53 protein-coding genes (1 of these 53 running past the window's edge) are annotated in these 57,671 nt (G+C 38.5%); all 53 read right to left on the reverse strand.

The window, feature by feature from the left end; translation table 11 throughout:
- On the reverse strand, positions 1–189 hold a 189-nt coding region (locus ACERJO_RS04440; RefSeq protein WP_247104066.1), incomplete at its 3' end, for a hypothetical protein.
- Between the two features lie 288 nt (positions 190–477).
- Positions 478–1,827 (reverse strand): type I glutamate--ammonia ligase, encoded by a 1,350-nt coding sequence (glnA, locus tag ACERJO_RS04445; RefSeq protein ID WP_247104065.1) that lies wholly within the window; start codon positions 1,825–1,827, stop codon positions 478–480.
- A gap of 171 nt (positions 1,828–1,998) precedes the next feature.
- A complete protein-coding gene (locus ACERJO_RS04450; protein WP_247104064.1) occupies positions 1,999–3,246 on the reverse strand; it encodes a methionine gamma-lyase family protein in 1,248 nt (415 codons plus the stop codon).
- Position 3,247: 1 nt separating this feature from the next.
- Entirely contained in the window at positions 3,248–4,522 is a 1,275-nt protein-coding gene (gene hflX, locus ACERJO_RS04455; protein ID WP_247104063.1) for a GTPase HflX, read from the reverse strand.
- Between the two features lie 88 nt (positions 4,523–4,610).
- A complete protein-coding gene (spoVK, locus tag ACERJO_RS04460) occupies positions 4,611–5,558 on the reverse strand; it encodes a stage V sporulation protein K (RefSeq protein ID WP_247104062.1) in 948 nt (315 codons plus the stop codon).
- Between the two features lie 599 nt (positions 5,559–6,157).
- Positions 6,158–6,394, reverse strand: coding sequence for an RNA chaperone Hfq (gene hfq / locus ACERJO_RS04465; RefSeq protein WP_035343864.1), 237 nt, complete (start codon positions 6,392–6,394; stop codon positions 6,158–6,160).
- A 30-nt stretch (positions 6,395–6,424) separates the two neighbouring features.
- The gene (gene miaA / locus ACERJO_RS04470) at positions 6,425–7,369 is read right to left on the reverse strand and encodes a tRNA (adenosine(37)-N6)-dimethylallyltransferase MiaA (protein WP_373646693.1); all 945 of its coding nucleotides are present in this window, start codon (positions 7,367–7,369) and stop codon (positions 6,425–6,427) included.
- A 27-nt stretch (positions 7,370–7,396) separates the two neighbouring features.
- On the reverse strand, positions 7,397–8,167 hold the full coding sequence (locus ACERJO_RS04475; RefSeq protein WP_373646694.1) for a class I SAM-dependent methyltransferase: 771 nt from the start codon (positions 8,165–8,167) through the stop codon (positions 7,397–7,399).
- Between the two features lie 19 nt (positions 8,168–8,186).
- A complete protein-coding gene (gene mutL / locus ACERJO_RS04480) occupies positions 8,187–10,034 on the reverse strand; it encodes a DNA mismatch repair endonuclease MutL (protein WP_373646695.1) in 1,848 nt (615 codons plus the stop codon).
- Between the two features lie 16 nt (positions 10,035–10,050).
- Positions 10,051–12,645, reverse strand: a complete 2,595-nt coding sequence (gene mutS, locus ACERJO_RS04485; RefSeq protein WP_373646697.1) for a DNA mismatch repair protein MutS — start codon at positions 12,643–12,645, stop codon at positions 10,051–10,053.
- 117 nt (positions 12,646–12,762) lie between these two features.
- Positions 12,763–13,332 (reverse strand): outer spore coat protein CotE, encoded by a 570-nt coding sequence (locus ACERJO_RS04490; protein WP_247104057.1) that lies wholly within the window; start codon positions 13,330–13,332, stop codon positions 12,763–12,765.
- A gap of 343 nt (positions 13,333–13,675) precedes the next feature.
- Positions 13,676–14,098 (reverse strand): YlbF/YmcA family competence regulator, encoded by a 423-nt coding sequence (locus ACERJO_RS04495; RefSeq protein WP_247104056.1) that lies wholly within the window; start codon positions 14,096–14,098, stop codon positions 13,676–13,678.
- Entirely contained in the window at positions 14,095–15,723 is a 1,629-nt protein-coding gene (gene miaB / locus ACERJO_RS04500) for a tRNA (N6-isopentenyl adenosine(37)-C2)-methylthiotransferase MiaB (RefSeq protein ID WP_373646698.1), read from the reverse strand. The genes ACERJO_RS04495 and miaB overlap by 4 nt, the downstream gene beginning before the upstream one ends.
- A gap of 311 nt (positions 15,724–16,034) precedes the next feature.
- The gene (locus tag ACERJO_RS04505) at positions 16,035–16,901 is read right to left on the reverse strand and encodes a 2-oxoacid:ferredoxin oxidoreductase subunit beta (RefSeq protein ID WP_247104052.1); all 867 of its coding nucleotides are present in this window, start codon (positions 16,899–16,901) and stop codon (positions 16,035–16,037) included.
- Positions 16,902–18,644, reverse strand: a complete 1,743-nt coding sequence (locus tag ACERJO_RS04510; RefSeq protein ID WP_373646699.1) for a 2-oxoacid:acceptor oxidoreductase subunit alpha — start codon at positions 18,642–18,644, stop codon at positions 16,902–16,904. It lies immediately after the preceding gene.
- Between the two features lie 334 nt (positions 18,645–18,978).
- On the reverse strand, positions 18,979–19,239 hold the full coding sequence (locus ACERJO_RS04515) for a stage V sporulation protein S (protein WP_035343845.1): 261 nt from the start codon (positions 19,237–19,239) through the stop codon (positions 18,979–18,981).
- A 201-nt stretch (positions 19,240–19,440) separates the two neighbouring features.
- A complete protein-coding gene (locus tag ACERJO_RS04520) occupies positions 19,441–20,241 on the reverse strand; it encodes a TIGR00282 family metallophosphoesterase (RefSeq protein WP_247104050.1) in 801 nt (266 codons plus the stop codon).
- A gap of 74 nt (positions 20,242–20,315) precedes the next feature.
- Positions 20,316–21,890, reverse strand: coding sequence for a ribonuclease Y (gene rny, locus ACERJO_RS04525; protein WP_373646700.1), 1,575 nt, complete (start codon positions 21,888–21,890; stop codon positions 20,316–20,318).
- A 148-nt stretch (positions 21,891–22,038) separates the two neighbouring features.
- Positions 22,039–22,704 (reverse strand): OLD family protein, encoded by a 666-nt coding sequence (locus tag ACERJO_RS04530; protein ID WP_373646701.1) that lies wholly within the window; start codon positions 22,702–22,704, stop codon positions 22,039–22,041.
- Positions 22,694–22,945, reverse strand: a complete 252-nt coding sequence (locus ACERJO_RS04535) for a V-type ATPase subunit a family protein (protein WP_247104048.1) — start codon at positions 22,943–22,945, stop codon at positions 22,694–22,696. The genes ACERJO_RS04530 and ACERJO_RS04535 overlap by 11 nt, the downstream gene beginning before the upstream one ends.
- Before the next feature lie 13 nt (positions 22,946–22,958).
- A complete protein-coding gene (locus ACERJO_RS04540; RefSeq protein WP_373646703.1) occupies positions 22,959–24,392 on the reverse strand; it encodes an AAA family ATPase in 1,434 nt (477 codons plus the stop codon).
- Positions 24,385–25,374, reverse strand: a complete 990-nt coding sequence (locus ACERJO_RS04545; protein ID WP_247104046.1) for a metallophosphoesterase family protein — start codon at positions 25,372–25,374, stop codon at positions 24,385–24,387. The genes ACERJO_RS04540 and ACERJO_RS04545 overlap by 8 nt, the downstream gene beginning before the upstream one ends.
- A 101-nt stretch (positions 25,375–25,475) precedes the next feature.
- Positions 25,476–26,525: a recombinase RecA gene (gene recA / locus ACERJO_RS04550; RefSeq protein ID WP_247104045.1), complete on the reverse strand. Its 1,050-nt coding sequence runs from the start codon at positions 26,523–26,525 to the stop codon at positions 25,476–25,478.
- A 246-nt stretch (positions 26,526–26,771) separates the two neighbouring features.
- Positions 26,772–28,379 carry a DEAD/DEAH box helicase gene (locus tag ACERJO_RS04555; protein WP_247104044.1) on the reverse strand — a complete coding sequence of 536 codons (1,608 nt, stop codon included), beginning with the start codon at positions 28,377–28,379 and terminating at the stop codon, positions 26,772–26,774.
- A complete protein-coding gene (locus tag ACERJO_RS04560; RefSeq protein WP_247104043.1) occupies positions 28,376–29,629 on the reverse strand; it encodes a competence/damage-inducible protein A in 1,254 nt (417 codons plus the stop codon). The genes ACERJO_RS04555 and ACERJO_RS04560 overlap by 4 nt, the downstream gene beginning before the upstream one ends.
- A gap of 12 nt (positions 29,630–29,641) precedes the next feature.
- A complete protein-coding gene (gene pgsA, locus ACERJO_RS04565) occupies positions 29,642–30,220 on the reverse strand; it encodes a CDP-diacylglycerol--glycerol-3-phosphate 3-phosphatidyltransferase (protein WP_247104042.1) in 579 nt (192 codons plus the stop codon).
- A gap of 135 nt (positions 30,221–30,355) precedes the next feature.
- On the reverse strand, positions 30,356–31,216 hold the full coding sequence (locus ACERJO_RS04570) for a helix-turn-helix domain-containing protein (protein WP_252120658.1): 861 nt from the start codon (positions 31,214–31,216) through the stop codon (positions 30,356–30,358).
- 18 nt (positions 31,217–31,234) lie between these two features.
- On the reverse strand, positions 31,235–32,008 hold the full coding sequence (locus ACERJO_RS04575) for a DUF3388 domain-containing protein (protein ID WP_247104040.1): 774 nt from the start codon (positions 32,006–32,008) through the stop codon (positions 31,235–31,237).
- A gap of 218 nt (positions 32,009–32,226) precedes the next feature.
- On the reverse strand, positions 32,227–32,484 hold the full coding sequence (locus ACERJO_RS04580; protein WP_035343825.1) for a DUF3243 domain-containing protein: 258 nt from the start codon (positions 32,482–32,484) through the stop codon (positions 32,227–32,229).
- An 81-nt stretch (positions 32,485–32,565) separates the two neighbouring features.
- The gene (ymfI, locus tag ACERJO_RS04585; RefSeq protein WP_247104039.1) at positions 32,566–33,294 is read right to left on the reverse strand and encodes an elongation factor P 5-aminopentanone reductase; all 729 of its coding nucleotides are present in this window, start codon (positions 33,292–33,294) and stop codon (positions 32,566–32,568) included.
- On the reverse strand, positions 33,295–34,590 hold the full coding sequence (gene yfmH, locus ACERJO_RS04590; protein ID WP_247104037.1) for an EF-P 5-aminopentanol modification-associated protein YfmH: 1,296 nt from the start codon (positions 34,588–34,590) through the stop codon (positions 33,295–33,297). It abuts the gene before it with no gap.
- Positions 34,587–35,867: an EF-P 5-aminopentanol modification-associated protein YfmF gene (gene yfmF, locus ACERJO_RS04595; protein ID WP_247104035.1), complete on the reverse strand. Its 1,281-nt coding sequence runs from the start codon at positions 35,865–35,867 to the stop codon at positions 34,587–34,589. The genes yfmH and yfmF overlap by 4 nt, the downstream gene beginning before the upstream one ends.
- Positions 35,868–35,898: 31 nt before the next feature.
- On the reverse strand, positions 35,899–36,624 hold the full coding sequence (locus ACERJO_RS04600; protein WP_373646705.1) for a GntR family transcriptional regulator: 726 nt from the start codon (positions 36,622–36,624) through the stop codon (positions 35,899–35,901).
- Between the two features lie 19 nt (positions 36,625–36,643).
- Entirely contained in the window at positions 36,644–38,962 is a 2,319-nt protein-coding gene (locus ACERJO_RS04605) for an FtsK/SpoIIIE family DNA translocase (RefSeq protein WP_373646706.1), read from the reverse strand.
- A 112-nt stretch (positions 38,963–39,074) separates the two neighbouring features.
- Positions 39,075–39,296, reverse strand: a complete 222-nt coding sequence (locus ACERJO_RS04610; protein WP_373646707.1) for a YlzJ-like family protein — start codon at positions 39,294–39,296, stop codon at positions 39,075–39,077.
- Positions 39,293–40,051, reverse strand: coding sequence for a ClpP family protease (locus ACERJO_RS04615; protein ID WP_373646708.1), 759 nt, complete (start codon positions 40,049–40,051; stop codon positions 39,293–39,295). Before ACERJO_RS04615 ends, ACERJO_RS04610 begins: the two co-directional genes overlap by 4 nt.
- Before the next feature lie 295 nt (positions 40,052–40,346).
- Positions 40,347–42,014, reverse strand: a complete 1,668-nt coding sequence (locus tag ACERJO_RS04620; protein ID WP_247104032.1) for a ribonuclease J — start codon at positions 42,012–42,014, stop codon at positions 40,347–40,349.
- Between the two features lie 377 nt (positions 42,015–42,391).
- Positions 42,392–43,261: a 4-hydroxy-tetrahydrodipicolinate synthase gene (dapA, locus tag ACERJO_RS04625; RefSeq protein WP_247104029.1), complete on the reverse strand. Its 870-nt coding sequence runs from the start codon at positions 43,259–43,261 to the stop codon at positions 42,392–42,394.
- Complete coding sequence (dapG, locus tag ACERJO_RS04630) at positions 43,261–44,478, reverse strand: aspartate kinase (protein ID WP_373646709.1); 1,218 nt, start codon at positions 44,476–44,478, stop codon at positions 43,261–43,263. Before dapG ends, dapA begins: the two co-directional genes overlap by 1 nt.
- A gap of 15 nt (positions 44,479–44,493) precedes the next feature.
- Positions 44,494–45,537: an aspartate-semialdehyde dehydrogenase gene (asd, locus tag ACERJO_RS04635; protein ID WP_373646710.1), complete on the reverse strand. Its 1,044-nt coding sequence runs from the start codon at positions 45,535–45,537 to the stop codon at positions 44,494–44,496.
- A gap of 140 nt (positions 45,538–45,677) precedes the next feature.
- Positions 45,678–46,271 carry a dipicolinate synthase subunit B gene (locus ACERJO_RS04640; RefSeq protein WP_373646711.1) on the reverse strand — a complete coding sequence of 198 codons (594 nt, stop codon included), beginning with the start codon at positions 46,269–46,271 and terminating at the stop codon, positions 45,678–45,680.
- 20 nt (positions 46,272–46,291) lie between these two features.
- A complete protein-coding gene (gene dpaA / locus ACERJO_RS04645; protein ID WP_247104021.1) occupies positions 46,292–47,167 on the reverse strand; it encodes a dipicolinic acid synthetase subunit A in 876 nt (291 codons plus the stop codon).
- 266 nt (positions 47,168–47,433) lie between these two features.
- A complete protein-coding gene (locus ACERJO_RS04650) occupies positions 47,434–47,688 on the reverse strand; it encodes a YlmC/YmxH family sporulation protein (RefSeq protein WP_247104019.1) in 255 nt (84 codons plus the stop codon).
- A 119-nt stretch (positions 47,689–47,807) separates the two neighbouring features.
- Positions 47,808–49,046, reverse strand: coding sequence for a M16 family metallopeptidase (locus ACERJO_RS04655; RefSeq protein ID WP_373646712.1), 1,239 nt, complete (start codon positions 49,044–49,046; stop codon positions 47,808–47,810).
- A complete protein-coding gene (locus ACERJO_RS04660; RefSeq protein WP_247104017.1) occupies positions 49,030–50,034 on the reverse strand; it encodes a polysaccharide deacetylase family protein in 1,005 nt (334 codons plus the stop codon). Before ACERJO_RS04660 ends, ACERJO_RS04655 begins: the two co-directional genes overlap by 17 nt.
- 93 nt (positions 50,035–50,127) lie before the next feature.
- Positions 50,128–52,227, reverse strand: a complete 2,100-nt coding sequence (gene pnp / locus ACERJO_RS04665) for a polyribonucleotide nucleotidyltransferase (protein WP_247104016.1) — start codon at positions 52,225–52,227, stop codon at positions 50,128–50,130.
- A 185-nt stretch (positions 52,228–52,412) separates the two neighbouring features.
- Positions 52,413–52,682, reverse strand: coding sequence for a 30S ribosomal protein S15 (gene rpsO / locus ACERJO_RS04670; RefSeq protein ID WP_035340672.1), 270 nt, complete (start codon positions 52,680–52,682; stop codon positions 52,413–52,415).
- 181 nt (positions 52,683–52,863) lie between these two features.
- Complete coding sequence (gene ribF / locus ACERJO_RS04675) at positions 52,864–53,802, reverse strand: riboflavin biosynthesis protein RibF (RefSeq protein WP_247104015.1); 939 nt, start codon at positions 53,800–53,802, stop codon at positions 52,864–52,866.
- Between the two features lie 17 nt (positions 53,803–53,819).
- Complete coding sequence (truB, locus tag ACERJO_RS04680; protein WP_373646713.1) at positions 53,820–54,740, reverse strand: tRNA pseudouridine(55) synthase TruB; 921 nt, start codon at positions 54,738–54,740, stop codon at positions 53,820–53,822.
- 63 nt (positions 54,741–54,803) lie between these two features.
- The gene (rbfA, locus tag ACERJO_RS04685) at positions 54,804–55,154 is read right to left on the reverse strand and encodes a 30S ribosome-binding factor RbfA (protein ID WP_247104013.1); all 351 of its coding nucleotides are present in this window, start codon (positions 55,152–55,154) and stop codon (positions 54,804–54,806) included.
- A gap of 21 nt (positions 55,155–55,175) precedes the next feature.
- Positions 55,176–55,457, reverse strand: coding sequence for a DUF503 domain-containing protein (locus tag ACERJO_RS04690; protein WP_247104012.1), 282 nt, complete (start codon positions 55,455–55,457; stop codon positions 55,176–55,178).
- On the reverse strand, positions 55,457–57,559 hold the full coding sequence (infB, locus tag ACERJO_RS04695) for a translation initiation factor IF-2 (RefSeq protein WP_247104011.1): 2,103 nt from the start codon (positions 57,557–57,559) through the stop codon (positions 55,457–55,459). The genes ACERJO_RS04690 and infB overlap by 1 nt, the downstream gene beginning before the upstream one ends.
- A gap of 16 nt (positions 57,560–57,575) precedes the next feature.
- Positions 57,576–57,671, reverse strand: partial view of a YlxQ family RNA-binding protein gene (locus tag ACERJO_RS04700; protein WP_247104010.1) — the end only. 204 nt of this gene lie beyond the right edge of the window; 96 of the gene's 300 nt are visible here — the last part of the coding sequence; the start codon falls outside the window, past its right edge; its stop codon occupies positions 57,576–57,578.

Raw genomic sequence — 57,671 nt, forward strand, 5'->3', positions numbered from 1 at the left:
TGTATCTTTATTTACTTCTTTTTGACGTTCTTTTAAATACCACCTTAATAAAAAGGTCATGACAAGAGCGGACACAATAATCATTCCATATCCACCTGTACCATCAGCAAAAATCACGAGTGTTACACTTCTTAAAAAGAAAAGCAATGTGAGAACATATGCAATTAAAATAACAGTCTTTTTACTCATCCTAAACTCCCTTCAAATTCAATCCATTGTCATTATATCATATTATCATTATAGCCTTTATAGCACGAAAAAGGGTTCTTACCTTCTCTCATTCTCCTTCGCTAGCATATAATGAAAGTAAAAGTTAATAAGACTTTTATTTATAAAGGAGATGATAACCTTGCTACAGCGACCAAAGGGTTTTTTCGTGGTGATCGCTCTCTTTTTCGTTTATTTCATGAATAGACATCAATTTAAGAAAAAGAAATAAAAAACCCTCAACACCAAAAGTGTCAAGGGTTCCTAGTATTAATAACCTTCTAAATATTGATCTCGTTCCCACGGATGGACTTGCGTACGGAACATATCCCACTCAATCTCTTTTGCCTCAACAAAGTTCTCAACAATATGCTCACCAAGAGCTCGTACGAGCGTATCATTTTGAATAAGCTTGTCTACTGCTTCTTTTAACGTTGCTGGAAGATCAGCAATGCCTTCTTCCACACGTTCTTCTTTACTCATGACATAAATGTTACGATCAGTAGCTGGAGGTGGAGTCTTCTTCTTCTTAATTCCATCAAGTCCTGCTGCTAACATCGCCGCCATTGCTAAATATGGATTAGCTGCCGGATCGGGACTTCTCACTTCGATACGAGTACTAATACCACGTGAGGATGGAATACGAATAAGTGGACTACGATTACGCATTGACCATGCAACATATACAGGCGCTTCATAACCAGGTACTAAACGCTTGTATGAATTAACAATTGGGTTTGTAATAGCTGTAAAAGCTTCAGCGTGATCAAGAATTCCAGCTAAGAATTGCATAGCTGTTTCACTTAATTGTGATTCAGTTGATTCATCAAAGAAAGCGTTACCTTCCTTTGTAAAGAGTGACATATTACAATGCATTCCTGAGCCATTTACACCAAATAGTGGCTTAGGCATAAACGTTGCGTGCAAACCATGCTTTCGAGCAATCGTTTTGACAACAAGCTTAAATGTTTGAATGTTATCACAAGCTGTCACTGCATCCGCATATTTAAAATCAATTTCATGTTGCCCTGGAGCAACTTCATGGTGAGATGCTTCAATATCAAAGCCCATGTCTTCTAGCTCTAAAACGATATCACGTCGGCAATTTTCTCCTAAATCTGTTGGAGCTAAATCGAAATATCCACCTTTGTCGTTTAGATCAAGAGTCGGCTCACCGTTTTCATCGTTTTTAAACAAGAAAAATTCTGGCTCAGGTCCGATATTAAAGTTCGTATAGCCCATTTTTTCTGCTTCTTTTAAAACATTTTTCAATACGCCGCGTGGATCCCCTTCAAATGGTTTGGGTTCTTCACCTGGCTTACCTGGTTGATAGACATCACAAATCAAGCGAGCAACGCGCCCTTTTTCCGGTGTCCATGGGAAAATAACCCACGTTTCTAAGTCTGGATATAAATACATATCAGATTCTTCAATACGGACAAACCCTTCAATTGACGAGCCATCGAACATCATTTTGTTATCGAGTGCCTTCGTTAATTGATCTACAGGAATTTCAACATTCTTGATCGTACCAAGCAAGTCGCTAAACTGAAGACGAATAAAGCGAACATTATCTTCCTTAGCTATACGCAAAATATCTTCTCTTGTGTACTTTGCCATTAGTATGTAGTCCCCTTTCAACATTCTTCATAATTGTATTAAGAAAATAAGCTAAGCTTATTTGTCTTTCATTCGTATGATCTCAATCTGTTATATAATTGATATCAATTTGCTATAGTTATCCAATTTTCATCTTACTAGATTGTTGCTACCAAGTCAACGAATGCCCTTTTATAAAATCGAATCTAATGCTTGTAAAACAGCAATTTTTACATGTTCATACGTTAATCCACCTTGTACATACGCCATATACGGCTCACGTATCGGTCCATCAGCTGTCAATTCAATACTTGCTCCTTGTATAAAGGTTCCGGCAGCCATAATCACCGGATTCTCATAACCAGGCATTGAACTTGGCTGTGGAGTAACATGTGCATTAATCGGCGAAGCTGCTTGGATCGCTTGGCAAAAAGTAATCATTTTTTCCGCTGTTGGAAATCTGACCGATTGAATAAGGTCCGTTCGTTTATCATTCCATTTCGGGTTTGTGTTCATCCCTAATTTTTCTAACAATGCCGCTGTAAAAATCGCACCCTTTAATGATTGTGATACAACGTGTGGTGATAAAAAGAACCCTTGATACATTTCGAGTAAGCTGTACAAGCTAGCCCCACCTTCTGCTCCAATCCCAGGAGCAGCTAATCGGTAGGAAGCGAGTTCTACTAGATCCTTTCTCCCTACAATGTACCCTCCCGTTTTAACAATTCCACCACCTGGATTCTTAATTAAAGAGCCAGCGATAATATCAGCACCCACCTCAGTTGGCTCCTTTATTTCTACGAATTCCCCATAGCAGTTGTCAATAAACACAATAACGTCAGATTTTATTTTTCGAATAAAATAAATCATCTGTTCAATCTCTTCAATTGTAAATGAACGACGATCACTATACCCTTTTGAACGTTGAATACCAATCATTTTCGTTTTTCCTGAAATCGATTGTTTAATTTGTTCTTCATTAATCCAGCCATTCTCACACAACGGAACAGCTTGATAATTAATTTGAAATTCCTTTAGAGAACCGTTTCCGTTTCCACGAATACCGACAATTTCCTCTAACGTATCGTAAGGTTGACCCGTTATATAAAGCAAATCATCTCCAGGCCTGAGAATTCCAAAAAGAGTCGTAGCAATCGCATGTGTCCCTGAAATAATTTGTGGGCGTACAAGAGCTGCTTCAGCTTTGAAAACATCTGCATATACTTGTTCAAGTGTGTCTCGTCCAATATCATCGTAACCGTATCCTGTCGAAGGTGTGAAATGAAAATCGGAAACTTTATTTTGTTTAAATGCCCTCATCACTTTTGCTTGGTTGATGATTGCAATTTGTTCAATTTCCTTATGTCTCGATTCAATCTGTTTATCAATTTCGAGCGTTAACGTTTCAATTCGTTCCTGATGTTGAAAATCATTGTACATTCTACTCTTCCTCATCCTTCATCCGATTCATTAACTCTTGACCAATGGCTGTATTTTGATGAACAAAACCACGAACATCATAATACTCGCCTTCCTCATTCCATTCCGCTTGCTTTAGGACCGTTGTTTGTTTACATTTAGCCAGAAATTTCCCTTCTGTCGCAAACAACTGAACATGATATGCGACCATTTGCTCAAGAAGCTTCTCTTCAATTGCTTCTTTTAATGCGTCAATGTCATCAGACTCCAGTGCAGAAATTTCAATGGAATCATCATGATAGGAAGGGACAAAAGGTACTATTTTTTGATCACTTTTGTTGTAAATAAGTAATTGTGGAATGTGCTGTGCGCCAAGTTCTGCAACTAATTGTTTCACTGTCCCTTCATGCTGTACGTGATCAGCATTTGAACAATCTACAACATGAAGGAATAAATCTGCCTCTATTAGCTCCTCCAAAGTGGAGCGAAAGGCTGCTACAAGAGTTGTAGGTAAATCTTGAATGAAGCCAACCGTATCCGAAAGTAAGATCGTTAATCCATTTGTTAATGAGCACTTTCTCGTTGTTGGATCTAGTGTCGCAAATAGCTGATTCTCTTCCAACGTCTCTGCATTTGCTAAACGATTAAGAAGGGTTGATTTCCCAGCATTTGTATAACCAACTAACACAACCTGTAACGTTTCATTTCGTTTACGTTGAGCTCGATAACGCTTTCGATGATTGACTATCGTTTCAAGCTGATGTTTGATCTCATCCATTCTTCTGCGAATATGGCGGCGGTCTGATTCTAGCTTTGTTTCACCAGGACCTTTCGCACCAATTCCCCCACCTTGACGCGATAAAGCGATACCTTGACCGGCCAATCTCGGTAACAAATAAGAAAGCTGAGCAAGCTCGACTTGAAGCTTCCCTTCACGCGATTTTGCACGAGCTGCAAATATATCTAAAATAAGCTGAGTTCGATCAATGACTGTTACTTTCGTTCTCGTATAAACATTTCTTATTTGACTCGGTGTTAACTCATCATTAAAAACAATTAAATCCACATCTGTATCCTCTAAAAACGCAACTAGTTCTTCAATCTTTCCTCTTCCTATGTAAGTTGATGGGTCAACCTTTTGACGTTTTTGAGTTACTGTCGCAACAACTGTACCTTGAGCCGTCTTAACTAAGCTCTTTAATTCACTCATGGAATAGTCAAAACGTTCGTCATCACTATCCAACTGACAGCCAATGAGAACGACCTGCTCATTTCCTCGCTTTATCACTTCTTCCAATCAAGCCACACCTTTCCTTAATATCCTTCCTCATCATATCATGAGCAAAGCAAAATTTAAAAGCCTGCTCATAAAGCAGGCTACTCAATTAGTTTACTTTAACATGTGAAGAGTGAAACTGAAAATCCATTCGTTTGATCGTAACTAATGAATCCTTATCAAATGTACCATCACGTAATAGCCGTACAGCTTGAAAACGAATCGCTTCCTCAATCATATTTCGAACATACCGTCCATTACTAAATGTCCCTTCCTCTTCACTTCTAATCTTCTGCAAATGATCTTTTACGTGCTTTTGTGCATCATCCGTTAACGTATACTGTCGGTCATGTATCATTCTTCGTACCATTTCCATTAATTGATTTGTTGAATAGTTAGGGAAATCAATGGCAATCGGAAAACGTGAAGGTAATCCTGGATTTAGGGACAGAAAATAGTCCATTTCGTCTGAATATCCAGCTAAAATTAATACAAATTCATGTTGACGATCTTCCATAGCTTTCACTAGCGTATCAATCGCTTCCTTGCCAAAGTCCTTTTCACCACCACGCGCAAGAGAGTAGGCCTCATCAATGAAAAGCACACCTCCATGTGCCTTTTTTAACACCTCACGAGTTTTCTGGGCGGTATGACCAATATATTCACCAACTAGATCTGCGCGTTCAACCTCTAAGAAGTGACCTTTAGCTAACACGCCCATTTCATGAAAGAATGATGCAATTAAACGAGCAACTGTCGTCTTTCCAGTACCTGGATTTCCTTTAAAAATCATGTGAAGTGCTTGCTTTGTCACCTTTAGTCCTTCCTTTTCTCGACAACGATTAATAAATAGCCACGCATAAATCTCCTTAACGAGCCGTTTCACTTCCTCTAATCCAACATATTCTCCTAGCTCCTGTTCAAATCGTGCTAATACATCATGCTCTATTTTAGATTCTTCATTCTCAAATAAGGACTCTTCCTCAAATTCATTTTGTTTTTGCGTTAGCACAACATTAATGCGACCTTTTTTTCTCACATACGCTGGGTTATCCATGATGTTCACCCCTTCGCTGACAAAAACCAGTCCAATATGATCTTCTATATTATATGAGACAAAAGCCTATTTTGTTCCATCTTAATTGCGTAGCGCTGAGCCGTTACAATAGGTTGAGCGTTTCTAAAAGTGGAACGTATAACGAGTGAAGCCGACTTCTCACGCAACACCGTCTACTTCCTCATCGAGTAAACTTCTAAGAATCTTATAAATTCTTAGAGGTTTAAGATTTGATTAGCAAAGGCCTCACTAGAATCAAGCTTTTCAAAACAGACAACGGTTTCGCACATTGCTTAAAGGACACCAAAAAGTTAAAAGTCAAACTTTTTCAGCACCCTTCTCTTTCACTTTTTTCATTAGCATACTTATAGAAAAGAATAACTATATGATAACTATTCAAAGCAAGTTCATATAAGAAGTTGAAAAAACTTATTTCAGACCTTTATGTCCAACTTTACAATGCTGTTGAACCTCTCTCATCTTCTGTCAGGATTTCATTAGACTACGGTTTCGCACAATGCTTAAAGGGCACCGAAAAAGTAAAACCCAAACTTTTTCAGTGCCCTTTAACTTAGCTGCTTCTTTGACCGCTTTCCATTCTATGCTTCAGGCTCAGATTTAAGCTGAACATTGCGTTGAGGTGCAAATGTGGAAATCGCATGCTTAAATACGAGTTGCTGTTTCCCTTCTGATTCAACTATGACCGTAAAGTTATCAAATCCCTTAACAAGTCCACGAATTTGAAAGCCATTCGTTAAAAAGATTGTGACCGGAATATTTTCTTTACGTAATTGATTTAAAAATTGATCTTGAATATTTACAGGTTGTTGTTTCATCAGGACTCCTCCTCTAATTGACTATCTCTTTTATTTCGCCATTGAAGTCCATTGTCCTTCAATGAATCGGCATATTTCAAAAAAAACATCAGAATGTAATCCATTTGTCATATCGAACCACTTTGCGTTGGTCTTATTTCTAAACCAAGTGAGCTGTCTTTTTGCATAATGTCGAGAGTTTTTCTTCAATAGCTCAATCGCTAAATCTAATGAAATTTCTCCGTCTAAATATTGATAGAGCTCTTTGTAACCAATTGCTTGAATGGACTGACAATGACGAATTCCTTGCCTATGCAGATTCGTCACCTCCTCTAACAACCCTTGCTCCATCATTAGATCGACTCGCTTATTAATTCGCTCATACAGCAGCTCCCGTTCCATAGACAAAGCAATATACACTAAATCGTAGGGACTGTCCTTCTCTTCTTCCTGCTGTTGCTCAGAAAATGGAGCACCTAGCACCTTCGTTAATTCTAATGCTCGAATCACCCGCCGTACATTATTCGGATGAATAAGTTCAGCACTTTTGGCATCAAGCTCCTGCAATTGTTTATGTAAATATGTTGTTCCTCTTTCAATCGCTACTTGTTCAAGTTGTCGCCGATAGTTTTTATCACCAGGTCGATTGACTAAGTCATATTTCTGAATAACGGCATTAACATATAATCCGGTTCCACCGACTAATATCGGTAGCTTCTGCTTGTCATTTAACGCTGTAATTAACGGGATCACTTTTGCCTGAAAATCAGCAACGGAAAAAGAGTCTTCAATATCTTTAATATCGATTAAATGATGTGGAATTTCTTGTTGCTCTTCCAAAGATACCTTAGCTGTTCCAATATCCATTCCTTTATAGACTTGCATTGAATCTCCGCTAATAACTTCACCATCATAGCGTTTGGCAAGCTCAATACTAAGTGCTGTCTTCCCTACAGCTGTAGGGCCTACAATGACTAATAATTTTTCTTTCATCATTATCTCCTGATTTTTGGAAATTCAAACCTATTTTTCAATAAAACCGTAATGAAATGTCGCATGCTGTCTTTTAATAACATGAAACGCAAACCGTTCAAAACGTTTACTTTGGAAATGATCCTTTAAAATAACCCGTTTCTTGGCAACTCTTTTCGCTTCACGAATTGTCTCAAATGTAAGGTCATCATAAAAGGCAAAGCTCTTCAATCCCTTCATCCCAATCGACTCAATGTTGCTCTCAAACATCGGATCAAAATAGATCACATCATAGCTTTCATCCTCGCACCCCTGTAAAAAAGTGAAGTGAGATTGATGAATGACTTCGATTGCCTTCATCGCATTAAGTAAATAAGGTTGTCCGTCTTTCCAGTTATACAATCCATATCGAACAAGATAGGCTAAAATACGGTTTGCTTCAATACCAGTAACATAACCACTCTCACCAACAGCGATTTTTGCTACTAGGGCATCTGCAGCTAATCCCAATGTACAATCAAGAACATTCATTCCTTTTTGTAAGCGACCAACCTCAACGAGTGGATCATATCCTGTTTTCAAAAATTGCTTCACCCGAAACATGGCTGAATTAGGGTGATAAAAGAAAGGGTGTCCACCATCTTTAGGATATAAGGTTAACCGATCTTTTCCGACAACCAGTACATCTTCTTTGTACTCATTTACGAGAGTTGAGACTGACTGATCATCACGCAAAAAATAAGTTGCACCTAAATCTCGACTCATTCTTTCAGTCTCGTTAGCAAGTGTTTTTATTTGTTTCCTAGCTGTTGTAATTATCACATTACTCTCACCTTTTCCCTTACATGATTCTTTTAAACATCTTTTCAATTGAATACGTAGAAAAGTGAACAATAATAGGCCGACCGTGAGGACAAGTAAACGGATCACCGCTTTTACGCAATGATTCTAATAACGCATACATTTCATCATGGCGCAAATGGCGATTCGCCTTAATAGCTGCCTTACACGACATTAAGATTGCCGCTTCTTCACGGAGCTTCGCTAAATTGATTGATTTATAAGATAATAAATAATCAATCATCTCTTTAATCGTTTCTTCTTCATACCCTTTTGGAAACCAACTTGGATGAGATTTTACAACATAAGACTGATGTCCAAAAGGCTCTAAAAAGATACCTACTGCTTTTAAATCATCTATATGCTCAGAAATGACATGTGCTTCTTGCACCGTATACTCAAAGGTAATTGGTACCATTAACTCTTGTACTTGCCGCGTAACTTGACCCACTTTATCACGGAAATATTCATACTTAATCCGCTCCTGGGCAGCATGTTGGTCAATTAAGTACATTCCTGTATCATTTTGGGCGACAATATACGTCCCATGCATTTGTCCTATTGGATAAAGTGTCGGAACGCGCGATGCTGGATTCTCTTTATTATCTAAATCCCTCTCTTGCACTCTCTCTTCTAGCTCACTGTCTTGTTCCTTAGTATCATGATGGAGCTGATGGTTTGTCCCTTCTTGAAAAGAATAACTGACAGACTTACTATAATCGAACGTACTAGTGGAATTATGATCATCTTCAATCGTTCTATCCATTTCATTCTGCTGTTGCTCCAAGTTTAAACTTAACTGCTCCTCCTTTACAGTAGGTTCAAAAGAACTTCTCTGACGAGTATCCACCTCTGGAATAAGTGTTTCTTTCTTAAATGCTTTTTGAATCACTTCCGTTAATAACTGCGAAAGCTCTTCTTCCTTACTTAAACGCACTTCTAGCTTAGCAGGATGAACATTCACATCAATGAGCTGAGGATCCATATTAATTGAAAAGACTCCGATCGGATATCGGCCGATTGGAAGTAACGTATGATACCCTGCTTGTATTGCACGAGCTAAGGCAAAATTTCGGATATAGCGCCCATTAATAAAAATCGAAATATACTGCCTCGATGCACGATTCACTTCCGGTTTAGCGATCCAACCTTCAATTTCATAATCTAGCGATCGGCCATTAATTTCAACCATTTGCTTGGCAACTTGACGGCCATAGATGGAAGCTGCAACTTGGCGAACATCACCATTACCCGCGGTCCGTAAAACGTCTTTCCCATCATGTCGATAATGAAAGGCAATAGTCGGATGAGCTAGTGCAAGACGGTTAATGACATCACTAATGTTACCAGCTTCTGTATGAACGGTTTTCACATATTTTAATCGAGCAGGTGTATTATAAAAAAGGTTTGTGACAACTACTTCCGTACCTTTACGAGCTCGTGCTGCATTTTTCGAGACGATTGTACCACCTTCTAATTTCAATTCAATTCCCTTTTCTGCCCCCGTACTCGTTAGCATTGTTACGTAAGAAACAGATGCAATACTCGGTAGTGCTTCTCCACGAAACCCTAATGTAGAAATATGGAATAAATCACGATCATGTTTGATTTTGCTCGTCGCATGTCGGAAGAAGGCTGTTTCAACATCATCATCGTCCATACCTTCACCGTTGTCAACAATGCGAATGTGAGAAAGGCCTCCTTCTTCTGCTTCGATTAATATGGATGTGCTATTTGCATCAATTGCATTTTCAATTAATTCTTTTACAATCGAAGCAGGGCGTTCGACAACCTCACCTGCTGCGATCTTATTAGACAACGCTTCATTTAACCTAATTATTTTAGCCATCGAACCCCACCTCTTTCTATTTGATTAACTTCTGTAAATCATTAATGAAATGAAGCGCTTCTAAAGGGGTCATATGTAAGACATCCTTTTCACGTAGCTTCTTCGTAACTTTGTCAGACGTATCGTTCCGTTTGAATGATTTCCCTCGTTCTGCTTCAATATGCTTGTCAGAAAACAAAGACAGCTGCTCGGGCTGACTTTGATTCTCCTTCACGACACTATCTCTGTTTAGCAGAGGAGTCGATTCTAACTGTTTTAATAATTCGTCTGCTCTTCCCGTCACTTCTGCTGGTAACTCAGCAAGCTCAGCAACATAAATCCCATAGCTTCTGTCAGCTTGTCCATCAACGACCTTATGAAGAAAAACAACCTTTCCTTCTTCTTCCACAGCAGAAACATGAACATTTTTTAAGTTTTCAAGAGAGCCTTCTAAAGCCGTTAGCTCATGATAATGAGTTGAGAACATCGTTTTGGCTCGGATTGTATCATGTATGAATTCAATAATAGCTTGCGCTAATGCCATACCATCATAAGTTGACGTTCCACGACCAATTTCATCTAATAAAATCAGACTATTCTCTGTTGCTTTTGTCAGTGCATACTTTGTCTCTAGCATCTCAACCATAAACGTACTTTGACCACTTGCTAAATCATCTGCCGCACCGATGCGTGTAAAGATTTGGTCAAAAATAGGCAGTTCAGCCGATTCCGCTGGAACATAACAACCTATTTGTGCCATAACAACAATTAAGGCAAGCTGACGCATATACGTACTTTTCCCCGCCATATTCGGTCCGGTTATGAGCAGCATCTCACGCCCCTGCTCCATAAGGAGATTATTTTGTACATACTCCCCTTTTTTTATGACGGTCTCAACGACTGGATGACGTCCAGATTGAATCGCAATTTCGTTCTTGTTTGAAAACTGTGGTTTCACATATTGCGCTTCCTCACTAATTTCAGCGAATCCACTAAGGACATCAATTTCACTAATAGAATGGGCTAATGCTTGAACAATTGTTACGTACTCCTTTGCAGCTTCTCGAATGCCGACAAATAAATCATATTCTAGTTGGGTAAGTTTATCTTCTGCTTCTAAAATTAACGCTTCTTTCGCCTTTAATTCAGGTGTAATAAAGCGCTCAGCGTTCGTCAACGTTTGCTTACGTTCATAGCGACCTTCCTCTAGTAAATGAACATTGGCCCTTGTCACTTCAATATAGTAACCGAAAACACGGTTATAGCCTACTTTTAACGTCTTAATCCCTGTTTCCTTACGTTCTTTCTGTTCTAATTCTGCAATCCATTGCTTCCCATTACGACTAGCATCTCGGTATGTATCTAGTTCATCGTGGTAGCCTTGACGAATCATTCCACCATCTGTCACAGAAATGGGTGGATCATCAACTAGACTTTCCTCTAATAGATCTAACAGTTGTTCTACCTCTTCATCATTGTAAAACCAAGCATTAACTTTTTCTTTTAAAAGTGGAATGCAATGCTCTTTAATGGCAGGAATACATTGTAACGAGCGTTTCAGCTGTACAAGTTCTCGGGCATTTACACTTCCATACGCAATACGACCAGCTAAGCGTTCAAGGTCATACACGTGTCGTAGCTCATCTCTAAGCTCATTTCGTACAAAATAATGATCTTTGAATGCTGTCACGATTTCTAGACGACCCTCAATCTCCTTCAAGTCAACGAGAGGACGATCAATCCAGCTTTTCACAAGTCTACCACCCATCGCAGTGACTGTTTTATCAACAACAGCTAATAAAGACCCTGCCTTTCTCTTTTCACGTAGCGATTCTGTCAGTTCTAAATTTCTCTTTGTATGGGAATCCATTTTTAAATAAGAGTTACTAGGATAATAAATAACAGGCTGTAAATGCTCCAACGATCTTTTTTGCGTACGAATTAAATATTGCAATAGACGACCGAATGCTTGAATGAGTTTATGAGATTGTAAGTTTTCACATAAATGATCATATCCATTCAAGATATCATATTCATCCTCGACAGAAATCGTAAACTGTTTTCTTTCTTCTAGTTTCAGTTTCAAATCTTCTGTTAATGTTGAGGCAATGACGACTTCTTTCGTACCGCTGTTTATCAATTCATGAATGACTTCATCAAAATCATCTTCAAATAATGTAACCGCACATTCACCGGTCGTTAAGTCTGCACGCGCTACTCCATATGAACCATCTTCAAACGCTGTTACCGCAACTAAATAGTTGTGTTCTTTCTCTTTAATCATTTGTCCATCCATGACAGTACCTGGAGTTAATAGCTTCACGACTTCACGCTTTACGACTCCTTTTGCCTGTCTTGGATCTTCAACTTGTTCACAGATCGCGATCTTATAGCCTTTTTCAATTAACTTTGACACATACGCGTCTGCAGAATGGTATGGTACACCGCACATCGGTATCCGCTCATCCCCTTGGCCTCGGCCTGTTAACGTAATCTCAAGCTCTTGTGCAGCAAGCTTAGCATCTTCATAGAACATTTCATAAAAATCGCCGAGACGAAAAAATAAAAAGGCATCTGTATACTGAGCCTTGATCTCTAAATATTGCTTCATCATTGGTGTTACTTGTGCCATCCGTTTCCCTCCACCGTCCATTAATCGCTTTTATTATTATAGCATAGACAATGTCTGAATCACATGATAGACGACAGAAAAACCGAGCAAGCCTCTAATTGGACCTGCTCGTTTTCCTTACTTCTCAAATTCACCGTGAAGAAAATTCGGATCAAGTCTTTCATATTCTTCATCACTGACTTGGTCTGAGTAATCTTCTATAGGATAATCTTCAACGATTCCATTTGGGTTAACAGCTACTGCCACTTTTGTTTCCCCAATACATTCAACGACAAACTCTCGTTCCACTTGCACATTCACATTCGATCCCTCTTCAGCAATCGTTGCTTCAAGTGTATTTGGTTGCTGAACCGCACGAGCTATAACATCCATTTGATTCGATAGAACGTTGTCATCTCGCATCGTTAAACCCACTTCATCAGTGTAAGTAACGGTTTGAGTGGCAACATCAGTCTTTGTATTTTGATTATACGAATACCAGACATTAATATCATAGCTTCCTTGCACGACGACAGTGTCACCCTGCTTCTCAGCTGTATATTTATGATTAATGATCCAGCAGCCAAGAATGCTTGACGGTTTGTGTGAAGGGCTAATCGTATGAGTTGCATCTAAAAACTTACGACCTTTACCACATACCGCTTTTGTAATAATTTCACGATAATTCACATTTTCATTTTGAGACATGAAACTAAACCCTCCTCTTTCTCATATCGTATCGAGTTGTCGGTCGCTCGTACGGCTTTTGCCTTATTCGCTCCGCCAATTCCTTCACTGACATCCTATGCAGGGCGAATGACCAATGTGCAATAGAAAGTAACAAGATGAAAGCAAAGTATTATCTCTAACACGATATGTGAACATAAATGAATTTAGTACAGAAAATATAAAAAAGAGGCTATAGAATAAAAGAAGGGCACTGATGAAGTTTGGTTTTTAACTTGTTCGACACCCTCAGAAAAAAGCAACACTCACTTAAAAGAAAAAACTGGTATGAAAAGCAATAATGCCTTCCTTACCAGTTAACCTTTTATTGACAGCTATCGAATGGGCTTTTCGTTGTTCTTCGTTTCAAGATATCTCCGCCCATTGATGTAATAATTTCATCCGTTACTGACTTTGAAATTGTATTAGAAACCATTTGTAGTAACTCATTTACTTCAAGCTGGCTTTCTTTAAATTCTTGTACGAGTGGAATTTGGTCAATTTCTTCATGTAAAGCATCAATTTGTGCTTCTACTTCTTTTAACGCTTCTGATTTTCCATAATGTTGCAAGTTTACAGCTTCTTTTTGTAGCTTCTTAATCTTAGCAATTAACTCTTGAATCTTAACATGCTCATTTATTTGCTTTTCAGCTCGCTTGAAGAAATCAACCTCTTCTGTACTAGCCATCATTTTGGCAAGCTCTGTTGCCTTTGTGCGTATTTCTTGTCGTGTATATCCTTTTGTCATGACCTTACCTCCGCCATCTCAACCATTTCTCCTGTTAATGACCATGTTTTTGCTTCAGTTACTTTTACATATACAATTTCCCCAATGACTTCTTTAGGAGCTATGAAATTCACTAGACGATTCGTCCGTGTACGACCAGCTAATACATCAGGATTCTTCTTACTTTCACCTTCCACTAACACTTCAACAATTTGATCTTGATACGCTACATTTTTCTTTGCTGAAATGTCGTTGACAAGGGCATTTAGCCGGGCTAAACGCTCGCGTTTCACTTCCATCGGAACATTGTCCTTCATCTTCGCAGCTGGTGTACCTTCTCTAGCTGAATAAATATACGTATACGCGCTATCAAACTCAATTTCTCGTACTAACGATAACGTTTCTTCAAATTGTTCTTCTGTTTCATTTGGGAAGCCGACAATTAAATCCGTTGTAAATGAAGCATTGGGTATCGCCATTTTAATTTTATGAGCAAGTTCTAAATATTGCTCACGTGTATATTTTCGAGCCATTAGCTTTAAAATAGCAGTGCTTCCATGTTGAACTGGTAAATGAATATGCTCGACTAGATTTCCACCCTTTGACAACACTTGAATTAAGTAATCATCGAAGTCACGAGGGTGACTCGTTGTAAAACGAACACGTGGAATATCAATCTTATGAATTTCGTCCATTAATTGTCCTAATCCATTTTCAACATCTTCTAAATCTTTTCCATATGCATTTACATTTTGACCGAGCAGAGTAATTTCCTTATAGCCCTGACGTGCAAGATCACGTACTTCAGCAATAATATCTTCTGGACGTCTGCTGCGTTCCTTCCCACGTGTATAAGGTACGATACAATACGTACAAAACTTATCGCAGCCGTACATAATATTCACCCACGCCTGAGTCTTCCCTTGACGAGCACGTGGCATATTTTCTACGATGTCTCCTTCTTTTGACCATACTTCAATGACCATTTCTTTGCCTAGTATAGCATCATGCAATAAATGTGGCAGCCGGTGAATATTATGTGTACCAAAAATTAAATCAATATGCTGGTGCTTTTGCATAATTCGATTAACGACATTTTCTTCTTGCGACATACAGCCACAAACCCCGATAATAAGTTCAGGACGTTCCAGTTTTAATGGTTTTAAATGACCAATCTCACCAAATACTTTATTTTCAGCATTCTCCCGTATCGCACAAGTATTAAGCAAGATCACATCCGCTTCCTCTGTTTCTTCAGTTGCTTCAAAGCCCATTTCCAGTAACAGACCAGCCATATTTTCAGAGTCATGTGTGTTCATTTGACAGCCATATGTGCGTAAAAGAAATTTCTTACCAGCCCCAATTCCTCTCATCGTATCTGGAATTAAGCTATCTGGACGAAGAACCTGAACTTCTTCTTTTCCTCTTCGTTTACCTTGACGATAATCAGGCTGTTCTAAGATCGAAATATCTCGCCCTGCAATGCGAATGACCTTTTTATTGTCTTCCTCAGAAATGACCTTAGCATTGGAAAAGTCAAAATACTTACTATAATCTTTTTGGCTACCACCAGAGGATTTTAAGTCCTGCGTAGCACCTTTTTCGTTTGCATTCGTTACTTTTCCTAGTCGTTGCTCTTCATTCATATTAGCTCTCCTTTCTTTCGAATAACGCGATTAAAACAAACATACAATAAATAATTATAACCCGTTTATTCGCTGTACACAATGAAGCTGAAACAAAAGTATTTTCATAAATGAGATATCGAACAAATACACAGTGTTGAACATAAACCACTCCTGAAATATACTTCGCTAAATTCTCTATATGTTCGGATTCTCAGCTAAACTTTTTTTATGTCCCCGACTCTTTGTTTTTTATAACAATTATTAAGCATACCTACGCAATTCGGCAAATAGAATTATCTATTCAGAATATCCTCTATTAAAGGAATGAATTACATAAACTCATTCATTAGCTCGTTAAATTTCGCTTCTTCCATTTTCAAGTCTTGCTTTGACAATGGTTTATCATCATATCCATTAATTAACTCTTGGTAGGAAGGTTGCTCTTTATTTTGATAGATTAATCCTGTTACGAGACCATCATGCTCCATTAATGTTTGCATCGCGAGCAGGCGATTCGACGGATCATACTCTTTTATATCATCCAATTTTGTTAAGTTCTCTTTGAACCATTCATACGTGTTTACTTTATTGAAAGTCACACATGGACTAAAGACATTAATAAGCGAGAACCCTTTATGATTGATCCCTTCTTCTATTAAAGCGACTAAGCCTTTTAAATCACTTGAAAAGCTTTGCGCAACAAAAGTCGCTCCAGCTGTCAAAGCCATCTCCATCACATTTAACGCTGATTCAACAGACCCACTAGGAGTACTTTTTGTTTTAAAGCCCATTTCACTTCTCGGTGATGTTTGACCTTTTGTTAAACCATAAATTTGGTTGTCCATAACAATATACGTCACATCAATATTACGACGAATGGCATGGATGGTATGTCCCATACCAATCGCAAATCCGTCCCCGTCTCCTCCAGATGCAATAACGGTTAAATCACGATTGGCCATTTTTACCCCTTGAGCAATCGGAAGTGCACGTCCGTGTACACCGTGAAACCCATATGAATGAATATAACCTGAAATACGTCCAGAACAGCCAATACCTGATACTACTGCTAACTCCTCTGGCTCAAGTCCAATATTTCCAGCCGCTCGTTGTATCGCCGCTTGAACGGAGAAATCTCCGCAACCAGGGCACCAATTCGGTTTAACTTTATTACGAAAATCTTTAAATGTTGCCATCTAGACCAACTCCTTGCATGCTTGATGTAGCTCATTAGGTAAAAACGGATTTCCGTCATATTTCAGAATGCTCTCAATCTTCGCATTTGTCACATTCATTTTAATAATAGATGCAAGTTGTCCAGTAGCATTATGCTCAACGATGACTACCTTCTTCGCCTTTTTCATCTCAAGTTCAAGCTCTTCTTTAGGAAACGGGTGAAGTAATCTCACTTGGACATGGTTTGCTTTTATACCATCATTCGCTAAACGTGGAATTACCTCTTGAATCGTCCCTCTCGTAGAGTTAATACCAATAACAAGTAAATCGGCTTCCCTATGCTCCGAATGAATAAATAAAGGGTGATTAAAACGTTTGTTCAATTGATTGAGCTTACGCATTCTTTTATCCATTTGTGCTTTTCGATTTTCCGGTGATTCAGAAGGCTTTCCTACCTCATCATGCTCGACCCCCGTCACATGATGAATACCATTCTTTGTCCCAGGTAAGACACGATTTGAGACGCCCGACTCAGTCACTTCATAACGTTTAAAATAAGACTTTTCCTCTCGTTCTGGAATCGTCTCTTCTGTTTCAATGATGCCACGTCTAATCTCAAATTGATTGTAATTTAATGGTTCAACCGATTGCTTCCCAAGAGATAACGCTAAATCTGTCACTAAAATAACTGGACATTGATATTCTTCCGCTAGGTTAAACGCTTCAACCGTATCATAAAAGGCCTCTTCAACTGTACTTGGAGCCATGACAACCTTCGGAATATCACCGTGAGTACTAAAGAGAAGTGCCATCAGATCAGATTGCTCTTGCTTTGTCGGTAAGCCCGTACTCGGTCCTCCACGTTGTGTATCAACAATGACTAGTGGTTGCTCCGTCATTCCAGATAACCCTATAGCTTCAGCCATTAATGACAGACCAGGTCCAGCAGAAGCCGTGAAAGCACGAACACCAGCATAGTTGGCTCCGATTGCCATAGTACATGCTGCTATTTCATCCTCTGTTTGAATAACCGTCCCCCCGAACTCAGGTAGCTTTTCAATTAAATATTCCATAATTTCAGAAGCAGGAGTAATCGGGTATGCAGCCATAAAACGACTACCTGCAGCAATCGCTCCAAGTCCAATGGCATCATTGCCAATCATAAACATCCGTTTTTGTCCATCAGCATCTGCTAGCTTGTAACCTTCCAACGTATCTCCAATTCGCTCCTTAACAAAGTTTGCACCAGTACGTATCGCTTCCATGTTTTTTGCAACAATCGATTCACCTTTACGAAGAAAAAGGTCTTCCACTACATTCTTATAAGAAGACGGTTCAAGACCGATAATCGCACTTGTAGCTCCAACAGCAACCATATTCTTCATTAATGAAGTTCCCAGTTCCGTCGCTATTTCAGTAAATGGTATATCGATTAATGTCAAATTGTAGTGATCGGGAAGAACGGGCTTGAACTTTGCATCAGCAATGATTATTCCATCTTCACTAAGTTCATGAATATTTACATCAATTGTTTCTTGATCAAACGCTACTAAGATTGTCAAATCATCAGAGATGGAATGAACAGGCGATGTACTTACACGTATTTTGTTATTTGTATGACCACCTTTTATTCTTGATGAAAAATGTCGGTATCCATACAAAAAATAGCCTAAGCGGTTTAATGCCGAGGCAAATATTTCACCAGTACTTTCAATACCTTCACCTTGTTGTCCGCCAACTTTCCATGACAATTGCTCCTTCACTTTTGTTCCACCCTTCTTATATTTATCTATTATAAAAGTAAGTTGTTTCATAATTTTCATTTATACCTTAGCAATCGTAGCATATTCCTATCTAATTTACTAGAATCATTCAAATTGTAAGTGAGGCTAGACCAAAATTTTTTTCTGTATGAGAATCCGAACAATCGGTGCAAATAAGCCACTCCTGAATGATACTTCGCTTTCAGCAGGAGAGTATCTACGATGAAAGCCATTATCATCGTTATATCTTTTACATGAAAATGAAAAATAGCTACCTAACTGATTAATCAGCTAAGTAGCTACTTCTGTCAACCGACTAATCTGATTGACTGACCTATCTAGGCTCAACAATTAACTTCATTGCAGTTCGTTCTTCACCTTCAATTTCAATGTCGGTAAAAGCAGGAATACACACTAGCTCAATCCCACTTGGTGCAACAAAACCACGCGCAATTGCAATTGCTTTAATCGATTGGTTTAACGCCCCTGCACCGATTGCTTGAATCTCTGCAGCACCCCTTTCCCTAATCACACCTGCTAAAGCACCAGCTACAGAATTTGGAGTAGATTTTGCCGAAACTTTTAAGACTTCCATTTTTGTGTACCTCCTCTTAAACGGATACGTGTAGGTTGTCCATGAGTCCTAGTATTTTCATGATTACGACAGTCCAATTGGTTCACAACCAATTGCACAAGATGCAATATCTAGTTCATTTTATTTCAACAATTCGAATCATATTCCAAAAATATTCAAGCAACCTAAAGATCCTTTAGTTAAACGTCCTAAACGATAACATTATTCCATCATGTTTAATGGTTGGTCATCATTAATTTGAATACGAGAAACCTTTTTGGCAAACCCGGTTTTGCTGTCTAAATCAATGACAACTGCACTTAATTGCGTGCGACCAGCTGCTACTTCAAATCGGACAGGTAATGTTGTCAAGAACTTATGAAGAACCGCTTCACGATCAACACCCAATATTCCATCATAAGGACCTGTCATACCGACATCAGATAAATAAGCAGTACCTTTTTCCAAAATTCGTTCGTCAGCCGTTTGGACATGTGTATGCGTTCCAATAACTGCACTCACTCGTCCATCTAAATACCAGCCCATCGCCTGTTTTTCACTTGTAGCCTCTGCATGAAAATCCACAAAAATAAAAGGTGTGCGTCTTGACACTTCTTCGAGAATCTCATCAGCCTTCTTAAACGGACAATCTAATGCAGGCATAAACGTTCTCCCCATTAGACTCACTACTGCCAATTCGATTTCATTAAAACGCACATAAGTATATCCTTTTCCGGGCGTTCCATCAGGGTAGTTTGCTGGCCTAACCATATGTTTCGCTTGTGAAATAAATTGAAAAATATCACGATTGTCCCACGTATGATTCCCAAGTGTAATTGCCTGTGCACCAGCATCTAGAAACCCCTTATAGATTTTCTCAGTTATCCCTTTTCCTGATGCTGCATTTTCACCATTAATAACCGTAAGTGTTGGCTTAAACTGTTTTTTTAGTTTTGGCATATACTCTTGAACCATTTGACGTCCGGGTGCTCCGACTACATCCCCAATAAATAAAATTCTCATACATTCTCCTTCCATCAAAAAGCTTCCTTACTTTTCCTTCCATCTATAAAAGAAAGTGGCGACAAGTCGCCACTTTACTTTGCATATTCAACAGCTCTCGTTTCACGAATAACCGTAACACGAATATGACCTGGATAATCCAACTCATCCTCGATTTTCTTCGTAATGTCACGAGCAAGCTTATGAGCAAGTGCATCGTCAACCACATCTGGTCGAACGAGAATACGAACCTCACGTCCCGCTTGAATTGCATAAGTTTTCTCTACACCTTCAAAGGATTCTGAGATCTCTTCAAGCTTTTCCAAGCGACGAATATACGTTTCGAGCGTTTCTCGACGTGCACCTGGCCGTGCGGCAGATAGAGCATCTGCAGCTGCCACTAATGTTGATATAATAGATGTTGATTCTGTATCACCATGATGAGAAGCGATAGCATTTATGACCGTTGGGTGCTCCTTATATTTCGTAGCTAGCTCAACGCCAATTTCAACATGACTACCTTCTACTTCATGGTCAATCGCTTTTCCAATATCATGCAATAACCCAGCACGCTTGGCTAATTTCACATCTTCACCAAGTTCTGACGCCATCAAACCAGCTAAATGTGCCACTTCCATGGAGTGCTTTAACACATTCTGGCCATAGCTCGTTCTAAATTTCAAACGACCTAAAATCTTAATTAAATCTGGATGCAAGCCATGAATTCCCATCTCAAAGGTCGTTTGCTCCCCATACTCTCGAATTGACTCATCGACTTCACGACGAGATTTATCAACCATTTCTTCAATTCGCGCAGGATGTATTCGACCATCTTGCACTAATTTTTCAAGTGCGGTTCGAGCTATTTCTCTTCGAATTGGGTCAAATCCTGATAAAATCACAGCTTCTGGTGTATCATCGATAATTAAATCAATACCTGTAAGCGTCTCAAGAGCACGAATATTACGTCCTTCTCGACCAATAATACGACCTTTCATCTCATCGTTTGGAAGTGAGACAACAGACACCGTTGTTTCTGCAACATGGTCAGCAGAACAGCGTTGAATAGCTAATGATAATATCTCTCTTGCTTTCTTATCTGCTTCTTCTTTCGCTTCTACCATTCGTTCCTTAATCATATGAGCTGTTTCATGAGCAAGATCTTGCTCTAACTCATGACGAATAGTTTCACGCGCTTCTTCGCGGGTTAATCCGGACACTCTTTCAAGTTCCAATTGTTGCTGCTTCCGAATTTCCTCCACTTTGTTTTCCATCTCTTCAATTTGGCGTTGTTTTTTGGTGAGAGATTCCTCCCTTTTTTCCAAAGATTCCTCTTTCTTATCTAAGGTTTCACTCTTCCGGTCAAGAATCTCTTCTTTTTGAACCAAACGATTCTCTTGTTTTTGAATCTCATTTCTGCGTTCACGAACTTCACGTTCAGCCTCAGTACGAATTTTATGAACATCATCCTTTACTTCAAGGATCGCTTCTTTCTTACTCGTTTCAGCATCACGCTTCGCATCTTCCACAATTTGTTTAGCTGCAAATTCCGCACTAGTAATTTTTGCTTCGGCAATGGATTTTCGAACAAGATATCCAACAACTGCAAATACGATTGCAGAGACAACAAGCAAAGCGGAGAAGAGGATTACATCTATTTGAAAGCTCACTCTTTCACCTCCTCTTGCTATCTAATTGTTGGGTGTCATTTTTCATACTTTCATGAAACATACATGTAAAATGATCGCGATTAAGATAAAAATTATGATAATAATCGCATTCCACTTAATTTTAAAGCTCAACTAATGCATTGTCAAGCTAGTCAACATTTGAAACTTCACTGATCCCGTCTTTCATGCTCACCTCGTAAGATAGATCACCTGATTGTGCAAGGTGATAATTATGAGTAATCATAATAATTTGGCGATTAAACATCGTGCTTAATGATTTCAAAAATTCGAATAAAGCGTGCACATATTCTCCTGAAACGTGCTTCCCTGGCTCATCTAACAATAGGGGGCCTTCACGTTTTGGGTGAATGGTTTCAATTAAAGCAACCCTTAACGCTAATGTTACAATATCAACGACGCCACCGCCCCTGGCATCTTGTGGCTTTGTTTTCACCTTTATCCCTTCATATTCCGAAACAACATAAAATTCTGCAATTGGTCTCGCTCCATGTTCGTCAATTTCAATTTGAAATGAAAATAAGGGCCCAAATATGTATTGAAGAGCGTTTGTGACAAGCGTTTCAATTTGCTGTTTTGCCTGTTCTCTTGCATATTCAGCAGATTGTTGTAAAAGCAAACGAGCCTTCTCATACGTATCAATCGTTTTAAAATAAGAATCGAGCTCCGCTTTCTTAGCGCTAATTTGCTCCACAAGTAAATTCCTACGTTCATCTAGACGATTCCACTTTGTTAATGCCCTCTCATATGTCTCCTTCAATTGATTATAATGTTCTTGCTCATTTTCAACTGTCATGATCAATCAATTCCTTAGGGATCAATTCCCACGTTTCCTTGAGAGTCTTTTCAATCGTTTGCTCTAAACGATTAATCTCAGATTCTAGCTCTTCTGGTTTTACACCTAATTCATCTAATTCCTCAAGTAATCGTGATTTTTGATTCTCAAGCTCTTCTAATTTGGCCTCTGCACGGTACTTAGTATCTCTTGCTTTTTCTATCGCTTTTTTCATTTGTTCAAGCTGCTGCTCTACGGACATATGAACCCCTCCTTTATAGTAAATGTTGATGTTCCTTTTCTTTAATTTCTTGACCGCAAGTTGGACACGTTCCTTTCTGAATTAATAGCTCCAACCGCTCTTTTTCATATTTTTCAACTATTTCAGACTGAGATTGAACAAAAGCAACCCCATCTTTCATTCTTCTTTCGTATTCATTTATGGTCGAATGTAGGGAGTTTAATTTAAGCAGTTGCTTTTGCTCGTTTTCTAAAGATGAAACCTTCTCTAACAAAAGATTGACTGGCGGCAAATGCACGATTATTTTTTTTACTTCTTCGGACTGCTGCTTTGATTTGTCAAGAAGTATTCGTTGCTTCTTCAATCTCTTTAATCGTTCTTTTTCATGACTTATCTGCTCAATTTGGTTGATGTTAAGCTCGTCCACAAATGAGGTCACTTGAATAGATCTTGTCACATTTGCAAATTGCTGTTTTAAACGTTCATCACGTTGGCTAATGGCTTTAAGTGTTCTTCTACGTTCAACAACCTTCCTAAGCTGACTGTAATAACGTTCAGCTGCTTCTATCCCTTTTGTCTTATCAATCCAAAATAAACATTTGGATTGATCCTGACTCAATACATTTTGGCGCTTTTGTAAGCTTATAAGCCTTTGATAGCTCCTTAACGTAGATTCAAGCCTAACTACGCGATTCTCCCATTCTGTTACGTCCTTCACGAGTCTTAATCGATTCTGTTGAACGTTCTCTTCTTGAATCATTCTCTTACGAACATTAGCTAGTTTTTCTAATTGTTTTTTTCTTTGCATTAAAGCTTCTAGTCGTTGCATTTCTTGCCCAGCTAAATCAAGTTTCTCTTTTAGCAAATCGATATGCCCAAAAGGCTCAAGCTCTTTTGTAAGCTTGTCAATCGTTTCCTCCTCTTGTCGAGTCCGTTGATTAAGCTGTGAGACATCTCTAGTTGTTTGTCTAATAGCCATATCTAAAAAATGGGCACCGCTTATTCGACCTAGTACTTTAGCTCTTGTTGAACTTGTTTCCTCAAGCAGGAAAGGACCATCCAATTGCTGAGAAATATGCAGAGCGAGGTCATGATCTGTATCTACTCGTAAATGACCCATACCGTGTGCTTCTAGTACTTCATTAGGTACATGTATACCAAAACCTTCGAGTATTAAATCATCTTGTTCTTTTTGGCGTATCGTATATCGGTTTTTCGAAGCTGTGCGTTCACGACAAATAACTGTACCGTTTGTAAACGTAACGGTCACACGAACGAAATCAGCTGATATCCGTAAGAAATCCGTTCCTCTCGGCTGGTTAAATAGCACCCAACGCAGTGCACGTATGATCGCTGTCTTTCCACTATCAGACTGACCAACAATCATATTTAATCCTTGATCAAACTCCATATACGTATCTAGATGCGATTGGAAATTTTCAATATGCACCGAATGGATGTTATTCATATTCGCCATCCTTCCACTTTTCTTCAACTTGTGTCATTCTCCGCAATGCTTCCTTCTTCACTTTTTCTTCAACATTTTGTAAGGATGCTATCTCTTGAATAATATCACTCATTTTTAGAGATTGAAACTGTGATGCTTCTTTTACTTGCTGAACAAATGAATGTAATTTCTCCTCTTGGTGAACCGCTTTTTCTAGAAATGAACGATCTAGAACGGCATCGCCAGCTTCTGATGACGTAAGTGTTTTTTCCTGCAGGTTGACCTTGTTTCTTTCAATTGTTCCAACGATCACTTTCGGTTTACGACTTATTTCAGACCAATGATTATTCACTCTTGCTAACGCCCCAGGGTTACAAATAAATTTACCTTCTCGCTCCTTTATTCCAAACCCGCCATGAAAGTGGCCGGTTAACGTTATATCAGCAGTCGTTCCCCAAATATGATCAATTAACGTGTGTGCGACACCGTCTGGTAACGCTTTTTCGACAAGCATACTATGAACAATATGAATGGCCACATCTATGTGTTCTGCTCTAGTAGGATAGTAATCTAGCTTAGGGTCTCGTTGATCCAGATCATAATGATACGGTTGCCCACTAATTTGAATGTGAACTCCGTTAAATTCTAATAGTAAAGGCTGCTCCGGATGAATGACTGTCATCACTCCAAATGAGTCCATGAGACCTAGCATTGTACGAGAGAGAGTCTCCGGATTGTGCCCAAACGTATCATGATTACCCGCCACTACATAAATTGGAGCATTAGCTCGCTTGAAAATTTTAGCAAACTGGCCTACGACATTAGGTGATAAATCTGGACGATCAAAAACATCACCACCATGTAAAATCACATCCACCTGCTCTTCATTTGCCATTGAAATAACTTCATCTAATTTTTTCTTTAATGTATCAACGTAACTGTCTAATCGATTTTTCGGAGTCGTTCCACGTATATGCGTATCCGTTACATACAAAAATTTCATTGTCTATCCTCATTTCCTATAAAAATGAAAGAATGATGAAAGGTATGTTAAGTCAGATGTTGACTTAACATACCTTTGTTCATTCGTCTTAGTTTATTGAATTACTTTAAATCAAACGGCACCTCTTCAAACTCTTCGTCAGAAGGAGCGGAAACCTGTACCTCGCCACTAATTCCATAATGCTCACGAATCATTCCTTCTATATTCTCTGTTATATCAGCATTTTCCTTCAAGTATTGCTTAGCATTCTCTCGTCCTTGTCCCATCTTTTCACCTTCAAATGAGTACCAAGCTCCACTCTTTTGAACAATATCAAGGTCAGCTGCCATATCCAAAATAGAACCTTCTCGAGAGATTCCTTCTCCATACATAATATCCACTTCCGCCACCTTAAATGGAGGAGCTACTTTATTTTTAACAATTTTAATCTTTGTCTTATTTCCTACCATATCATTCCCTTGCTTAAGCGTTTCTGCTCGTCGAACTTCAAGGCGTACAGAGGAATAGAATTTCAAAGCACGACCACCAGGCGTTGTTTCTGGATTTCCAAACATAACTCCGACCTTCTCACGAATTTGGTTAATAAAAATCGCAATCGTCTTAGATTTATTAATAGCACCAGATAGCTTACGAAGTGCTTGTGACATCAAGCGAGCCTGTAACCCTACGTGGCTATCACCCATCTCTCCTTCAATTTCAGCTTTAGGTACGAGTGCTGCAACACTATCGATAACAATCATATCAACCGCACCACTTCGTACAAGCGCTTCAGCAATTTCTAATGCTTGCTCACCTGTATCAGGTTGCGAAAGTAATAATTCATCAATATTAACCCCAAGCTTTTGCGCATAAACAGGGTCTAATGCATGTTCAGCATCGATAAAAGCAGCTTGACCTCCATTGCGTTGAATTTCAGCAATTGCATGTAGTGCAACTGTCGTTTTACCTGATGATTCCGGCCCATACACTTCAATAACTCGACCCTTTGGATATCCGCCTACTCCTAACGCAATATCAAGAGCTAGAGCGCCACTAGAAATTGTTGATACTCTTTGCTCAGCTTGTTCACCAAGCTTCATAATAGACCCTTTTCCAAACTGTTTTTCTATTTGGCGTAATGCCATATCTAATGCAGCTTTACGTTCACTCATTATTAAACCTCTCCTCTATATAAAACTATTCTTTTTTACTATTTTTACTTTCTAGAAGTTAACACTATCATAACCTGTTTTTCATCTTTTGCCAATAGTTTTTACGAACATTTATTCGGTTTTTTTATTTTGATAACTAAATTAAATGGGTTTGATAACGAACATAAAGTAGGATGTAAAAAGGGGAAATAGATGGTTTGTCCCAAAATACATCGTATCTCCGGGACAAACCTAACAAATTATTGATCAACGTTCATTTCGGGTAGGGGTTCTTCTTTCACGCTTTGGACGAGGTTTAGCCGGTTCCAAGTTCACTCTAGCACCATTCAAACGTGAATAGCGAAGCGCTTCATAGACAAATGGAGCGACATCTTCAGGCACCTCGACAAATGTGAAATTTTCAAAAATGTCAATTTTCCCGATAGTCTTAGCAGGAATACCTACTAATTCGGAAATTTCATCAACTAGAATTTTTGGTGTCAATTGAATATTACGACCAACGTTAATAAAGAAGCGGACCATTCCTTTTGCGCCACCTGTTTCACCAAATTGATAGCCAGATTCTTCAACTGAAGAATCAGTTGAAAAATTCATCTTCAATAAAGCAGCAATAACGTCTTCTGCTTGATGTTCTTGTAAAATCTCTTCAACAAGTGGTGAAAATAGTTCGTTTGCCCCTTCTTCTACTTGGTCACTAATTAACTTTTTCCATGAGCTTTGTTGCTTTTCTACTACTTCTTCAATCGTTGGAACTTCTTGAGAAGGAATAGGCATTTTAATTTCTTTTTCAATTGAACGCAAATGCTTCATTTCTCTTGGCGTCACTAATGTTAAAGCTAAGCCTTTTTTGCCAGCACGACCTGTTCGACCAATTCGGTGAACATAACTTTCAGGGTCCTGTGGAATATCATAGTTAATAACATGTGAAACATTTTCTACATCAATTCCTCTAGCTGCAACATCTGTCGCAATGAGAAATTCAATTGATGAATCACGAAACTTCTTCATCACAGCATCACGTTGTGACTGTGTTAAATCCCCGTGTAAGCCATCAGCTAGATAACCTCTAGCTTGCAGAGCCTCCGTTAATTCAGCCACACCTTTTTTCGTTCGACAAAATAAAATACCTAAATCGATATCCTCACTATCAATAATTCGACATAAGGAATCAATTTTATTTCGTTCCAACACTTTAAAATACATTTGATTAATTAATGGTGCTGTTACTTCACCTTTGTTAATCGTAACGGTCTTAGGTGACTTCATGTATCGTTTAGTCAGTTTTCGAATGGCTGGAGGCATCGTTGCTGAGAACAACAAGGTTTGGCGCTCATGATTTACTTGACGCAAAATCGTTTCAATATCATCAACAAACCCCATATCAAGCATTTCATCTGCTTCATCTAATACAACAGTATGGACTTGGTCTAACTTTAACGTTTTTCGTCGTAAATGATCTAATATTCGACCAGGTGTCCCAATTGCAACCTGAACTCCTTGCTTCAAAGCTTTAATTTGATGTCCAATTGATTGGCCACCATAAATCGGCAATGTGCGGATTTTTTTATGCACAGATAATTTTTGTAATTCACCTGATACTTGAATCGCTAATTCTCGTGTTGGCGTTAATATTAGAGCCTGAACAAAGCGCTCTTGTGTTACTTTTTCTACAACCGGAATTCCAAATGCAGCTGTCTTCCCAGTACCAGTTTGTGCTTGACCAATCACATCTCCTCTTTCAAGGATGACCGGTATAGCTTTCTCTTGAATAGGTGATGGTTCTTCAAAGCCCATCTCTTTAATTGCACGCTTAATTGGTTCTGAAATTTGAAAATCATTAAAATTCGTTGTCATTCTGTTTTACTCCACCTTTTCAATTCGTTCAACAAATAAAAGCAGCCATATTTCACGGCTTTATTTGCAATTTCATTTCTCTCACCAGATAAATCTAATTGATAGGATACTGGCTCATTAGCAATTCCTGCAATGGCGATATACACTTCACCTATCCGTTTGCCTTCTTGAGGTGTTGGACCAGCAACACCTGTGAAGCTAATGGCGATGTCTGAGTCACATTTCCTTTTAGCTTGAAGTGCCATTTCTTTGGCACACTTATGACTGACGACTCCTTCATTTTCAATGATATGCTCAGAAATATTTAATAGCTTTTTCTTTACACTTGTCGCATATGCAACAATTCCTCCTAACAGGACATCACCCGCACCAGGATGTGAACTAAGCTCTTTTGCAAATAATCCACCAGTAAAACTCTCTGCTGTAGCTATCGTACATTTTTTTTCTTGTAATTGCAAAAAGGTTTGCTCAACAATCGATGCATCACCATATCCATAGAAGTATGGTCCAACTCGTTTTTGTATTTGCCCTTCTAAGTCATCAAGCATTTGCTGCCGTAAACCAGCATTCTGATGTTTGACCGTTAATCTAAGTGTTACTTCTCCATCTCCCGCTAAAGGAGCAATGGTAGGGTTCGTTTGCCGTTCGATAAGGTCCAAAATCTCTGTCTCTAGTTGTGACTCACCTATCCCAAAAAAACGAAGCACCCGAGATTCAATAACAGACGAAGAATTGCCCTCAGCTAAAATATGAGGACGAAGCTCGTCGTCAAACATTGGTATCATTTCTTTTGGTGGTCCCGGCAACAAAACGATACATTTTTCACCTCTAGAAATCACCATGCCTGGAGCCATACCGTATCGATTGATCAAAACCTTACTATCCTCAATAATTAAAGCTTGTTTCTTATTATTCTCAGACATTGGTTTATTTCGTTGTTTAAAAAAACTAGCTATTTTCGCTAAAGAGGGCTCATCATAAATTAATGATTTCCCTAAAATAGCAGCTAACGTTTCCTTCGTTAAATCATCCTTTGTTGGACCTAATCCGCCTGTGAAAATAAGGAGATCAGCTCGCTCCAAAGCCTTTTCTGTGACTGCACGTAACCTTATATCGTTATCACCAACAGTCGTTTGGTAATAAACATCTATTCCTAAGCCTGCTAATTCCTTAGAAAGGTACGCTGCATTCGTGTTTACAATTTGTCCTAAAAGCAACTCTGAGCCGACAGAAATAATTTCAGCATCCATATGTTCGACCACCTAATTGTTAGAATTCATCAATACCTGTTTGTTTTTCTTAAAATAGTCTACACCTGACAATACTGTTATAATAGTTGCAGCCCAAATAGCAATCCCAGCAAAAGGGAAAGAGATTGGCTGGAATGGCCAATTATGTAAAAGAAGCGCTGATATTGCTACGATTTGAATGACCGTTTTCAGCTTTCCTAGTGAACTTGCGGCAATCACTACTCCATCAGCAGCAGCTACTAGACGAATACCTGTAACAGCAAACTCACGACTAATAATAATAATCGCCATCCATGCAGGCAACAATTGCAATTCCACTAAACCGATTAAAGCTGCGGTAATTAACAATTTATCGGCCAATGGATCAAGGAACTTCCCCAAGTTCGTTACAAGGCCTAGCTTTCTTGCATAGTAACCATCTAGCCAATCCGTTGCTGCAGCCAGTATAAAAATCAGAGCAGCCATTAAATGGTTTAGTGGCATCTCAGTACCGAGAAACGACACTTCTACCCAGGAAGGAATTAACAAAATAATCATAAAAATAGGAATTAAGCATATACGAGATATCGTAATTTTATTAGGTAAATTCAAAATAGTCCCTCTTTTCACAATTCAAACTGATTGAATAACATCCATATTGTATCATATGAACAAATCATTTCACCACTGATTTGTGACCCTTAAAAGTGCATGAATGAAAAAAGCTGTCACTACTGCAAGCGACAACTATTCTTCAAAATCGATAATTGTAATATGAATCTTTTGATGTACAGAATCAGTTGGGAAATCTACAAGCTGATCGTCAATAAACAATTGAACATCGGTGGATCGTCCAAAGTTAAAAATCAGCTCCTCTTCCTCAGAGAAATCAAATTCGATATCTTCACCTGTATCTGACATATATAATGTTCGTCCTAATCCATTTTGGATGTCAATGTATGAAGTCCCATCCATTTCAATTCGGACATGGTCAAATAAGGCTCCGGTTAGCTCATAAAGTGATGTAATTCCTTGTGTTTCAACAAAATTTAATTCAATTGGATCCGGCTCAGGTTCAGGCTCTTCTTCAACTAACTCATCTTCGTTACCTTCATCTTCTTCATTTACGTCAGAGTCTTCATCATCCGTTTCATAAAAATCACCTTCGACATTTTGATTCATATCAGGTTGCTCAGCTCCATCTGCTGCTAAGTAATTTTGAATAATAATTGTAGTTACTACCGCAATAATAGCAAGTATAACAATCGTTAAGATCGTTGTTAGCACAGGCTGAGACTTTGAACGTTTCGTCGGCCTTGCTGATATATTGGAACGTTTTGTACGTGATGGCAACTGAACCGTTTCTTGTTTGGGATTAGGTAATTCACTTTTAAATTGATCAAATAACTCTTCAGGGTCTAACCCAATTGATTCAGCATAAGTTTTTATAAACGCTCTAGCATAGAACTGTCCAGGTAAGCGATCATAGTGACCTTCTTCAATCGCAATTAAGTATCGCTTCTGAATTTTTGTCGTTCGTTGTAAATCATCAAGTGTGATATTATTTTGCTCCCGAATTTCCTTTAAATGTTGACCTAATTCAGACAATCTTAACACCTACCTACTTTAACTAATATCAAAAGAGGAAAAACCAGATTCGACAATTTCATACGTGATTTCTTCTTTATCATCATTTCGTAATTCAATGATACAATCAAAATCATTCAACTCATATTCTGACTCACGGACAAAAATATCAGGGTGCTCAACGACTTTCACAGCAGGCAACCTCATAATATCACGAACAAGACTCTTATGCTTTTCTGTTGAACGCATCGTCGTTACAATCCCATCAATGATAAAAATATGATCATCCGTGTATTCATCTTCCGCTAATTGACTTCTTACTGTTTGTCGTAATAGAGTCGAGGAGATAAACGACCATCTTTTATTTGCACAAACACTTGCTGCAACAATAGACTCCGTTTTTCCGACTCGCGGCATCCCACGAACACCAACGAGAAAATGACCATCACGTTTAAACATTTCTGCCAAAAAATCAACGAGTAGCCCTAATTCGTTACGAACAAAACGAAATATTTTCTTATCATCCGCATCGCGTTCAATATATCGTCCATGTCTAATCGCAAGTCGATCTCTCACCCTCGGTTCACGTACTTTTGTCAATGTAATGTCTTCCATCTTATGTATAATTGATTCTAACCTTATGACTTGATCATCGTGTGTACTTCTAATTAGCATGCCACGTCTTTTATTTTCAACACCATTAATCGTAACTATATTAATTTCCAACATACCAAGTAACGAGGAAATATCTCCAAGTAAACCAGGGCGATTTTTATGAATCTCATACTCAATATACCATTCCTTAATCGTCATTTCCTTCATCCTTTACGTCAGTTGGTAGTTACTTACTTTCATCATAATGGATTTTAAATACAAATGAAAGAACTTTGTCGTAATTCATAACAAAATATCGAGAAAAGAATTCAAAGCTCTATAAGTGCAATGATCATATCGCATTTCTCCCTATTTTATATAAAAGAAAAGTGCCCCATATTGGATGGAACACTTCACTTTTTCAAGCTATGTCTTCATTAATGACTACCCTCATTTTGAACAAGCTTAACCATCATATTTGCAATTGCATGCTGTTCTTGTTCATCAGCAACATTCCATAATTCAGCTAACACACGCTCTTGCTCATTTTTAGGTTCAACTTGTTGTGCCAAATACTCTCCAACTTGATAAGCGACATCAGATACAACATTAGCTGACATCCCCTCATCAGAAGCTTGATGCAGTCGATCACCTAGAAAATCTTTCCATTGCTCCCAATTATCGAGAACGGACATGGATACCCCCTCCTTCTTCATGAACTTCAATTGTATTTTTTGTTGTTCTTTTGAAGAATATGCATTCTATTAGGAAAAGATTTAACAATACCATGCCCCATTAACAGAAATAATTTGTCCGTTAATATAATTTGCTTGATTAGAATGGAGAAATGCAACGAGCTGACTAACCTCTTTCGCTGATCCTAAACGATTTGCTGGTATTTCATCCTTTAATAAATCAATATGTTCTACACCATGCTCCGTAAGCATGCTCGTATTAATCGCACCTGGTGCAACACCATTTACTTGAATATCATTTGGCGCTACCTCTTTTGCTAATGCTTTCACAAAACTATTCATTCCGCCCTTTGCTGCTGAATACGTCACTTCACAGGAAGCTCCTGTTAACCCCCATATCGAGGAAATCATAATAATTTTCCCCTTTTTCGCACGGATCATATTAGGCAAAAGCGAGCGAGTTATTTTCATAGGATTAATAAGATGAATGTTTAATAATGAATCTAAATGAAGATCGGTTGTACTCGTAAATAATTGAAATTCACTCATACCTGCATTATGAATAATGGAATATACATTTTCTGCCTCCACAAGACCCTCAATAAGCTGCTTGGCTCCTTCCTGAGCTGATAAATCAGCTTGAATCAATTTAACAGTCGCCCCTTTTTGCAGGCACACTTCCCTTACTTTCTGTATCATTTCTTCATTTTGATGATAATGTAAAAAAAGAGAGCATTCTGGAGATGCTAGCTCTTTAGCTATTTCAGCGCCAATCCCTCCAGAAGCTCCTGTTATGACGATTTCTTTCATTTATTCTTGATACCCCTCTGGTTTGACTTGGAATACTGTAAACCGTTCGAAGTCAAAATGTTCTTGTAAACCTTGCTTTAAATCGTGAATCGTTATTTCTTCTAACGTAGGTACAACATCAAATAAATTCATTTCATTAAATTGATATCTTGTGAATTGGTTAGCAATGAACTCTGGAGAATTTAATGATCGTAAAAAGAAACCAATTTTCTTTTTAATCGTTCGAGCAACATGATCCTCAGAAAGTTGTTCGCTTTTAAATGTAGTAACCATATTCTTCACCTGAGCCGCTAGCTTATTGGGCTTGCTCGTATCTCCGCCTATAACAGAAAAACCAAAGCCAAATTCAGCTGAATAATCAAAGGAAAAGCTATCATCAATTAACCCTTCAGCAAATAACTCCTGGTAATTATTAGAACTTTGACCGAACATAAGATCAAGCAAAATTGAAACAATTAATTCACGACGTAATAAATCTTTGCCCTGTCTTTGCACACCTATATCTTTAAATCCCATTAAACATTTTGGTGTTTGAACAGGCATGTTCAGTACTTCATGTTCCTTTGCTACCTTATTAGGTTCTTCGTCGAAGTAACGTTTAATGTCTTCTGGTGAAGCGAATTCTTTTTTCTGCTGATTTCTTTTTACTTGCTCCATGACCTCTCTAGGATCAACTGGTCCGACAATGAATAACAACATGTTACTCGGATGATAGAACGTATGGTAGCACGTATAGAGCAAATCTTTTGTAATAGGCGCAATCGACTCAATGGTCCCAGCAATATCAATTTTGACGGGATGAGTATGAAACATATTACTAATGACTCCAAAATACGCTCTCCAATCAGGATTATCATCATACATCGTAATTTCTTGATTGATAATTCCTTTTTCTTTTTCCACACTCTCCTCGGTAAAATAAGGGTGTTGAACAAAATCGACAAGCGTTTCTAAATTTTCTTCAACTTTGGTTGTACTGGAAAATAAATAGGCTGTACGTGTAAAGCTTGTAAATGCATTAGCTGAAGCTCCTTGCTTACTAAATTGTTGAAAGACATCTCCTTCTTCATCTTCAAACATTTTATGCTCAAGAAAATGTGCGATTCCATCCGGAACTTTAATAGCATCTTTTAAGCCAATTGGCTTAAAATGATTATCAACAGATCCATATTTTGTTGTAAAGGTTGCATATGTTTTATTAAATTGCTTTTTTGGTAAAATATAAATATTTAAGCCATTATCTAATTGTTCATGGTACAACGTCTCTTCAATCTGTGTAAATGTGACGGGCTTCATGCGCCTTCCTCCTTCCCTTTTAAGAAGTAAATCGTATCAAGCTTAACTTTATTCGCTGCTTCGATAACGTCTTCCTTCGTCACTTGATCAACACTTAATAACCAATCTGATAATGAACGATTTGAACCACTAATGACTTGGTGGTAGTGGAGTTCAACAAGCCCTCTCGCCACATCGGCGGTTTCTAAAATTTGATTTTTTAACATCGCCTTTGTTTGCTCCAGTTCTCCTTCTGAAAACTCTCCATTTCTCATCGCTTCTAATTGTTCATTAATAATGTCTACCGCCCGATCGTATTTACTAAACTCAATTCCTGACATGACCATCATAATCCCTTTATGGCTTTCGAGCCTGGAGGCTGCATAATAAGCTAGACTTTCCTTTTCTCTTACATTAATAAATAGCTTCGAGTGAGAAAAGCCACCGAAAATACCATTAAACACTTGAACTGCAACATAATCAGCATCCCCATATGTTGTATAAGTACGATAGCCTAAATGAAGCTTTCCTTGCTTAACATCTTGGTTTTCATGGACGATGTTCACTTTCTCCACTTGCGGACTTTCTAACGTTCCTCCGACAACGACTTGACGGTCTGGTAGTTCAAAAGCCTGTTTAACCTTTTCTAGCGTTTCCTGTTGATCTAGTGCACCGACGAGATATAAATCGAATGCATTTGTTTGCAGTAATTCAATATAGTATTCATATAAAGCTTCGGCACTAATTTCTTCAACGTCTTCAACTGTTCCAAATGAAGTTAATGCGAAGTTCTCACCTTTGCACATTTCCTCTGTCACACGCACATTGGCATAACGCATTTTATCATCATAGACTGATTGGATGCGTTGCTTTAATGACCGCTTTTCCTGCTCCACAATTTGTTCCGAAAAAAGGCCATTTTCAAGAAATGGATCTGTTACCACTTCCGCTAGAAGGTTCAGAGCGTTCGTAAACAAAGGAGTAGAATCACTCAAAAACCGTTCATTAGCAACATCCATCATAAATGTGATAACATGTTCTTCTCCTTTTTTTTGTACATCTGTCGTTAATGTTGCACCGTACATAGCATCAAGTCGTTCACGTAATGCTTTTCGCGAAGGGGAGCTGCTTGTGCCATTTTGTAAGACGTGCCCAAGCAGAGCTCGCTTTGCTACCGTTTCTTTATTTAATGGGGCACGTATTAGTAGTAATAATGTATTCGTTTTGTATTTATCCGTGGGCATCAAATGAACGGTGAGCCCACCTTGCTTTTCAACCTTTTCGATAATAGACTGCATCTGATCATCTCCTTTTCCTGTCATGCATAGGTTATGCTTTAACACGAGTTCTTACAACGTGGAATTTAAATTTATCAGCACGAAAATAATTATAGGAATAGAGTACTGGTTGTTCGTTCTCATCATAATGCATTTGCTTTAGCAATAATAATGTGGATTCAGGATCACATTCTAACATTTCTGAAATTTCATTATCATAGCCAATCGGCTCTATATGCGTAACAGCATACGTAATCGTATGACCTACATCTTCCAAAAAATGAAAGATGGATTTAATTTCATGTATAGAATGATTTTCTACGAATCGATACGGGATGCGATCTAAACAGTAGACTACCGGTACACCATCAGCCGTTCGTATTCGCTTGAGTGCTAATATTTCTTTTAATTCTTCTTCTTTAAACTGATAGCAGTCTTCCTCTGTCGCTTCATGGACTGCAGACGATAAATAAATAGTGCCAGGTGCCATTTTCGCCTTAAAAATCATATCCGTCACACTTTGAAGTTCTTCAATACCTGCAGAAAACAACGGTTTTGAGTGAACAAAAGTCCCCACTCCATGGCGGCGAATCACAACCCCATCCTCTTCTAATACTCGTAAAGCTTCTCGCAATGTAGCTCGACTTACACCTAAATTTTTTGAAAGTTCAAACTCTGATGGGAGCTTTTCCCCTTCTGCATATAGGTTGTTATCAATATCGTCTTTTAACCGTTCGATAACTTGTAAATATAAAGGTCTCTGATCTGCTTTAATCAAGTTTGCCACTCCTTCCCCATTACGATGTTGCTTCGTCATCATTTCGTTTGCTAATTAAAACTTCTCTTGGCTTACTACCTTCATACGGTCCAACAATCCCTCGTGCTTCCATTTCATCAATTAACCTCGCTGCTCTCGTATAGCCAATACGAAACCTTCGTTGAAGCATGGACACAGACGCAGTATTCATTTCAACAACTAATTCTACCGCTGAATCATAAAGCTCATCAGCTACTTTTTCTTCAATGATGGGCTCTTCAGAAGGAGTCATTTCTTCTTCGTATTGCGCTTTTTGCTGTGAAATAACATATTGAACAACCGACTCTACTTCATGATCAGATAGAAAAGCACCTTGAACTCTCGTTGGTTTTATAGCTCCTACTGGCAAGTAAAGCATATCTCCTCGACCTAATAGCTTCTCGGCACCACCTGAGTCTAGAATTGTACGTGAATCCGTTTGAGAAGAGACACCAAATGCAATTCGAGAAGGGATATTCGCCTTTATGACACCTGTAATGACATCTACTGAGGGACGCTGGGTTGCGATAATCATATGAATACCCGCTGCTCGTGCCATTTGTGCTAATCTTGCAATCGAATCTTCAACATCTCCAGATGCTATCATCATTAAATCAGCCAACTCATCGACCACAACAACAATATATGGTAGCATCGGCTGTTTTGCGTCCTCCTCTTCATTTTGACGACGTACAAGCTCGTTATATCCTTCAATGTTTCTCGTTCCTGTATGAGAGAACAAATCGTAACGCCTTTCCATTTCTGCAACAACTTTTTTCAACGCCTGTGAAGCCTTCTTTGGCTCTGTTACTACTGGTGTTAACAAATGAGGTATACCATTGTATACAGTCAATTCAACCATTTTTGGATCAATCATCATCAATTTTACTTCATGAGGTTTTGCCTTTAATAATAGACTGACAATAATACCATTAATACATACACTTTTACCGCTTCCTGTTGCCCCAGCAACAAGCAAGTGTGGCATTTTATTAAGATGAGCTAAAACTGGATTTCCAGAGATATCCCGTCCTAAGCCAACAGCAAGTACATTTTCCTCTTTCTTTGATTGTATCGAATCTAACACTTCTCGTAGTGTAACGACAGCGATTTCATGGTTAGGAACCTCAATACCTATGGCTGACTTACCTGGAATAGGCGCTTCCATTCGTATATCCTTAGCAGCAAGTGCTAATGCAAGGTCATCTGCAAGGTTTACGATTCGACTAACCTTGACACCAACATTAGGGTAAACTTCATATTTCGTAACTGCTGGTCCTAAATGGACCTTCGATACTTTCGCTTTCACACCAAAGCTCTCTAACGTTTGCTCTAATTTCTTCGCATTTGCTGTAAGCTGTTTTTTTTCATTTGATTGACTTGGATTATTAGGTAAACTCAGTATATCCATATCAGGTAATAGGTAATCTTTATTTAACTCTTCTCCTGTAACTAAATGATTACTCATATCCGTTGATAATTGAGCCTCGGAACTCTTTTCCAAATCTAACGACACGTTCAAATCATTTTCTTTTTCCTCGTCTACGCTTTCCTGTTGACCTACTCGCTGCGTGAAATCGACTATTTCAGGCTCTGATTCTTGAACCTCCAATTCTTGTACATCCACCTCTTGCTCTTTCTTTCGTTCATTATAAACTTGCTTTTCTTCTTTTAATCGATTCATGAAAGATTTCCACGCTTGCTTACTTTCGACTCCTAGATGGTGGAATGTATCGAAAATAAACGTATAAAATCTTCTAAAGCCTTTACTCATTAAATTAGATATCGATTTGCCTGTTAACAGGATTATTCCAACTACAATTAGAATAACACCAAAGAAATATGTACCTGCTTCGGCAAATAGAAAGTGACTAATAGCGAATGAAAAAGCTCCTACCATTCCACCACCAAGGTCATCGATTGGAGCTTGTCCACGCATTTCCAGCCAAAAAAGTCTCCATGTTTGACGAATAACGGATTGATCCTCGAATCCTTCCCTCCCACTTAGCTGATTAAATAAGCTAATATGTGCTAACAAGCTAAATGCGAGTGCAATCACATACACCCCAGACATGCGTCGAGACCAAAAAACCGGAGTCTTTCGCTTAATCATTAGATACAGCGCAGTTCCAAGTAATGCGATGGCAAGTAAGATAAACCACTCACCTAAAAAGAAACGGAATAATCGAACAAATACTTCCCCTACCGTACCTAGACGTGCAAATGTAACAACGGCAATGACTAATAAGCCGAGACCGATGAGCTCATATGTAAGTTGTGACTTAAACTCGGTTTTTCTTTTTTTCTTTCGTCTTGCCAATTCATTCACCTCTACTTAAAAGACATACTAGAAGAAGCAGTCAATTATTGACTGCTTCTGACGATCCTTTGCTGAACATAATTATAGCACAAGAAGAAAGGGGACTAAACTACTAAAGTTGGGGATTTGCTTGAATAATCGTTCCAGGTGTATATTTCTCATTTAAAAAATCATTTGCATTGCTACTTAATAACCTAACAATTCGATATTGAGATGGGTTAATTTGCTCAACAATAAGTGGCCCAGCTTCACTAGAAATCACTTTTTGAGTTAAAAAAGTATGGTCATCATGAGGAAAGATATATTCCTGTGGCATCATCGTATATAAGATCATTGAATGACATCTCCTTCAGGCTTTTCCTTTTTATATTGCTCAATTAATTCATTTAACTTAGCTAATGCCTGACCAATACCACCAACTTCATTTATAAGCCCATATGAAACCGCATCCGTCCCTACTACATTTGTACCGATATCTCTAGTTAAATTTCCTTTTGAAAACATTAGTTCTTTAAACTTCTCCTCACTAACCGACGAATGCTTCGTTACAAAGTTCACCACTCGTTCTTGCATTTTATCTAAATATTCAAATGTTTGAGGGACACCAATCACAAGACCCGTTAATCGAACAGGGTGAATCGTCATCGTTGCCGTTTCTGCAATATAAGCATAATTGGCAGCAACAGCTATTGGGACACCAATGGAATGTCCGCCTCCTAACACGAGGGTTACAGTAGGTTTGGACATTGATGCAACCATCTCCGAAATCGCCAAACCCGCTTCCACATCTCCTCCCACCGTATTTAAAACGAGAAGTAGCCCTTCAATTTTTGGATTTTGTTCTATTGCTACGAGCTGAGGTATAATATGTTCATATTTCGTCGTTTTATTTTGTGGGGGTAATTGCATGTGCCCTTCAATTTGACCGACGATTGTCATACAATGAATATTTGATTGCCCCATGTCAGGAACACTCGTTTGACCTAGCTCTTGGATCTTCTCCACAAGATCACTTTTTTGTTCTTTCTGTGGATTTTTTTCTGGCTGCTGTGGTGCTTGAGGATCATTTTCACTTGTTCCATACATCATTGGCCACTTTCCTCCTTTAGGCTTATCTAACCTCAGTATGCGACTAGGAAGGACTATTTATTCGACAGTCGTGAGTGAGCTATTTCGTTAGCTTCATTCACAAAATTCTCTTTTTAATCATAGTGAACCTGTGAAAGCAAATGTAACATTTGTCAGTGGTCATTTAGAATAGATAAATAGCCTGCTAAGAACCTTATTTATATAAGCGATTACGTCCACTTCATGAAGAAAGTGTGATCAAACTTAAAAAACTGACCCTATAGGTGTTTGCACTTATAGGATCAGCTTTAAATATCTATACTTCCATAATTATTGGTAAAATCATCGGTCTTCTCTTCGTTTTTTCAAACAAGAAACGACTTAACCCTTCTCTGACATTACTCTTTAAAGAAGCCCATTCATTTACTTTTTCATTTACGCACTTTGTTAATATAGACGTAACTAATTCATTCGCATCATCTAATAACTTTTCTGATTCACGTACATAGACAAAGCCTCGTGAGATGATATTTGGTCCTGAAATGAACTCTCCTGTCTTTTTGTTAAGTGTAACGACAACGACTAAAATTCCATCTTTTGATAATAAACGTCGGTCACGTAAGACAATATTTCCTACATCACCAACCCCAAGGCCATCAATTAAAACGTGGCCAGATGGAACCTTACCTGCTACTCTAGCTTGGCCATTAACGAATTCAACAACTTCTCCCTTATCAACAAGAAAAATATTTTCAGCATTCATACCTACTGTCATTGCAAGCTCTTTGTGCGCATACTGCATTCGGTACTCACCATGAATAGGAACAAAGTATGTTGGACGCATTAAATTGAGCATTAACTTCAACTCATCTTGACTTCCATGTCCCGAAGCATGAACCTTCGCTTGTCCATAGACAACCTCAGCACCAATTCGATGAAGCTTGTCTATAATAGCGGAAACTGATTTCTCATTTCCAGGAATCGCAGAAGCGGCTATAATAATCGTATCTGTCACTTTAATCGTAATTTGACGATGAGCGCCTTTAACCATTCGCGTTAGGGCAGACATCGGCTCACCTTGACTACCTGTTGTTAAAATGGCCACTTGCTCATCACGATACGTATTCACATCTTCTACTTCAGTAATTAATCCCTTAGGAATGTCTAGATAACCTAGCTTAGCAGCGATCTTAACCACTTTCAGCATACTTCTCCCAACTACCGCTACCTTACGCTTTGTCTTTACAGCAGCTTGAAGTACTTGTTGGATTCTGTGTACATTTGAAGCAAAGGTTGTGACAATAATTCGACCTTCAGCTTGATCAAATACTTCTGCTATTCCTTGTCCAACTTCAGTTTCTGACTTCGTTGAACCAGGGCGCTCTGCGTTCGTACTATCAGATAATAAACATAAGACTCCATTTTGGCCAATTGCTGCCATCTTTCCAATTTCAGCATGCTTCCCATCTACAGGTGTTTGATCAAATTTAAAATCCCCTGTATGTACAACGGACCCTTGAGTCGTCTCTACACTTATACCAACAGAGTCAGGAATGCTGTGATTTGTTCGGAAGAAAGACACAGTCGTTGAACCAATTGTTAAAATTGAATTGTGATCAACCAAATTCAATTTGACGTCTTTTAAGATTCCTGCTTCTTTTAATTTCTCTTCAACTAACCCTAATGTTAGTTTTGTCGCAAAAACAGGGACATTTATTTTCTTTAGCACATAAGAAAGACCTCCGATATGGTCTTCATGCCCATGTGTCAAAATGATTGCTTTTACTCGATCCTCATTTTCTACAAGGTAAGAAACGTCTGGAATGACGATATCTACACCTAGCATGTCATCATCAGGAAACATCAGACCTGCATCGATAACTAAAATATCTTCGTCTACTTCAACAACATACATGTTTTTACCTATTTCACCGACTCCTCCTAAGGCAAATACACGCACTTTTTCATTATTTTCTTTTGTCAATGAATGTTCCTCCTACATCAATACTCTATATTAAAATAACTTGTTTAGAAAAACCAACTTCTAAAATGACTTCAATGAATAGCTGCATATGAGAATTCCCGAGTTTCCGCCAACTACAAACCGAACATACGTACTATTCGAATGCAATAAATACATGAAGGCATACTTATACCCACTCAGCTCATCCAATACATTGATTCCATTTCTAACCCGAACAAATCATCTATCCATAGTATACATGAAAAGCAAATTAAAACACAAGACTGTCTTTCCTCGATTATACTATGAATGAACGTTATGGAAATGTTTATAATCAGAACTCTTCAACACAACAGCACGTTCAACGTTATAGCTGAACGTGCTGTCATTTAATCATTTTAAATTTGTCTTATTTGTTGATCGATTAATTCTTTTTCTGCTTTTGTAATGGGAGCTAGTGGTAACCTAACTGAACCAACGTTGAAATGCAATTGAGAAATAGCATATTTCACACATACAGGGTTAGGTGCAATAAATAATGATTTCATAATAGGTAACAGCTGGCGATGTAATTGAGCTGCTTCTACTACGTTGCCATTTAAATAGGCGTGTATCATTTTTTGCATCTCTTTACCGATAAGATGCGCAGATACGGAGACTACACCTTTCGCGCCAATTGCTAATGACGGTAAGGTTTGAGAATCATCACCTGTATAGACTTGAAAATGGTCATCTGTATTTTCAATAATTGTAGCAATTTGTTCTAGATCACCGCTAGCTTCCTTAATTGCTTGAATGTTCGCAATCTTCGACAAAGATATCGTTGTACTAGCATCAATCTGACTTCCTGTTCGACTCGGAATATTATAGAGCATGATAGGCAAATGGGTTGCTTGAGCAATAGCTTTGAAGTGTTCATATATACCTAGTTGTGAGGGTTTATTGTAGTAAGGAGAAACGAGCATAATTCCGTCTACACCGAGCTTCGTAGCCACTTCTGTAAGATGAATGGATGCTCGAGTATTATTTGTTCCGGTTCCAGCGATAATAGGAACTCTTTTCTGTGTGTAATCTACAGCTAGCTGAAATAAGCTAACTTTTTCATCATAGGTCAATGTAGGTGACTCACCTGTCGTACCAGCTAGAATAATAGCATCACTACCATTAGCAATTAGATGATCCAATAACTTTTTCGTTTGTTCATAATCAACCTTTCCTTCGCTATCAAAAGGGGTTAGCATTGCTGTTATGACTTTTCCGATGTCCATCATTCTTCCACTCCTTGTTGGTGTTCCACTTGATCAAGTTGAAAGATACGATGTAGAGCATTAACGGCACGGGTTAAATCCTTTTCCTTTACGAGAACCCATATCGTTGTATGTGAATCAGCTGATTGGAGAATTTGGATATTTTCTTGTGATAGAGCACTAACAATTTGTGCGGTTACACCCGGAACCCCTGCCATACCAGCACCTACAGCAGATACCTTCGCACAATATCGTACCACTTCAGGTGTATAGCCGACTTTTGCTAATTCAGAAATAGCCCTATCGACTTCATGTTGATTAACTGTATAAATAACTCCATTAGGATTCATATTTATGAAATCAATACTAATTTGGGCTTTGGCCATTGTCTTAAAAACGATTTCTTGAAAATCAAATTCACCATCTTTAGAAGATACCTTTAGTTGCGACACACCATTACGATGGGCAATACCAGTAATTAAACGATCACGTATTTGTTGCTTCGTTGTAACTGTCGTACCTTTTTGTTTGGAATACGTTGAACGTATGTGGATCGGAACTTGTGCTTGCATGGCAATTTCGACAGCGCGAGGGTGAATGACCTTAGCACCTTGATAAGCTAAGTTAGATAGTTCCTCGTACGTAATAGCATGTAAAGGCCTTGCTTCCTGTACAACTTTAGGATCAGCAGTCATAATTCCTTCTACATCTGAGAAGATATCGACCCATTTTGCTTTCACAGCAGCGCCAAGTGCCGTAGCTGAAGTATCACTACCTCCACGACCAAGTGTCGCAATATCTCCATCGACTGTTATTCCTTGAAATCCAGCAACGACAACAACATCTACGAGATCGAGCTGTTGGATAAGGTTATCACAGTCCATTGCCATAATCTTTGCATTCGTAAATTCGTCATTTGTCTGAAATCCCGCTTTTGCACCAGAAAAAGCCGTTGCCTTTATATTTAAAGATCGTAATAAATCAGTAAAGACGACCGCCGAGATTAATTCACCACACGAAACAAGTAAATCTTGTTCGCGTGGCATTAATCTTTTTGTGTCAATTAAATTTAAAAGAGTGTCTGTTGCATAAGGTTCACCTTTTCTTCCCATAGCAGAAACAACAACAATCACTTTAAATCCTTCTTTAACAGCCTCTCGGACATGGTCTGCTGCTAACTGGCGACTAGATAAATCTCGGACAGACGTGCCACCGAACTTTTGGACGATGACTTTCATGATACACCTTCTTTTTTATTTTAGAAGATTAAGCTTCACGAGACTTTCAGCAATTTGAACAGAATTCCATGCTGCCCCTTTAAGGAGGTTATCAGAAACAATCCACATGTGATAGCCATTATCACGATCTAAATCTTTACGAATACGCCCTACAAAGACATCGTTTTTCCCGACACAATCTGAAGCTAATGGATACTCTTGATTAGCAGGGTCATCTTGCAACGTGACACCAGGAGAATTTTCAAGCAATTCCTTTACTTGTTGAACAGTTGCTCCACCTTTTTCAGTTTCAATGTAAACTGATTCTGAATGCCCTGTTTCAACTGGAAGGCGTACACATGTTGCAGCCACTTCAAGCTCTGCCATATGCATGATTTTTTTCGTTTCATTCATCATTTTCATTTCTTCAAATGTGTACCCATTATCTTGGAATAGATCAATTTGTGGAATCGCATTAAACGCAATTTGATAATGTTTCTTATCTCCACCTACAGGTAAAATCTCAGGAGTAACATCTTTGCCTTCTAAAATATCTTTAGTTTGTTGTTTCATTTCTTCAATCGCTTCAAGACCAGCACCTGATACTGCTTGATACGTTGAAACGATCACTTTAGATAAGCCATACTTTTGACGTAACGGTTCAAGTGCTACGACCATTTGAATCGTTGAACAGTTTGGATTTGCAATAATACCATTATGTTCTTTTAGGTCTTCTTCATTTACTTCTGGGACTACCAATGGCACCTCTGGATCCATTCGAAATGCACTCGTATTGTCAACGACAATCGCACCTCTCTTTACCGCTTCAGGAGCGAGAGCTTTGGAAACAGATCCCCCTGCACTAAATAATGCAATTTGCACACCTTCAAATGACTCAGAAGTTGCCTCTTCTACAGTATATTCTTGACCTTTAAAAGTGATTACTTTCCCCGCAGAACGTTTAGAAGAAAGCAACTTTAAACTTCCAATCGGAAAGTCTCTCTCCTCTAACGTTTTAAGCATTTGTTGACCTACTGCGCCTGTTGCACCAACAACAGCTACATGAAATTGATTTGACATTTTGGTAATCTCCCTTCACTACTACAATTTAATAACGAATAGATGGAATGATTATAGCATATCCAAGACAAGTTCGTTTCAATTTTTTCTCCTATTAAACTGTAAGGGATAGTTGGCTTTTGTGCAACACCGCAATTTGCTTAATCTTTGAACTTTTCGATTAAGACAGGTTGATATTGCTTCCCAGCTATAGCAGACTCAACAGTATCAACTAATGCTTCCATTCTTGCTACTAGAGAGGTTGGCTTATTCATAGGATCATCCTGACCAAAAGGAATAAAATAAATATTTTTTGTTGCCATTAATCGCATTATATTGACTCCATTTAATCCAAGTGCATCATTTGTAGATATACCAAGGACGACTGGCCTCCCACTTCTAAGCGTAGCCTTCGCTCCCATTAAAACAGGTCCATCTGTCTGTGCATTAGCGAGCTTACTCGTTGAATTCCCTGTTATTGGAGCAATGATCATACAATCAAGAGGTGTTTTCGGACCAAATGGTTCAGCTTTTACAATGGAGTCAACTATTGACTGTCCGGTTAAATCTTGAATTTTATTTAACCAATAGCCACTTGTACCGAATTTCGTATCCGTTGTCTGGACATTATGTGATACGAAAGGAGTTACCTTTACACCTAGCTGTTTTAATTTTTCAATTTGAGGAACAACCTCTTCATACGTACAATGTGATGCCGATATTCCAAAACCAATGTGCTTGCCTTCTAATCCCATTTATTATCCTCCTTCAACTCTTAATTCTCCGCTAACAAATCCGCTAAAACAGCAGCAAGAATTTGACCAGCTGTTTTAGGAGCGACAATTCCAGGCAAGCCTGGAGCTAGCAGTGCTTTTATTCCGCGCTTCTCGGCAAACCTAAAATCAGTTCCCCCTGGTTTTGATGCAAGATCAATGATGAGAGCATGTAACTTCATCCCCATTAATACTTTTGCCGTTAAAATCATACTTGGTACGGTGTTGATCACAATGTCAACATCCTTTACATGTTCAATGATTTGATTCGTATGAAATGGTTCCAATCCCATTTCTGTAATTCTCGCAATTTGTGCAGGATCATTCGCTCCGACCTTCACTTTAGCTCCTAATGCCGCAAATGTTCGTGCTAACGACATACCGATTCTCCCTAATCCAAGAACAGCAATGTTGGAACGATGCACGGTCATATCCGTATGCTGAATAGCCATCATGACAGTTCCTTCTGCAGTGGGGATCGAATTGTATATAGCTACATCGTCACGTTCCATTAGCTTTACTAATGACCTATCACACGAACTCACGATCGAATCTAACGTGTCATTGCTTATTCCTGTGTAAATAACACAATGCTCAGGTGTTTCAAGTAAAAATTCTTCTTTAAATATGATCGGTTCATTCGAGAAAATCGTATCGATATGTCCATCTACACTCATACCACTTACCGGCAAAATGATGGCATCCGTTTTTGACCAATCAACGTGTTCAATTACTTCTTTAGTCGCACCAATATACCCATCATTCAATTGATCAAACCCAACTAAAGTTAATTGTGCATCTAAACTTGATAACTTGTGAATAATTTCAATTTGACGGGCGTCTCCACCGAGCAGAACAATATGTTTATTTGTTAACATGAAAACTCTGTTCTCCTTTCACAAACAACACTTCTCTATACGCATCTGCCACACAAATCAAACGCAAGACGAGAACAACACCGATATACCACATCATATGAACTAATGGAATAATAGGTGAATGAATAGAAGATGAGCAAATAAAGAAAATCATTCTAGACTTTTCTCGTAAGATCTACTCCAATCGACCACAATGCCTATTGTATTTTTTTCTTTATTTCTGAACAAAAAAAACCCGCCAGTATGGCGAGCTTTCATGATTAAGACTACATCATTTCATCTGAATTTGCTTCTAATTCAATAATGATCATGTCTTCACCAATCTTTTTAATTTGTTTCCAATAAACAGTATACTCTTTATCCTTCTTTCCGAATCCAAACCATTTCATCGTTGGAATAATAAAAGCTTGTATTTCTCCTGTCTCTTCGTCAATTTGTAAATCAGTTTGCCCTAATATACCTAACCGTTCTCCTTTTTGAAAATCAATGATTTCTTTATTACTAATTTCGCTTAACCTCATCTCCATCCTCCTTATCGATGTTTTGTACACCATATGAACGATGAATCAAAAAAAGACCACCTCGCTAAGGGCACTGAAAAAGTTTGTTTTTTTCACTTTTCAAGTGCCCTTTCATGGAACTATTGAAATATGCTTGGAATCGATTCATTTTGTTGAATAAGTGAAATCGATGGATTTTTTGTTAAAATCGATGAAGCTAATTGATTTACTGTGTTTAATTCTACTCGATCAATCTCTTTAATCATTTCATCAAGTGAACGATGTTGATTTAATAACAATTCATTCTTCCCATTCCGACTCATTCTACTATTTGTGCTCTCTAAGCTTAGCATGATGTTTCCTTTTAATTGCTCTTTTCCATATTTCAGTTCCTGTTCAGATAATCCTTTCTCCGCAAGTTCTGATATCGTTAATTGAATCGCTTCTGCTAAATCATTTAACTGCTGATGACCCGTTCCAGCGTAAACAGTTAGTAATCCACTGTCACAATACGAAGAATGGTATGAGAAAACGGAATAACATAGCCCTCTCTTCTCTCTAATTTCTTGAAATAGGCGACTACTCATACTTCCGCCTAAGTAATTATTCAACACAATCAGCCCATACACATCATCGTGTCCAATTGGTAAGCCTGGATACCCAAGACAAATATGAGCTTGCTCTGTATCCTTCTTACGAACAACATGATTAGGTGAAAAGACTGGGCTGTTTAATATAGGCTTGTTGGGGGTTTTTTTAACCTTTGCAAATGTATTCGTTAATTGTTCCATTAAATCATCAGTAATATTTCCAGCTACTGATATGACAACATAATCCCCTGTATAATATTGATTCATGTAATCTCTTAAATGACTTTCATTGAATTCTCCCAATGTTTGAACTGTTCCTAAAATCGGATATCCTAATGAATGATTTCCATAGGTAGCTTCACTTAACAAATCATGCACGATATCATCTGGAGTATCGTCAACCATCTTAATTTCTTCAAATACAACATTCTTTTCTTTTTCTAATTCATCCTCTGCAAAGACTGAATGAAAAAACATATCGGAGAGTACATCAACCGCTACCTTCGAATGTGTATCCAAAACCTTCGCATAATAACAGGTATATTCCTTTGACGTAAATGCATTGACTTGACCACCAATACGATCAAATTCTTCTGCAATATCGGCAGCTGACCTTGTCTTTGTTCCTTTAAACAGCATATGTTCTATAAAATGAGAAATCCCATTTTCATTTTCCTTTTCAAATCTGGACCCTGTACCTACCCATATCCCTATTGAAATAGAACGGACAGATGGAATATGCTCAGATACAATACGAACACCGTTGTCTAATTTAATTGTCTTGACCATTCGTGATCCTCCTATTTTCGTCAAACGTATTTAGTAACACCCTTTTTTCTGATAGTAAATCTGAAACCGTACCTACTTTAAATCCTTTTTCTTTGCTGTTTAATATAAGCTGTTCTAAGCCTCCAGCAGCTGATTCAGTTGGGTGCATGAGTATCATCGCACCAGGGTGCAGTTTATTCGTTACTCGTTGAACCATTTCTTCTACTGATGGATTACGCCAATCTATAGTATCAACTGACCACATAACGGTTTTCATTCCAAATTGTTCAGCACGATCAACGACTGCTTGATTATAGCTTCCGCTTGGAGGAGCAAACCATTTCGGTGTCACTTCTAATGCCGCTTCAATTGCTTTATTTGTTCTTTCCAATTCTTCATCTACCCTTTCTTTCGTCAATTTACTCATATCAGGATGGGAATACGCATGATTGCCGATTTCATGCCCTTCTTCAATAAGCATTTTTGCTAATTGTGGGTTTTTCTTAACCCATGAGCCATCTAAGAAAAACGTTACATGAATATTATGTTTTTTTAACGTTTTCAGCATTTCTGGAATGTATTCATTTCCCCAAGCTACATTAATGAGAAAAGCAACCATCGGTTTTTCTTCGTTCCCCTTATAAATTGCAGCAGGTGGAAGATCGTCTAAATGGATAGACGGAGCTACTTCTTCAAAAACGATTTTGCGCTCATCAAATTGCATGTCATCTTTTACTTTTTCATATGTAGCATCTATATCAACACGTATTCCATTATATCCCGGTATTGCTTTCCAAACTCGATCAATCCGTGCATCTATCGCAGGCTCTTCATATTCCTTTGCACTAGCCATAATTTGTTTGTACAGTGGATCTTGTTCATTTAAAACTGCTTCAGATTCATATTTTAAGGTATGCAAATAATGAGTTGAGAATGGATTTTGAACGATACTAAATGATAACAAAATAACAATTGCAAATGTACAAATATGAATGAACTTTTTCCCCATTTCCTTTGCCTCCTCTCATCCGATATTATGCAAGAGAGGGACAGGTTAGAACAAAAAGGGGGACTAGGCTTTACCCCCAATCCCCGAACATCATTACTGATCTTGTTTTTGTTCTTTTAATACCACTTTTCTTGAAAGGTTGACTCTACCTTGATTATCAATTTCTGTCACTTTAACCAAGATTTCATCACCGATTTTTACAACATCTTCAACTTTATTTATTCGTTCCTCCGCAAGCTGTGATATATGAACAAGTCCATCTTTTCCTTTGAACAATTCAACAAAAGCACCGAATTTCTCAATACGTTTTACTTTTCCGAGGTACGTTTGTCCAACCTCAACTTCGCGAACGAGATCTTCAATAATTGTCTTTGCTTTTTGATTCATTTCCATATCAACAGATGAAATATACACTTTTCCATCTTGTTCAATGTCAATTTTAACTCCTGTTTCTTCAATGATTTTATTGATTACTTTTCCACTTGGACCAATAACATCACGAATCTTATCAGCGTTAATTTGCATCGTCAAGATTTTAGGAGCATATGTCGATAGCTCTTGTCGGAACTCGCCAATTGCACTTAGCATGTTATCAAGAATAACAAGACGACCTTTTTTAGCTTGTGCTAATGCTTCTTCAAGAATTTCGCGGTTAATACCAGCAATTTTAATATCCATCTGCAGAGCGGTTACACCCTCTTTTGTTCCGGCTACTTTGAAATCCATGTCACCTAAAGCATCTTCCATACCTTGAATATCCGTCAAAACTGTGACATATTCATCCTGTTTCACAAGTCCCATCGCAATCCCGGCAACAGGTGCTTTAATTGGTACACCTGCATCCATCATCGCAAGCGTACTTGCACAAATGCTCGCTTGAGATGTTGAGCCATTTGATTCTAATACTTCAGATACGAGTCGAACTGTATAAGGGAACGTAGCTTCATTAGGAATAACCGGCTCCAAAGCACGTTCACCGAGTGCGCCATGTCCAATTTCACGTCTACCAGGACCACGGATTGGACCTGTTTCACCAACACTAAATTGTGGGAAATTGTAATGATGCATGAAGCGCTTTGATTCTTCTATACCAAGTCCATCTAAGATTTGAACATCTCCTAAAGGACCTAACGTACAAATACTTAATGCTTGAGTTTGTCCACGTGTAAACAAGCCAGATCCATGAGTTCTTGGTAGAAGTTTCACCTGTGATGATAGAGGCCGAATTTCATCCACTTGACGACCATCTGGACGTACTTTTTCAACCGTAATTAATCGGCGTACTTCTTCCTTCACAATTTTGTGTAGCGTTTCACTCACATCATCTAATTTAATGTCTTCACGCTCAGCAAATGATTCCTTAACACGATTACTAATTGAATCAATCGCCTCAGCTCTAGCATGTTTCTCTTGAACTTGTACAGCAGCTTTTAACTCTGCCTCAGCTATCGACCGAACCTCTTGCTCCAATTCAGTATCAATCGTTTTTAAGGTGACTTCCATCTTCTCTTTTCCAACAGCTTCTACAATTTCCTCTTGAAATGTAATTAATTTCTTAATTTCATCATGGCCAAACATGATCGCTTCAAGCATGGCTTCTTCCGATACTTCTTTTGCTCCTGCTTCAACCATATTAATCGCATCTTTCGTTCCAGCTACAACTAAATCAATATCGCTGTTCTCAAGTTGCTCCGTTGTTGGATTAATAATAAATTCTCCATCTAATCGACCTATCGTCACACCGGCAATTGGCCCTTCAAATGGGATGTCTGATACAGATAGAGCTAATGATGATCCGATCATAGCCGCCATTTCAGATGAAGCATTCGTATCAGAGCTCATCACAATACTAATGACTTGAACTTCATTACGAAATCCATCTTGAAAAAGTGGGCGAATCGGTCTATCAATTAGACGACTCGTTAGGATCGCTCGCTCACTCGGACGACCTTCACGTTTAATAAAACCACCTGGGATTTTACCAGCTGCATATAAACGTTCTTCATAATTTACCGTCAAGGGGAAAAAAGGTAAATCTTTAGGTTCCTTTGAAGCTGTCGCTGTCGATAACACCGCAGAGTCTCCATACCTTACAAGTACTGCTCCATTTGCTTGCTTGGCCAATTGTCCAGTCTCAACTGTTAAAGTCCGACCAGCCCAATCCATTGTAAATACATGATTCGTTTGTTCCATTTACGCGTACTCCTCTCGTACACCAATATCAATACATTTATTATAACCTTCCAAACATCATTTTATAAGGGAAGGGTTCAATCCCATACTAGAACATATGTATTCATTTCTTTTCCCTAGCCACTTTTAACATAAAAGCTGAAATACTAAGAAAAAAGCGGGAACACTCCCGCTTTCTGACATAACTATCGACGTAAACCAAGCTTGTCAACTAGGTTACGATAACGTGTAACATCTTTCTTACGTAAGTAAGTTAAAAGATTACGACGTTGACCAACCATCTTTAAAAGACCACGACGTGAATGGTGATCCTTCTTATGAGTACGTAAGTGCTCATTTAATGTGTTGATTTGCTCAGTAAGGATAGCTACTTGAACTTCTGGAGAACCAGTGTCCGTATCGTGCGTTTTGAACTCCGCAATCAGTTCATTTTTACGCTCTTGAGTTAATGCCATCCTATCCACCTCCTTCTCAATAATCTCCTATTCCCTAGCAACCGTCGGTGAGTCGGTATGCCAAGAAACGGATTGTACATACGTACATATATAGTGTAACCTTTCAACCTTTAGATTGCAAGCACAAACACTAAATTAACCAACCTTCCTATTCTTAAAACAACACTAATTCCCCATAATATTATCGATTTGCAAAAAACGCTTTTGCTGTCTGTTTATCTTTAGTAATTTGACTTACTAACTCATTAACATTAGAAAATTTTTGCTCATCTCTAATTCGTTTTAACCATCTTACCTCTACTTCTTTTCCGTATATCGACTGGTCAAAATTAAATATATGAACTTCAATTGATGGCTTTTCACGCTCAGCATGAAAAGTCGGTTTATATCCAATATTACAGACGCCTTCATGCTTTTTTTGATCGACTATGAACTCTACTGCATAAACACCGACCTTCGGAATTGTATAAGGCTCCCTTATCGCAATATTAGCAGTAGGGAACCCAATTTGACGGCCTCTTTTTTCCCCATCACTTACAGTCCCTTTTATCACATAAGCTCGTGATAGTAGGTGAGCGGCATGTTCAATCTCCCCATCGACAATTAATTTACGTATACGTGTTGAACTAACTTTTTCGTTATTCTCACTAAGCTTATCAACAGTTGTCAAATTAAATTGGCCTTGAGCATGATCGATCAATGTTTTCATGTTTCCTTTACCCATTGCTCCGTATGTGAAATCAAAGCCAGCCACCACATGAATGACTTCTAAAGATCGTAAATAATCATCAACAAACTGTTGAGGAGTAAGGCGTGAAAATGGAATCGAAAATTCTATTACGTATAAATAATCGACACCTAGCTGTTCTAAATACTTCATTTTGTCCGGCAACGATGTAATAACGTGCATCCGTTCGTTATCAGGCCTTAATACTTCTAAAGGATGTGGATAAAAGGTCATAACAGATAAAGGTACACCACTCGCATTCGCCTCACTCTTTGCCTGCTCAATGACAAGCTGATGCCCTTTATGAACACCATCAAAAAAACCTAAAGCCATAACTGTACGTTGTTTATATTCATTTGCCTCAATCGGATGCTTTATAAAAATCGTTTCCATCTATTCACCTCTTCTCTTCACTGCAAAGGCTGTCCACCTATCCAGAACATTTTCTCTGGCTTGTACTTACCTTCTTTTTCAGGATGTTCTTTGTAAATAGCTAAACACTCTCCTGCTTCATTATAAACAGAAAAGCGTGACCATTTGTGATCAAAAGGTATTACAGCTCCATTTTTTATCAATGGTTCCACTTCGGTAGCAACAACTACTTTTGGAAAATGGTTAATAGCCGTTTCAAAAGGCTGCAAAACGGTATGAAGGCTTCCTTTTTCCTTTAAAGATTCTAATTGCTCAAATGTAAAACTGTCCTCTAATTTATAAGGTCCTGCCCCGATTCGAACGAGATCAGACATATGAGCTGGATACCCTAAACGTTTTCCAATATCAACCGCTAGTGTTCTCACGTATGTACCTTTACTGCATAAAACATTGAATCGAAATAAAACTTGATTGTTTTTGTGCTCGACATCAGATATTAGCTGTAATCGTTTAATCTGTACATGACGTTTCGGACGCTCGATCACTTTTCCTTCTCTAGCATACTCATATAATCGTTTACCGTTCACTTTCACAGCTGAGTACATCGGAGGAACTTGAACAATATGACCAACAAATTCATCGAGAACGGTCTCCATTTCCTTTTTTGTCCATGTTTCAGTAACAGCCTGACTTTCTAAAATATCACCACTTCGATCTTCTGTCGTTGTGGAATAACCGATCGTCAGCTCAGCATTGTACTCCTTCTCATATCCTGACATATATTCAACAACTTTCGTTCCCTTACCAATACAAATAGGCAAAACACCATTAACATCCGGATCTAAAGTCCCTGTATGCCCCACTTTTTTTGTTTGAAAAATTCTTCTTATTTTCATGACACAATCATGTGAAGTATAGCCTCTTGGCTTATGTAATACAAGAATTCCGCTTTGTTCCATACAATAACCTCCACTTAAACCGTAAAAGAGGATAGACGGAAACCTCCTCTATCCTCCTACATATTAATGATCTTTGCGATTTACATCTTGTAAAAGCGTCTCAATGCGATTACCATATTCGATTGACTCATCAAACTCAAACAGAAGCTCTGGAGTTTTTCGCAAACGAATTCGCTTTCCAATTTCAGTACGGATAAAGCCCCTCGCTTTTGATAACCCTTGTATCGTCGCCTCTTTTTCTTCTTCATTACCAAGTGCTGTAATAAACACTTTCGCTTGTTGTAAATCACCCGTTACATCTACTCCCGTAACCGTAACAAACTTCACACGAGGATCTTTCACTTCTCGCATAATAATGTCGCTTAACTCTTTTTTAATTTGCTCACCAACACGATGCGATCGAACATTACCCATGTTTTTTTCACTCCTATAAGCCTACAACCATTCAAAGGTCATCACAGTTCGTTCAATAGCAGGTATAGAGTCAATCAGCGCCAATGCCCGTTGCAGTTCTCGTTCACATACTTTTTTATTCATTGACACAGTCACAATCCCAAGTTCAGCGCGCTGCCAAACATCGTGATGACCTACTTCTGCTACTGACAGGTTGTATTTTTGCTTTAATTTTGATTGTACACTTTTAATGATAGAACGCTTTTCTTTTAACGATTGCACATCATATATAAGGAGCTCTAAGCGTACTGAGCCGATAACCATTACCGTTCAATTTCTTGCATAACGTACGCTTCGATGACATCACCTTCTTTAATGTCATTAAAGTTCTCAAGCGTAATCCCGCACTCATACCCAGCAGAAACTTCCTTTGCATCATCTTTGAAACGCTTTAGAGCATTGATTTCACCTTCATAAATGACAATGCCATCACGAATAAGACGAACGGTTGAATCCCTAGTTACTTTTCCATCAGTGACATAGGAACCGGCAATCGTTCCAACTTTAGAAACTTTAAATGTTGTTCGAACTTCAACCTGACCAATGACTTTTTCTTCATATTCAGGATCAAGAAGCCCCTTCATAGCTGCTTCTATTTCATCGATTGCATTATAAATAACACGGTGTAGGCGCACATCTACCTTTTCTGAGTCTGCTGTGCGTTTTGCATTTACGTCTGGTCTAACGTTAAAGCCAATCACAATTGCATTTGAGGCAGAGGCTAACATCACATCGTATTCATTAATCGCTCCAACACCTGTATGAATAATTTTTACTTTCACACCGTCCACTTCAATTTTCTCAAGTGAACCTCTCATCGCTTCAACAGAGCCCTGTACGTCAGCTTTGATGATAATATTGATTTCCTTTACCTCACCTTGCTGAATTTGATCAAATAAATCATCCAGGCTCACTTTTGAACTAGACGCAAGGTTTGCTTCACGCTGACGGCTCATTCGAACCTCACCGATTTGACGCGCTTTCCTTTCATCTTCAAATGCTTGGAATTGGTCTCCCGCAAGTGGCACTTCATTTAAACCGGTAATTTCAACTGGTGTGGAAGGTCCGACTTGCTTCACTCGACGACCAAGATCATTTACCATAGCTCGAACACGACCAAAAGCTGATCCAACAACAATTGGATCTCCTACTTTTAATGTCCCTGCTTGGACGAGTAAAGTGGCAACTGCACCACGACCTTTATCTAGTTCAGCCTCAATGACAGTTCCGCGTCCAAGCTTATTAGGGTTCGCTTTTAGTTCCTCCACTTCAGAAACGAGCAAAATCATCTCTAGTAGCTCATCAATACCAGTTCCCGCTAAGGCTGAGACATTAACAAAGATTGTGTCTCCTCCCCATGCTTCAGGTACAAGTTCATACTCTGTAAGCTCTTGCATGACACGATCAGGATTAGCTGACTCTTTATCAATCTTATTAACTGCTACAATAATCGGAACTCCTGCTGCTTTCGCATGGCTAATCGCTTCTTTCGTTTGTGGCATAACACCATCATCAGCAGCAACAACTAGAATCGTGATGTCTGTTACTTGTGCTCCACGCGCACGCATGGTTGTAAAGGCAGCATGTCCAGGAGTATCAAGAAATGTTACTTTCTTACCGTTTGATTCAACTTGGTATGCGCCAATATGCTGAGTGATTCCACCGGCTTCTCCTTCAGTTACTTTTGTATGGCGAATAGAATCTAATAAAGTTGTCTTACCATGGTCAACGTGCCCCATAATAGTCACAACTGGTGGTCTCTCTTCTAAGTCTTCCTCTTTATCCTCTTCAATCATACTTTCGAAGTCGGTTTCATCGATTACAATTTCTTCCTCTACCTCAACCCCATAATCACCAGCAATTAATTCAATTGTATCTTTATCGAGATCTTGATTAATCGTCGCCATTACACCTAAGAACATTAACTTCTTAATAATTTCAGATGGTTCTTTGTGTATTTTAGCAGCTAATTCTCCTACAGTTAATGATTCTTGATACGTGATTTTCTCCGGAAGAGGTTGAGGTGCTTTCGACTGCTGATTTTGTTTTGCTTGTTGTTGATGGCCTTTGTTTTGATGACCTCTTTGTGGCTTCTTTTTATTATTCGTGTTTCCTTTTTTCTGCTGATGCTGACCGTTCTTCTGATTCGCAGGACGGTTAGGCTTATCTTGTTTCTTCTGTTTTGTGTCTTCCTTTTTAGACGACTCGTTACTCTCACTTTTCCCTTCGAGAGACTCTAACATTTTCGAGTCAAGAACAGACATATGATTCGAAACTTCAAACCCTTTTTCTTTTAACTTTGTAATGACTTCTTTACTTGCTACATTCTTCTCTTTAGCATATTCATATATTCGCATTTTCTTCATGTACTTCCCTCCAACATCATTCATCTATTTGAGCGATTAATTTCTTCGCAAAACCACCATCCATTACAGCGACAACAACTCTTTCTGGCTTCCCAATAGACTGTCCAAGTTC

The organism is Halalkalibacter sp. AB-rgal2 (genome assembly GCF_041821005.1).
GTDB lineage: Bacteria > Bacillota > Bacilli > Bacillales > Bacillaceae_D > Halalkalibacter.

Excerpts from the sequence above, each read along its gene's own strand:
- ACERJO_RS04520 (WP_247104050.1), bottom strand. The coding sequence starts at position 20,241 with ATGAGAATTTTATTTATTGGGGATGTAGTCGGAGCACCCGGACGTCAA.
- ACERJO_RS04660 (WP_247104017.1), bottom strand. The coding sequence starts at position 50,034 with ATGGGGAAAAAGTTCATTCATATTTGTACATTTGCAATTGTTATTTTG.
- ACERJO_RS04655 (WP_373646712.1), bottom strand. The coding sequence starts at position 49,046 with ATGGTCAAGACAATTAAATTAGACAACGGTGTTCGTATTGTATCTGAG.
- ACERJO_RS04515 (WP_035343845.1), bottom strand. The coding sequence starts at position 19,239 with ATGGAAGTCTTAAAAGTTTCGGCAAAATCTACTCCAAATTCTGTAGCT.
- infB (WP_247104011.1), bottom strand. The coding sequence starts at position 57,559 with ATGAAGAAAATGCGAATATATGAATATGCTAAAGAGAAGAATGTAGCA.
- ACERJO_RS04640 (WP_373646711.1), bottom strand. The coding sequence starts at position 46,271 with ATGGGATTAGAAGGCAAGCACATTGGTTTTGGAATATCGGCATCACAT.
- rbfA (WP_247104013.1), bottom strand. The coding sequence starts at position 55,154 with ATGGGTAATGTTCGATCGCATCGTGTTGGTGAGCAAATTAAAAAAGAG.
- yfmF (WP_247104035.1), bottom strand. The coding sequence starts at position 35,867 with ATGCAGTCTATTATCGAAAAGGTTGAAAAGCAAGGTGGGCTCACCGTT.
- glnA (WP_247104065.1), bottom strand. The coding sequence starts at position 1,827 with ATGGCAAAGTACACAAGAGAAGATATTTTGCGTATAGCTAAGGAAGAT.
- hfq (WP_035343864.1), bottom strand. The coding sequence starts at position 6,394 with ATGAAACAACAACCTGTAAATATTCAAGATCAATTTTTAAATCAATTA.
- ACERJO_RS04650 (WP_247104019.1), bottom strand. The coding sequence starts at position 47,688 with ATGAGGTTAAGCGAAATTAGTAATAAAGAAATCATTGATTTTCAAAAA.
- ACERJO_RS04530 (WP_373646701.1), bottom strand. The coding sequence starts at position 22,704 with ATGACAGTTGAAAATGAGCAAGAACATTATAATCAATTGAAGGAGACA.
- rpsO (WP_035340672.1), bottom strand. The coding sequence starts at position 52,682 with ATGGCATTAACTCAAGAGCGTAAAAATGAACTGATTGCGGAGTTCAAA.
- dapA (WP_247104029.1), bottom strand. The coding sequence starts at position 43,261 with ATGGACATCGGAAAAGTCATAACAGCAATGCTAACCCCTTTTGATAGC.
- ACERJO_RS04610 (WP_373646707.1), bottom strand. The coding sequence starts at position 39,296 with ATGATCTTATATACGATGATGCCACAGGAATATATCTTTCCTCATGAT.
- pnp (WP_247104016.1), bottom strand. The coding sequence starts at position 52,227 with ATGGAACAAACGAATCATGTATTTACAATGGATTGGGCTGGTCGGACT.
- dapG (WP_373646709.1), bottom strand. The coding sequence starts at position 44,478 with ATGAAAGTCATCGTCCAAAAGTTCGGTGGCACGTCTGTCCGAGATTTA.
- ACERJO_RS04575 (WP_247104040.1), bottom strand. The coding sequence starts at position 32,008 with ATGACGATTAAGGAATGGTATATTGAGTATGAGATTCATAAAAATCGC.
- asd (WP_373646710.1), bottom strand. The coding sequence starts at position 45,537 with ATGTCAAATCAATTTCATGTAGCTGTTGTTGGTGCAACAGGCGCAGTA.
- ACERJO_RS04540 (WP_373646703.1), bottom strand. The coding sequence starts at position 24,392 with ATGAATAACATCCATTCGGTGCATATTGAAAATTTCCAATCGCATCTA.
- ACERJO_RS04450 (WP_247104064.1), bottom strand. The coding sequence starts at position 3,246 with ATGTACAATGATTTTCAACATCAGGAACGAATTGAAACGTTAACGCTC.
- mutL (WP_373646695.1), bottom strand. The coding sequence starts at position 10,034 with ATGGCTAAAATAATTAGGTTAAATGAAGCGTTGTCTAATAAGATCGCA.
- ymfI (WP_247104039.1), bottom strand. The coding sequence starts at position 33,294 with ATGAAAGAAATCGTCATAACAGGAGCTTCTGGAGGGATTGGCGCTGAA.
- ACERJO_RS04580 (WP_035343825.1), bottom strand. The coding sequence starts at position 32,484 with ATGTCCGTTCTCGATAATTGGGAGCAATGGAAAGATTTTCTAGGTGAT.
- spoVK (WP_247104062.1), bottom strand. The coding sequence starts at position 5,558 with ATGGATAACCCAGCGTATGTGAGAAAAAAAGGTCGCATTAATGTTGTG.
- ACERJO_RS04560 (WP_247104043.1), bottom strand. The coding sequence starts at position 29,629 with ATGGATGCTGAAATTATTTCTGTCGGCTCAGAGTTGCTTTTAGGACAA.
- truB (WP_373646713.1), bottom strand. The coding sequence starts at position 54,740 with ATGGAACAAAGCGGAATTCTTGTATTACATAAGCCAAGAGGCTATACT.
- ACERJO_RS04615 (WP_373646708.1), bottom strand. The coding sequence starts at position 40,051 with ATGATGTATGGAACAAGTGAAAATGATCCTCAAGCACCACAGCAGCCA.
- ribF (WP_247104015.1), bottom strand. The coding sequence starts at position 53,802 with ATGGAAACGATTTTTATAAAGCATCCGATTGAGGCAAATGAATATAAA.
- ACERJO_RS04535 (WP_247104048.1), bottom strand. The coding sequence starts at position 22,945 with ATGTCCGTAGAGCAGCAGCTTGAACAAATGAAAAAAGCGATAGAAAAA.
- mutS (WP_373646697.1), bottom strand. The coding sequence starts at position 12,645 with ATGGCACAAGTAACACCAATGATGAAGCAATATTTAGAGATCAAGGCT.
- dpaA (WP_247104021.1), bottom strand. The coding sequence starts at position 47,167 with ATGTTAACAAATAAACATATTGTTCTGCTCGGTGGAGACGCCCGTCAA.
- miaA (WP_373646693.1), bottom strand. The coding sequence starts at position 7,369 with ATGATGAAAGAAAAATTATTAGTCATTGTAGGCCCTACAGCTGTAGGG.
- ACERJO_RS04495 (WP_247104056.1), bottom strand. The coding sequence starts at position 14,098 with ATGACAAAAGGATATACACGACAAGAAATACGCACAAAGGCAACAGAG.
- ACERJO_RS04555 (WP_247104044.1), bottom strand. The coding sequence starts at position 28,379 with ATGACAACGAATTTTAATGATTTTCAAATTTCAGAACCAATTAAGCGT.
- recA (WP_247104045.1), bottom strand. The coding sequence starts at position 26,525 with ATGAGTGAACGTAAAGCTGCATTAGATATGGCATTACGCCAAATAGAA.
- ACERJO_RS04690 (WP_247104012.1), bottom strand. The coding sequence starts at position 55,457 with ATGGTTATCGGCTCAGTACGCTTAGAGCTCCTTATATATGATGTGCAA.
- miaB (WP_373646698.1), bottom strand. The coding sequence starts at position 15,723 with ATGAATGAAGAGCAACGACTAGGAAAAGTAACGAATGCAAACGAAAAA.
- yfmH (WP_247104037.1), bottom strand. The coding sequence starts at position 34,590 with ATGAAGCCCGTCACATTTACACAGATTGAAGAGACGTTGTACCATGAA.
- ACERJO_RS04505 (WP_247104052.1), bottom strand. The coding sequence starts at position 16,901 with ATGGCAACATTTAAAGATTTTCGTAATAAAGTTAAACCGAATTGGTGC.
- ACERJO_RS04545 (WP_247104046.1), bottom strand. The coding sequence starts at position 25,374 with ATGAAATTTTTGTATGTAACGGATACGCATATACGTGGAACGACTCCG.
- ACERJO_RS04490 (WP_247104057.1), bottom strand. The coding sequence starts at position 13,332 with ATGTCTCAAAATGAAAATGTGAATTATCGTGAAATTATTACAAAAGCG.